This is a genomic window from Variovorax sp. YR566, from assembly GCF_051992195.1.
Lineage (GTDB): Bacteria > Pseudomonadota > Gammaproteobacteria > Burkholderiales > Burkholderiaceae_C > Variovorax.
The window spans coordinates 1221831-1279133 of record NZ_CP197092.1 but is presented as its reverse complement, the minus strand read 5'-3'; the positions used below and the strand labels follow the sequence as shown (position 1 = coordinate 1279133).

47 protein-coding genes and 2 riboswitches (2 of these 49 running past the window's edge) are annotated in these 57303 nt (G+C 61.5%); of the genes, 23 read left to right on the top strand and 24 right to left on the bottom strand.

The genetic code is table 11. The features are described 5' to 3' along the window. The 4 genes in view from ACTG4X_RS05885 to ACTG4X_RS05870 are tightly spaced (at most 30 nt apart) and all read left to right on the top strand, a layout consistent with a single transcriptional unit that may run on beyond the window. On the top strand, positions 1-360 hold the 3' portion of the coding sequence (locus tag ACTG4X_RS05885; protein WP_097200216.1) for a FadR/GntR family transcriptional regulator. It extends 357 nt beyond the left edge of the window; 360 of the gene's 717 nt are visible here — the last part of the coding sequence; its start codon lies off the left edge, out of view; the stop codon is at positions 358-360. A gap of 30 nt (positions 361-390) precedes the next feature. After that, positions 391-1917, top strand: a complete 1527-nt coding sequence (locus ACTG4X_RS05880) for a UxaA family hydrolase (RefSeq protein ID WP_093178346.1) — start codon at positions 391-393, stop codon at positions 1915-1917. A gap of 30 nt (positions 1918-1947) precedes the next feature. Further along, a complete protein-coding gene (locus tag ACTG4X_RS05875) occupies positions 1948-2880 on the top strand; it encodes an SMP-30/gluconolactonase/LRE family protein (protein ID WP_097200217.1) in 933 nt (310 codons plus the stop codon). 3 nt (positions 2881-2883) lie between these two features. Beyond that, a complete protein-coding gene (locus ACTG4X_RS05870) occupies positions 2884-3942 on the top strand; it encodes a malate/lactate/ureidoglycolate dehydrogenase (RefSeq protein ID WP_440533416.1) in 1059 nt (352 codons plus the stop codon). A gap of 17 nt (positions 3943-3959) precedes the next feature. Here the strand turns inward: ACTG4X_RS05870 and ACTG4X_RS05865 are convergent, their stop codons facing one another. From ACTG4X_RS05865 to ACTG4X_RS05850, 4 genes are all read right to left on the bottom strand, one after another. Then, a complete protein-coding gene (locus ACTG4X_RS05865) occupies positions 3960-4847 on the bottom strand; it encodes a DMT family transporter (protein WP_097200219.1) in 888 nt (295 codons plus the stop codon). 131 nt (positions 4848-4978) lie between these two features. Continuing rightward, positions 4979-5629, bottom strand: coding sequence for a nucleoid occlusion factor SlmA (gene slmA, locus ACTG4X_RS05860; RefSeq protein WP_093057280.1), 651 nt, complete (start codon positions 5627-5629; stop codon positions 4979-4981). Between the two features lie 76 nt (positions 5630-5705). Then, entirely contained in the window at positions 5706-6599 is an 894-nt protein-coding gene (gene argB, locus ACTG4X_RS05855; RefSeq protein ID WP_093057279.1) for an acetylglutamate kinase, read from the bottom strand. A gap of 57 nt (positions 6600-6656) precedes the next feature. After that, positions 6657-7754: a glycosyltransferase family 4 protein gene (locus ACTG4X_RS05850; protein WP_093079168.1), complete on the bottom strand. Its 1098-nt coding sequence runs from the start codon at positions 7752-7754 to the stop codon at positions 6657-6659. Between the two features lie 45 nt (positions 7755-7799). Here ACTG4X_RS05850 and ACTG4X_RS05845 point away from each other — a divergent pair, with 45 nt between their 5' ends. Continuing rightward, complete coding sequence (locus tag ACTG4X_RS05845; protein ID WP_097200220.1) at positions 7800-8546, top strand: glycosyltransferase; 747 nt, start codon at positions 7800-7802, stop codon at positions 8544-8546. A gap of 13 nt (positions 8547-8559) precedes the next feature. Here the strand turns inward: ACTG4X_RS05845 and ACTG4X_RS05840 are convergent, their stop codons facing one another. Together ACTG4X_RS05840 and ACTG4X_RS05835 are read right to left on the bottom strand one after the other, a co-directional pair. Further along, entirely contained in the window at positions 8560-9543 is a 984-nt protein-coding gene (locus ACTG4X_RS05840; protein ID WP_440533415.1) for a glycosyltransferase family 2 protein, read from the bottom strand. Further along, a complete protein-coding gene (locus ACTG4X_RS05835) occupies positions 9543-11405 on the bottom strand; it encodes a glycosyltransferase family 2 protein (protein ID WP_440534365.1) in 1863 nt (620 codons plus the stop codon). The genes ACTG4X_RS05840 and ACTG4X_RS05835 overlap by 1 nt, the downstream gene beginning before the upstream one ends. Before the next feature lie 213 nt (positions 11406-11618). Between ACTG4X_RS05835 and ACTG4X_RS05830 the strand changes: the two genes are divergently transcribed. The 3 genes from ACTG4X_RS05830 to ACTG4X_RS05820 are packed head-to-tail and all read left to right on the top strand — an operon-like array spanning position 11619 to position 14542. Further along, positions 11619-13037, top strand: coding sequence for a mannose-1-phosphate guanylyltransferase/mannose-6-phosphate isomerase (locus ACTG4X_RS05830; RefSeq protein ID WP_440533414.1), 1419 nt, complete (start codon positions 11619-11621; stop codon positions 13035-13037). A gap of 32 nt (positions 13038-13069) precedes the next feature. Next, entirely contained in the window at positions 13070-13837 is a 768-nt protein-coding gene (locus tag ACTG4X_RS05825) for an ABC transporter permease (RefSeq protein WP_257014991.1), read from the top strand. Positions 13838-13840: 3 nt separating this feature from the next. Continuing rightward, entirely contained in the window at positions 13841-14542 is a 702-nt protein-coding gene (locus tag ACTG4X_RS05820; RefSeq protein ID WP_093178336.1) for an ABC transporter ATP-binding protein, read from the top strand. A 16-nt stretch (positions 14543-14558) separates the two neighbouring features. Here the strand turns inward: ACTG4X_RS05820 and ACTG4X_RS05815 are convergent, their stop codons facing one another. Then, on the bottom strand, positions 14559-16721 hold the full coding sequence (locus ACTG4X_RS05815; protein ID WP_440533413.1) for a glycosyltransferase family 4 protein: 2163 nt from the start codon (positions 16719-16721) through the stop codon (positions 14559-14561). A 188-nt stretch (positions 16722-16909) separates the two neighbouring features. Between ACTG4X_RS05815 and ACTG4X_RS05810 the strand changes: the two genes are divergently transcribed. From ACTG4X_RS05810 to ACTG4X_RS05780, 7 genes are all read left to right on the top strand, one after another. Further along, a complete protein-coding gene (locus ACTG4X_RS05810; protein ID WP_440533412.1) occupies positions 16910-18190 on the top strand; it encodes an FkbM family methyltransferase in 1281 nt (426 codons plus the stop codon). 73 nt (positions 18191-18263) lie between these two features. Further along, positions 18264-19238: an ADP-glyceromanno-heptose 6-epimerase gene (rfaD, locus tag ACTG4X_RS05805; RefSeq protein ID WP_440533411.1), complete on the top strand. Its 975-nt coding sequence runs from the start codon at positions 18264-18266 to the stop codon at positions 19236-19238. A gap of 1 nt (position 19239) precedes the next feature. After that, positions 19240-20673, top strand: coding sequence for a bifunctional D-glycero-beta-D-manno-heptose-7-phosphate kinase/D-glycero-beta-D-manno-heptose 1-phosphate adenylyltransferase HldE (hldE, locus tag ACTG4X_RS05800; RefSeq protein ID WP_440533410.1), 1434 nt, complete (start codon positions 19240-19242; stop codon positions 20671-20673). Next, complete coding sequence (locus ACTG4X_RS05795; RefSeq protein ID WP_440533409.1) at positions 20670-22379, top strand: HAD-IIIA family hydrolase; 1710 nt, start codon at positions 20670-20672, stop codon at positions 22377-22379. Before hldE ends, ACTG4X_RS05795 begins: the two co-directional genes overlap by 4 nt. Positions 22380-22402: 23 nt before the next feature. Beyond that, a complete protein-coding gene (locus tag ACTG4X_RS05790; RefSeq protein WP_440533408.1) occupies positions 22403-26119 on the top strand; it encodes a glycosyltransferase in 3717 nt (1238 codons plus the stop codon). 13 nt (positions 26120-26132) lie between these two features. Further along, positions 26133-27170 carry a GDP-mannose 4,6-dehydratase gene (gmd, locus tag ACTG4X_RS05785; protein ID WP_440533407.1) on the top strand — a complete coding sequence of 346 codons (1038 nt, stop codon included), beginning with the start codon at positions 26133-26135 and terminating at the stop codon, positions 27168-27170. Further along, positions 27167-28018: a GDP-mannose 4,6-dehydratase gene (locus ACTG4X_RS05780; protein WP_440533406.1), complete on the top strand. Its 852-nt coding sequence runs from the start codon at positions 27167-27169 to the stop codon at positions 28016-28018. Before gmd ends, ACTG4X_RS05780 begins: the two co-directional genes overlap by 4 nt. 146 nt (positions 28019-28164) lie before the next feature. Here the strand turns inward: ACTG4X_RS05780 and ACTG4X_RS05775 are convergent, their stop codons facing one another. Beyond that, a complete protein-coding gene (locus ACTG4X_RS05775) occupies positions 28165-29199 on the bottom strand; it encodes a class I SAM-dependent methyltransferase (RefSeq protein ID WP_440533405.1) in 1035 nt (344 codons plus the stop codon). Between the two features lie 324 nt (positions 29200-29523). On the opposite strand from ACTG4X_RS05775, the gene ACTG4X_RS05770 reads away from it, so the two are divergent. Together ACTG4X_RS05770 and ACTG4X_RS05765 are read left to right on the top strand one after the other, a co-directional pair. After that, complete coding sequence (locus ACTG4X_RS05770; RefSeq protein ID WP_440533404.1) at positions 29524-29934, top strand: phage protein NinX family protein; 411 nt, start codon at positions 29524-29526, stop codon at positions 29932-29934. A gap of 127 nt (positions 29935-30061) precedes the next feature. Then, positions 30062-31090, top strand: coding sequence for a hypothetical protein (locus tag ACTG4X_RS05765; RefSeq protein ID WP_440533403.1), 1029 nt, complete (start codon positions 30062-30064; stop codon positions 31088-31090). A gap of 145 nt (positions 31091-31235) precedes the next feature. Here the strand turns inward: ACTG4X_RS05765 and ACTG4X_RS05760 are convergent, their stop codons facing one another. Continuing rightward, positions 31236-32459: a class I SAM-dependent methyltransferase gene (locus ACTG4X_RS05760; protein WP_440533402.1), complete on the bottom strand. Its 1224-nt coding sequence runs from the start codon at positions 32457-32459 to the stop codon at positions 31236-31238. 804 nt (positions 32460-33263) lie between these two features. Here ACTG4X_RS05760 and istA point away from each other — a divergent pair. Beyond that, on the top strand, positions 33264-34787 hold the full coding sequence (istA, locus tag ACTG4X_RS05755; RefSeq protein WP_440533401.1) for an IS21 family transposase: 1524 nt from the start codon (positions 33264-33266) through the stop codon (positions 34785-34787). Between the two features lie 65 nt (positions 34788-34852). Then, the gene (gene istB / locus ACTG4X_RS05750; protein WP_440532734.1) at positions 34853-35632 is read left to right on the top strand and encodes an IS21-like element helper ATPase IstB; all 780 of its coding nucleotides are present in this window, start codon (positions 34853-34855) and stop codon (positions 35630-35632) included. A gap of 84 nt (positions 35633-35716) precedes the next feature. Here the strand turns inward: istB and ACTG4X_RS05745 are convergent, their stop codons facing one another. Then, complete coding sequence (locus tag ACTG4X_RS05745; RefSeq protein WP_440533400.1) at positions 35717-36748, bottom strand: IS110 family transposase; 1032 nt, start codon at positions 36746-36748, stop codon at positions 35717-35719. Positions 36749-37059: 311 nt separating this feature from the next. On the opposite strand from ACTG4X_RS05745, the gene ACTG4X_RS05740 reads away from it, so the two are divergent. Then, positions 37060-38496: an IS1182 family transposase gene (locus ACTG4X_RS05740; protein WP_440533399.1), complete on the top strand. Its 1437-nt coding sequence runs from the start codon at positions 37060-37062 to the stop codon at positions 38494-38496. A gap of 82 nt (positions 38497-38578) precedes the next feature. On the opposite strand, the gene ACTG4X_RS05735 is transcribed toward ACTG4X_RS05740, so the two are convergent. Beyond that, on the bottom strand, positions 38579-39580 hold the full coding sequence (locus tag ACTG4X_RS05735) for an IS5 family transposase (RefSeq protein ID WP_440533398.1): 1002 nt from the start codon (positions 39578-39580) through the stop codon (positions 38579-38581). Between the two features lie 177 nt (positions 39581-39757). Here ACTG4X_RS05735 and ACTG4X_RS05730 point away from each other — a divergent pair, with 177 nt between their 5' ends. Together ACTG4X_RS05730 and ACTG4X_RS05725 are read left to right on the top strand one after the other, a co-directional pair. After that, complete coding sequence (locus ACTG4X_RS05730; protein WP_440533397.1) at positions 39758-40777, top strand: IS110 family transposase; 1020 nt, start codon at positions 39758-39760, stop codon at positions 40775-40777. Between the two features lie 439 nt (positions 40778-41216). Further along, positions 41217-42776 carry a hypothetical protein gene (locus ACTG4X_RS05725; protein ID WP_440533396.1) on the top strand — a complete coding sequence of 520 codons (1560 nt, stop codon included), beginning with the start codon at positions 41217-41219 and terminating at the stop codon, positions 42774-42776. A 405-nt stretch (positions 42777-43181) separates the two neighbouring features. Here ACTG4X_RS05725 and ACTG4X_RS05720 read toward each other — a convergent pair whose 3' ends face one another. From ACTG4X_RS05720 to rfbB, 11 genes are all read right to left on the bottom strand, one after another. Further along, positions 43182-44348: a nucleotide sugar dehydrogenase gene (locus tag ACTG4X_RS05720; RefSeq protein ID WP_440533395.1), complete on the bottom strand. Its 1167-nt coding sequence runs from the start codon at positions 44346-44348 to the stop codon at positions 43182-43184. A gap of 30 nt (positions 44349-44378) precedes the next feature. Further along, positions 44379-46415, bottom strand: a complete 2037-nt coding sequence (locus ACTG4X_RS05715; protein ID WP_440533394.1) for a hypothetical protein — start codon at positions 46413-46415, stop codon at positions 44379-44381. 19 nt (positions 46416-46434) lie between these two features. Next, positions 46435-47037 (bottom strand): hypothetical protein, encoded by a 603-nt coding sequence (locus tag ACTG4X_RS05710; RefSeq protein ID WP_440533393.1) that lies wholly within the window; start codon positions 47035-47037, stop codon positions 46435-46437. Further along, entirely contained in the window at positions 47034-47420 is a 387-nt protein-coding gene (locus ACTG4X_RS05705; RefSeq protein ID WP_440533392.1) for a GtrA family protein, read from the bottom strand. The genes ACTG4X_RS05710 and ACTG4X_RS05705 overlap by 4 nt, the downstream gene beginning before the upstream one ends. Next, positions 47417-48382: a glycosyltransferase gene (locus ACTG4X_RS05700; RefSeq protein WP_440533391.1), complete on the bottom strand. Its 966-nt coding sequence runs from the start codon at positions 48380-48382 to the stop codon at positions 47417-47419. The genes ACTG4X_RS05705 and ACTG4X_RS05700 overlap by 4 nt, the downstream gene beginning before the upstream one ends. Next, positions 48379-49305: a UDP-glucuronic acid decarboxylase family protein gene (locus tag ACTG4X_RS05695; RefSeq protein ID WP_440534364.1), complete on the bottom strand. Its 927-nt coding sequence runs from the start codon at positions 49303-49305 to the stop codon at positions 48379-48381. The genes ACTG4X_RS05700 and ACTG4X_RS05695 overlap by 4 nt, the downstream gene beginning before the upstream one ends. A 194-nt stretch (positions 49306-49499) precedes the next feature. Next, positions 49500-50048 carry a dTDP-4-dehydrorhamnose 3,5-epimerase gene (gene rfbC / locus ACTG4X_RS05690; protein ID WP_440534363.1) on the bottom strand — a complete coding sequence of 183 codons (549 nt, stop codon included), beginning with the start codon at positions 50046-50048 and terminating at the stop codon, positions 49500-49502. Between the two features lie 135 nt (positions 50049-50183). Further along, positions 50184-50432, bottom strand: a complete 249-nt coding sequence (locus ACTG4X_RS05685; protein WP_440533390.1) for a glycosyltransferase family A protein — start codon at positions 50430-50432, stop codon at positions 50184-50186. Next, complete coding sequence (rfbA, locus tag ACTG4X_RS05680) at positions 50432-51328, bottom strand: glucose-1-phosphate thymidylyltransferase RfbA (RefSeq protein ID WP_440533389.1); 897 nt, start codon at positions 51326-51328, stop codon at positions 50432-50434. The genes ACTG4X_RS05685 and rfbA overlap by 1 nt, the downstream gene beginning before the upstream one ends. A gap of 20 nt (positions 51329-51348) precedes the next feature. Then, the gene (gene rfbD / locus ACTG4X_RS05675) at positions 51349-52239 is read right to left on the bottom strand and encodes a dTDP-4-dehydrorhamnose reductase (protein WP_440533388.1); all 891 of its coding nucleotides are present in this window, start codon (positions 52237-52239) and stop codon (positions 51349-51351) included. Further along, positions 52236-53315 carry a dTDP-glucose 4,6-dehydratase gene (gene rfbB / locus ACTG4X_RS05670; RefSeq protein WP_440533387.1) on the bottom strand — a complete coding sequence of 360 codons (1080 nt, stop codon included), beginning with the start codon at positions 53313-53315 and terminating at the stop codon, positions 52236-52238. Before rfbB ends, rfbD begins: the two co-directional genes overlap by 4 nt. A gap of 116 nt (positions 53316-53431) precedes the next feature. Then, a riboswitch (glycine riboswitch) is annotated at positions 53432-53533 on the top strand. A gap of 3 nt (positions 53534-53536) precedes the next feature. Beyond that, positions 53537-53653: riboswitch (glycine riboswitch) on the top strand. 92 nt (positions 53654-53745) lie between these two features. On the opposite strand from rfbB, the gene ACTG4X_RS05665 reads away from it, so the two are divergent. Next, a complete protein-coding gene (locus tag ACTG4X_RS05665) occupies positions 53746-55065 on the top strand; it encodes a D-amino acid dehydrogenase (protein WP_440533386.1) in 1320 nt (439 codons plus the stop codon). Here the strand turns inward: ACTG4X_RS05665 and ACTG4X_RS05660 are convergent. Both ACTG4X_RS05660 and ACTG4X_RS05655 read right to left on the bottom strand, forming a co-directional pair. Then, positions 55044-56663: a hypothetical protein gene (locus ACTG4X_RS05660; protein WP_440533385.1), complete on the bottom strand. Its 1620-nt coding sequence runs from the start codon at positions 56661-56663 to the stop codon at positions 55044-55046. The two genes, ACTG4X_RS05665 and ACTG4X_RS05660, sit on opposite strands and share 22 nt — an antisense overlap. Before the next feature lie 307 nt (positions 56664-56970). Next, positions 56971-57303, bottom strand: the 3' end of a protein-coding gene (locus tag ACTG4X_RS05655) for an FIST signal transduction protein (RefSeq protein WP_440533384.1). It continues 948 nt past the right edge of the window; 333 of the gene's 1281 nt are visible here — the last part of the coding sequence; its start codon lies off the right edge, out of view; it ends in the stop codon at positions 56971-56973.

Genomic DNA, 57303 nt, shown 5'->3' with positions numbered 1-57303 from the left:
AAGGACGTGGACGCCATCCGCCGCGCCATCCAGATGATGCGCGAGATGGCCGCGCGCAGCGAAGTACCGCACGAGGGCGATCGCGCCTTCCACCTGGCCATCGTCAACGCCTGCGGCAACGTGGTGCTGACCGAGACGGTGCAGGGCTTCCTGGAGTCGCGCCACGGGCCGATCTTTGCGCGGATGATCGATTACTTCGAGACCATGGACTCGTGGCAGGCCGCCATCGGCGAACACGAAGCCATCCTCGACGCCGTCGCTGCGCGCGACCCGGCCGCGGCGCGCGAGGCAATGCACCAGCACATGGACAAGTTCCACCAGAGATTCAGCGCGAGCTGGCGCCGCGCGAAGACCTCCTGACAAACAAACAAGCGCCGACAGGCACTCACGATGACTCCCTACATCCGACTCCACCCCGCCGATGACGTCGTCATCGCGCGCTCGCAGCTGCTCGGCGGCACCGTCGTCGAAGGCGTGGCCGTGCGCGGCCTGATTCCGCCGGGCCACAAGATCGCGATGCGCGACATCGCCCAGGGCGAGCCGGTGCGGCGCTACAACCAGATCATCGGATTCGCGAGCAAGCCCATCGTCGCCGGCGAGCACGTGCACACGCAGAACCTGAACATGGGCCCGGACAAGGGAGACTTCGAACGCGATTACGCCTTCGGCGCCGACGTGAAGCCCGCCCCTGCGAAGCGCGAGGCCACCTTCATGGGCATCAAGCGCGCCGACGGCCGCGTGGCCACGCGCAACTACATCGGCGTGCTGACCAGCGTGAACTGCTCGGCCACGGCCGCGCGCGCCATTGCGGACCACTTCTCGCGCAAGACCAATCCGCAGGCGCTCGCGGCGTTTCCGAACGTGGACGGCATCGTCGCGCTCACGCACGGCACCGGCTGCGGCATGGACACGCAGGGCATGGGCATGCAGATCCTGGAGCGCACGCTGACGGGCTACGCCACGCACCCGAACTTCGCGGGCGTGCTGGTGGTCGGGCTCGGCTGCGAGGCCAACCAGATCAACGCCTGGCTCGCGACCGGCCACCTGGCCGAGGGCGAGAACTTCCGCACCTTCAACATCCAGGACACGGGCGGCACCCGCAAGACGGTCGAGAAGGGCGTGGCGCTCATCAACGAGATGCTGCCGCGCGCCAATGCGGTGAAGCGCGAGCCGTGCAGCGCGGCGCACATCACCATCGGGCTGCAGTGCGGCGGCTCCGACGGCTACTCGGGCATCAGCGCCAACCCGGCGCTGGGCGCGGCGGTCGACTTGCTGGTGGCGCACGGCGGCACGGCCATCCTCAGCGAAACGCCCGAGGTGTACGGCGCCGAGCACCTGCTGACGCGGCGCGCGGTGAAGCGCGAAGTGGGCCAGAAGCTGGTGGACCGCATCAAGTGGTGGGAGCACTACACCGAGATCAACGAAGGCGAGATGAACAACAACCCCTCGCCGGGCAACAAGGCGGGCGGACTCACCACCATTCTCGAAAAGTCGCTGGGCGCAGTGGCCAAGGGCGGCACCAGCAACCTCGAGGCGGTGTACGAATACGCGGAGCCCGTCACCGCGCACGGCTTCGTCTACATGGACACGCCGGGCTACGACCCGGTGAGCGCCACGGGCCAGGTGGCCGGCGGCGCCAACCTGATCTGCTTCACGACCGGGCGCGGCTCGGCGTATGGCTGCGCGCCCTCCCCCTCGCTCAAGCTCGCGACCAACTCGGCGCTGTGGCAGCGGCAGGAGGAAGACATGGACATCAACTGCGGCGAGATCGTGGACGGCACGGCGTCGATCCAGGAGATGGGCCAGCGCATCTTCGAACTGGTGCTGGCCACCGCTTCGGGCGCGCAGTCGAAGAGCGAGCAGCACGGCTACGGGCAGAACGAGTTCGTGCCGTGGCAGGTCGGCGCGGTGATGTGACGTGATGTGAATCCATCGACAAGGAACAGCATGGCCAACCTCCCCTTCGGATTTCTCGAGGGCACCGGCTTCGAGCACCGAGACCCTCGCTTCAAGTCCTGCATTCCCGGCCCCGAGCGCGTGCAGCGGCTGTGGACCGGTGCGCGCTGGTGCGAAGGCCCCGTGTGGTTCGCCGCGCACCGCACGCTGGTGTGGTCGGACATTCCGAACAACCGCATGCTGCGTTACGACGAAGTCAATGGCACGGTCGGCGTGTTCCGTGAACCTGCGAACAACACGAACGGCAACACGGTCGACCGCCAGGGCCGCCTCGTGAGTTGCGAGCACCTCACGCGGCGCGTGACGCGCACCGAGCATGACGGCACGATCACCGTGCTGGCCTCGCACTGGCAGGGCAAGCGTCTCAATTCGCCCAACGACGTGGTCGTGCATTCGGACGGCGCCGTGTGGTTCACCGACCCGAGCTACGGCATCCTCTCCGACTACGAGGGCCTGAAGGCAGACAGCGAGATCGGCGCCTGCCATGTCTACCGCATCGACCCGGCGAGCGGCGAGGTCGAACGCATGGCCGACGATTTCGTGAAGCCCAACGGCCTGGCGTTCTCGCCCGACGAATCGACGCTGTACATCGCCGACACGGGTGCGAGCCATGCGGCGGACGGGCCGCGGCACATCCGCCGTTTCAGTGTCGGCCCCTATGCCAGGAGACTGGACGGCGGCGAAGTGTTCGCCGAATGCACCAACGGGCTGTTCGACGGCTTCCGGCTCGACACCGAAGGCCGCATCTGGACCAGCGCACTCGACGGCGTGCACGCCTATCACCCCGACGGCACGCTGCTCGGCAAGATCCTGATCCCCGAGCGCGTGGCCAACGTCTGCTTCGGCGGGCCCAAGCGCAACCGCCTTTTCATCTGCGCGACCACGTCGCTCTATGTCATCACGCTGAACGCGAAGGGAGTCTGATCCATGTCCAGAACACTGGAGGCCAACGGCCTGCAAGCCACCGTCGCCCGCATCCTCAAGGCCGCGGGCAGTTCACCGACCGAAGCGCAACAGGTGGCCGCCAACCTCGTACTGGCGAACCTGAGCGGCCACGATTCGCACGGCGTGGGCATGCTGCCGCGCTACGTGGATGCGGTGGCCGAGGGCGGGCTGAAGCCGAACGCAGCGGTGCGCGTCAACCTCGACATCGGCACGCTGATGGGCCTGGACGGCCAGCACGGCTACGGGCAGATCGTCGGCGTGCAGGCGATGGAACTCGGCATTGCGCGGGCGAAGCAGCACGGCAGCTGCATCTTCACGCTCTCGCACGCGCACCATCTGGGGCGCATCGGGCACTTCGCGGAAATGGCGACGTCGCAGGGGCTGGTGGCCATGCACTTCGTCAACGTGCTGTCGCGGCCGGTGGTCGCACCCTGGGGCGGCGGCGACGGGCGCTTTGGCACCAACCCGTGCTGCATCGGCATTCCGCTCGCGGGCGCCGAGCCCTTCGTGCTCGATTACGCGACCAGCCGCGTGGCGCAGGGAAAGATGCGCGTGGCGCACAACAAGGGTGAGCGCGTGCCCGACGGCTACCTGATCGACGAGAACGGCGCGCCGACCAACGACCCCGGCGTGGTGGTGGTGCCGCAGGGCAACGGGCTCTTCGGCGCACTCATGACTTTCGGCGAACACAAGGGCTACGGGATGGCGGTGGCGTGCGAGCTGCTCGGCGGCGCGCTCACTGGCGGCGGCACGTGGCACCGGCCGGCGGACACGGCGCGCACGGTACTGAACGGCATGCTGACCGTGCTGATCGACCCGGCGCGGCTGGGCACGCAAAAGTCCTTCGACGAAGAGGCGCGGGAGTTCGTCGACTGGCTGCGGCAGAGCCCGCCGGGGCAAGGCTTCGACGAAGTGCAGATTGCCGGCGAGCCGGAGCGCAAGGCGCGCGCGGCGCGCCGCAAGGATGGAATCTGGGTGGACGACGCGACGTGGGGAGAAATCGTCGCGGCGGGAGCCAAGGTAGGCGTGGCCGTCGCGTAGGGCTTTGGCGCCGGCGGCTATCGGCGGGCACTTCGCGACTTCTGGCTCAGCACCAGCGCGATGCCTCCCAGAATTGCCACCGAAGCAGCCGCCAGCCGCGGCGTGATCGCCTCCGACAGGAACAGCACGCCGCCGAACGCAGCCAGGAGCGGCACCGACAACTGCACGGTGGCCGCGCGCATGGCCGAAAGGCGGCTCAGCGCGGCATACCAGACCGCGTAGCCGAGGCCCGAAGTCAACGCGCCGGAAGCCACGGCAAGCACAAGGCCGGTCGCGTCCACGCGAGCGCTGGCCGCAAACACCAGGCTCAACGCCAAGGCAAGCGGCACGGCCCGCGTGAAGTTGCGTGCCGTAGCGGCCAGCGGGTCAGCCACCCCACGGCCGCGCAAGGAATACACGCCCCACGCCACACCCGCGATCGCCATCAGCACGGCGCCGAGAAGCGGCGGCGCGGCGATGCCCGGGGACACCAGGTAGACGAGTCCGCCAGCCGCAAGGACAAAGCCGAACCATGCGAGAGTCCCGAAGCGCTCACCGCCGGAGCGCAAGCCCACGCCGAACATCGTCAGCTGGACCGCGCCGAACAGGATCAGCGCGCCCGTGCCCGCCGGCAGGCTGAGGTAGGCGAAGGAGAAGAACGCGACATAGCCGAACAGCATGACGGCGGCCAGCCAGTCGACGCGGGCGGACGAGGCCGGCGGCTGCGCCCTGAAACGCACGATGAGCCCCAGCATGAGCGCTCCCGCCACGAGCCTGACGCTGCCGAAGCTCGCTGCATCAATGCCTTTGTGCTGCAGCGCGAGCCGGCACAGCAGCGAATTGGCCGCGAACGCGAGCATGGCCACCGCCGTGAGGAGGATCGTCTGCAGCGTGGGCTGCCGGTTGTCGCGCGCGTCATCGGGCATGCGCCCTCCGTCGAGGAACCTGCGCAAACATGGGCCTGCCACCGAGGCCCGGCGGCAAGGGGCGCGTTGATGCTACTCCGCTCGAAGACTCAAGGCGAGCCGGCCGACGCCCCGCAAGGGACGAGCGCGAATCAAACGATCAATGCGATCGTGGCTTCGAGGTGCTCAGACGGTGCGCGGCGGAAACCCGAGCGCGCAAAGCGCTGCAGCTGGCCCACGACGAAGGCCGTGAGCGCCGCGGCGCGCACCTGGGCGTCGACGCTGGGCGTGGCCGAGCCGTCGGCCGCGGCAGCCCCGCGCAACACCTGGCGCAGGGTGGCCTCGATCTTGTCGAAGAACTGGTTCATGCGCTGCTGCAGGCGTTCGTTCTCGTAGACCAGCGCGTCGCCCACCATGACGCGGGTCATGCCGGGGTTGCGCTCGGCGAACTGGACCAGCAGCGTGAGGATCTTGGCGGCCTGCTGGGCGCCGGTGGCACCCTCGCGCTCGAGGATCTGGTTGACCAGCGTGAAGACGCTCTGCTCGATGAAATCGATCAGGCCCTCGAACATCTGGGCCTTGCTGGCGAAATGGCGGTAGAGCGCGGCCTCGCTCACTTCGAGACGGGCGGCCAGCGCGGCGGTGGTGACCCGCTCGGCGCCGGGCTGCTCGAGCATGGCGGCAAGCGCCTGCAGGATCTGCACGCGCCGCTCACCCGGCTTCGGGCGCTTGCGCGCCGGGGGAGTGAGCGTGTCCGCAGGGGTCTCTACGCCGGAAGCACTGGTCGTCTCTTCGTTCTGCATGGGAGCGCGTGCAAAGATGTAATCAATTGATTCTCGCACAGCGCAGTGAGCACGCGCCTTCCACGCAGCTTGGGGCTCAGCGGGCGCGGATCATCGTCCCATAAGCCTGGTCGGTCAGGATCTCGAGCAGCATCGCGTGCGGCACCCGGCCGTCGATGATGTGCACCGCGTTCACGCCGCTCTTGGCGGCGTCGAGGGCGCCTTCGATCTTGGGCAGCATGCCGCCCGAGATGGTGCCGTCGGCGAACAGGTCATCGATTTCGCGCGCACTCAGGTTGGTGAGCAGCTTGCCGTCCTTGTCGAGCACGCCGGGCGTGTTGGTCAGGAGCATGAGCTTCTCGGCCTTGAGCACGGTGGCCAGCTTGCCGGCCACGACGTCGGCGTTGATGTTGTAGCTTTCGTTGTCCTCGCCGAAGCCGATGGGGCTGACGACGGGGATGAAGGCGTCGTCCTGCAGCGCCTTGACCACGCTGGGATCGATGGAGACGATGTCGCCGACCTGGCCCACGTCATGGTGCACGTTGGGATCGGCGCGGTCGGCCAGCTTGAGCTTTTGCGCACGAATCAGCCCGCCGTCGCGCCCCGTGAGGCCCACCGCCTTGCCGCCGGCCTGGTTGATCAGGCCCACGATGTCCTGCTGCACCTCGCCGGCCAGCACCCATTCGACGACTTCCATGGTCTCGGCGTCGGTGACGCGCATGCCCTGGATGAAGCTGCCCTTCTTGCCCAGGCGGTTGAGCGCCGCTTCGATCTGCGGGCCGCCGCCGTGCACCACCACCGGGTTCATGCCGACCAGCTTGAGCAGCACCACGTCCTCGGCAAAGTCGGCCTGCAGCGCCGGATCGGTCATGGCGTTGCCGCCGTACTTGATGACGATGGTCTTGCCGTGGAACTTGCGGATGTACGGCAGCGCCTGGGCCAGGATCTCGGCCTTGTCGCGCGGGGGGATGTTGAGGACGGGGTCGGTCATGGGCGGTCAGGCTCCAAAGCGAAGGACGGAAGGAAATTCTCGCAAAGAAAGATGTCGTCAGGGGCGCAGCCAGCGCGGGACCTTGAAGCGAACGATCATCAGGTAGGCGCCCACATAGGTGGTGACGAACAGCAGGCAGAAGAACATCAGCATGATCGTGTTGTTCCAGAACAGCACGGCCGGCACCACCGACAGCGCGGCAAACATCCACAGATACGGCGAGGTGCGGTTGTTGCGCGCCAGCAGTTGCCGGGCCTCGTCGTCCGCGAAGGCCACGCGCACGATGCGCCGGAAGATCAGCTGGTGGAAATGCAGCGCATCGGCCGTGCCGGGCGACTGGCCGCGCGCCAGCTTGCGGTAGATGGAGAACAGCGTCTCCCACACCGGATAGATCAGCAGCAGCATCGGGAACCAGGGCGACACCACCCGGTGCCGCTGCACCAGCGTCACGCAGGCCACGGCGATCACCATGCCCCAGACGTAGGCTCCGCCGTCGCCGGCGAAGATCTTGCCGCGCGGGTAGTTCCAGACCAGGAAGCCGAAGGTGGCGCCGACCAGGCAGATCACCATGGCCGCCAGTTGCCGGTCGCCCACCTGCAGCGCCACGTGGGAAATTGCCAGGCAGACCAGCACAGCGACCGTGCCCGCGAGCCCGTTGTAGCCGTCGATGATGTTGAAGGCATGCGGCAGGCCGCCGATGGCCAGGGCCGCGAACAACACGGTGGCGTACGGAATCATCGCCAGCCAGCCGTCGACCGTCTCGAAGCCGGTGCGTGCCACGCCCAGCCCCAGCAGCCAGCACACGAGCAGCGCCGAACCGATGGTGAGCCCCAGCCGGTAGCGCACCTTCACGTTCTGGGTAACGTCTTCGACGATGCCGCCCAGCACCGCCGGCAAGATGCACAGCAGCGTGAGCATCGAGGTCTTGACCGGCCACGACACGTTGAACGGATCGGTGCCGGTGATGCCGGCGGCCAGCCAGGCCACCCCCATGCCCACCAGGATGCCCGCACCGCCCAGGCGCGGCACGTGGCCTTTGTGGAAGCGCTGGGGCATGTCGGCGCCGTAGAGGCGGGCATGCCTGCGCGCGCGGCGCATGAACAGCTGGACCGAGAAGGCAGCGACGAAGAAACTGATGACGATCAGAGCAATCATGTGTGGGGGTTGGGGAACCCTAGAATTCCCGAGCGAAATTAGACCATGCCCACGCCCCCCTCCCCCCGCCCCCCGATCACCATTTCAATCGTGAGCCACGGCCAGCTCGCGCTGGTGCTGCCGCTGCTCGAGCAGCTGGACCGGCACAGCCGCGAAGTCATCGACAAGGTTTTGCTCACATTGAACATTCCCGAGCCCGATGTGCTCGCTGGCCGCAACTGGGGCTTCGAGGTGGAGCGGATCGAGAACGCGAGCCCCAAGGGCTTCGGTGCCAATCACAACCAGGCCTTCGAGCGCTGCGGCACGCCCTGGTTCCTGGTGCTCAACCCGGACATCCGCTTTGACAGTGACGTGCTGACGCCGTTGCTCGCGCAGGCCGCGGCCGACGCCGGCCTGCTGACGCCGCGCATCCTGGAGCCCGGCAAGGCCGAGCCGGAGCCGCACCGGGCGATGCTCACGCCGCTTGAAATCGCAGGAAGAAGGAAGCCCGGCTATGTGCGGCCGACGGTGCCGGCGTGGATTCCGGGGCTGTTCATGCTGTTTCGCAGCGAGGTCTACCGGCAGCTCGGTGGCTTCGACGAGAAATTCTTCATGTACGGCGAAGACTTCGACATCTGCGCCCGCACCCGGCTCGCAGGCTGGAAACTGCAGGTCGGCGAAGACCTGGTCGCCCGGCACGACGCGCAACGAGAAAGCCACCGGAGCAAGAAATACCTGTACTGGCACGTGACCAGCCTGCTGAAGGTGTGGCTGTCGGGGTCGTTCTGGCGGTACTGGCGGCTTCGCGGTTGACCGATCAAGTCTGTCAGCCGCGTTCGAGCAAGTCTTGCGCGATGGCGTGCCCGCCGCGGCCGAAACGCGCATAGCGGCCGCGGGCCGCCTCGATCAGGATCAGCAGCAGACGCAGCGGCCGCGCCGCCGGAAGCTCGGCCCGGAACCGCTGATGCTCGACCTTGGCGCGCTGTGCCTCCAGATAAGCGGCCGGCACCCGGGCGCCCAGCTGCTGCAAGCGCAGTAGCAATGCCTCAGCCCGACGCAACCGCGCCACGTGCTTGTCGCCGCGTTCGGCAAAGGCCTTGGCCATCTTCTCGGACAACGTGAGCCGCCGTGCGCCGATCTGGTTGCTGGCGTGCTGGCGGTAGTCGATGGTCGGCTCGGGCAGCACGTCCACGCGGCCGATGGCTGCCGCCACGGCGGCCAGCCATTCGTCGTGCACCCACTCCGGCGCGAACGGCAGCGCTGTGTCGAGCAGGGTCTTGCGGAACATCGTGGTGGCGCCGGTCACGAGATTGCGCCGCAGCAGCACACCGAAGGCCTCGCCATTCGCGATCGCTGCCAGTTCGGCTGGCTGCACTTCGAGCGCGTGGAAGAGCGTGGAGCCCAGGGGCTTGAGTTCGGCATCGACGAGGCGCGCGTCGGTGTGCAGCAGCAGCAGGTCGGGCCGCGCCTCGAACTGCGCCACCATGCGCGCGAGCCGGCCTGGGTGCCAGGCGTCGTCCTGGTCGCACAGGGCGATGAGCTCATGGCTGCAGGCGCGCGCGGCCTGCTCGAAGTTACGCGTGACGCCCAGCGGCGGCGTATTGCTGAACACGCGCAGCGCGACCTGGTCCGCCACGCCGCACTGCGCGAGGGTGTCGCGCACGACGGCCAGGGTGTCGTCGGTCGAGCCGTCGTCGGACAGCACGATCTCCCGCGGCAATGGCGTCTGCGCGCAGATGCTGCGGACCTGCTCGGGAAGATAGCGCGCGCCGTTGCGGGTGCAGAGCGCGACGGAAACGTCGAGGGCCATCAGACCGGAGGCAGGCGGGGCGGCCAGGCGTAGCTGAAGTCTTCGCGGGCCAGCATGAGGTTGGGGCTGTAGGCGGGGTCGTTCTGGATGATGGCGCCCCAGCGTTTGTGCATGTAGGCGGCTTCTTCCTGGAACTGTGCCTGCTTCTGCGGCGAGACATCCTTGGCGCGGGTGGCAGACTCGTAGTGGAACAGCTCCGCGTAGGGCGTCCAGACGTTGCGCAGGCCCGCTTCGCGCAGCCGGAGGCAGAAGTCGATGTCGTTGAAGGATTCCTTCAGGTGCACCTCGTCGAGGCCGCCGACTTCGAGGTAATGACGCTTCTGAATCACGAGGCAGGCCGCGGTGACCGCGGAGAGCGTCTGGATCAACGCCGCGCGGCCCGCATAGCCTTCACGACCCATCGGCATGCGGCGATGCGAATGCGCGGCAATGCCCCCCACGCCCAGGATCACACCGGCGTGCTGCAGGGTCTTGTTGGGAAACCACAGCCGCGCCCCCACGGCGCCCACGCCCGGCTGCACCGCAAGGCTCACCATCTCACCGAGCCAGTCCGGCGTGATGACCTCGATGTCGTTATTGACCAAGGCCACCAGTTCGCCATTGGCCGCGGCAACCGCGCCGTTGTTCAGTGCCGCGTAGTTGAAATCGCGGTCGTCGCGCAGCACGCGGACATTCGGCTTCTCTGCGGCAATGCGCTTGAACCAGGCCAGCGTGTCCGGATCATCGGAGCCGTTGTCGACGATGATGATTTCGTAGTTCGAATAGCTGGTTTTCTCCAGAATCGATTCGACGCATTGCCGAGTCAGCCGCAAGGCATTGCGCGTCGGGATGATCACGGAAACCAACGGTAAGACATCGGGCAAGGCGTAATGCACGCGGTACCCGAAGTCGAGGTGTTCGGCGGTGGCGCGTACACCGGTGCGCATGAAATGCTCATTCAGCGCGCGCTCACCTGCAAGGGCCGCATAGGGCTTGGCGCTCATCGAACGGGCCGTGCTTTCGACGTGCACGCGCCAGTGGTACAGCACGCGCGGAATATGCTGGATCTGATTGGACTGTATCCGCTCCATGCAGCGCAGCACCAGATCCCAGTCTTGCGAGCCTTCCATGCCGACGCGGAAGCCCTCGACAGAACGCATCAGTTCGGTCGAAAGCACGCCCAGATGGCTGAACATGTTCTGCGAGCGGAAAAGATCGACGTTCCAGTCCGACTTGAAGTAGGGCCCGAACCGGTGGCCGCCTTCGTCGACCTTGTCTTCGTCCGAATAGATCAGTTTCACGTCAGGGTGGGTCGCGATGCAATCGGCCACCCAGAAAAGCGCATGGGCTGGCAGCAGGTCGTCGTGGTCCATGAGCGCGACCCAGGAACCCGAGACCAGTTCCAGTGCGCTGTTGGAAGCGGCCGAGATATGACCGTTTTTCGGGCGGAATACCATCTTGATGCGCGGGTCGCTCTCGCTGTACGACTTGAGGATCTCGCGCACCTCGGCCGAAGGCGATGCGTCGTCGGCGATGCAAAGCTCCCAGTTCGGATAGATCTGGCTGCGCACCGACTCGATGGCCTCGCGCAGCCACGCGGGGTTGGGGTTGTAGGTGGGCATCACGACCGAAATCAGCGGCCGGTCTTTCATGGCGGCGACGCGCTGGGCGATCTTGTCGCGCAATTCGGGAGTCAGGGTGTCATAGCGCTGCACCCACTTCGTATAGTCGTTGTAGCCGCCGAATCGCCGGCCCAACTCCCAGCGAATGCCCGCCCACCCCGACTTCTTGAACATTCGCCATGCCCGCTGCACGCGCCCCATCATTCCGGGGCCTTGCCAGAGTCCGGCCAGGCCGAGGATGAATCGATAGACAGATTTCATAGATTGCGCACCCGCGAGGCGGATGAGGCGGAGCTTGTGAGGAAATACCTGAAATAGACAGGGCGATGCCGAAACATGGCGTCGCTGACCTTGCGGGAGGGGATTATCTTCGCAACCAGTCGCCACAAAGGACGGCGCCAGCCGTTTCACTCCTACGCCGGCCGTGGGAGGGCTGCCCGTAAAATTGATCGGTTAAAAAGCTAAAGGAAAACAATGAGGCTACTCTCTGTGGTGCTCTCGGGAGGCGCCGGCTCCAGGCTCTGGCCTGCTTCGCGTCAGGCTTTTCCCAAGCCATTCATGAAAATCGGCGACTCCACGCTGCTTCAACAGGCTGTCGAGCGTGGACAGGCCTGCGGGACCGGCGACCTGATGGTCGTGACCAACAAGGACCATCTGTTCCTCACGAAGGACGTGCTCGGGCAGATGAGCGACCCGCCCACCACCACCTTTCTCCTTGAGCCCAAGGGGCGCAACACCGGTCCGGCCATTGCGCTGGCAGCGCTTCAATGTGCGCGCCAGTTCAGCGGCGACACCGTGATGCTTGTCCTGTCCGCGGACCACCTGGTGCCGGACGTGGAAGCTTTCGTCGCCAGTGCAACAGAAGCCTTCCGCCTTGCCCAGGAAGGCAATCTCGTGGTTTTCGGCGTGAGCCCGACGAGCCCCGACACGGGCTTCGGCTATATCGAGGTCGAGCATGTCTCGCGCGAGAGCCAGGCGGTCAAGCGCTTCGTCGAGAAACCCGACCTCGAGACGGCGCAGAAGTATCTGGCCACCGGCCGCTACTACTGGAACAGCGGCATGTTCGCGTTCACTGCCGACACCATCATCGCGGCGCTCGAGAAGCACGCCCCCGATGTGATCAGGGCGGCAAGGCGTGCACTCGAGACTGCGAAGACCTCCGGCGCATCCGTCAACTTCGATCTGCATGCGTTCGGCCTGCAACCGGACATCAGCATCGATTACGCGGTGCTGGAGCACGCCTCGAATGTCCACGTGGTGCCCGCCAAGTTCAGTTGGAGCGACGTGGGTTCGTGGCCTGCGGTGTCCAATGCGCTGACGCCAGACGCCAGCGGCAACACGCTTCCCGACGATGTCGTCGCCCTCGACACGACGGGCACGCACGTGCAGGTCGAAAGTTATGGCCCGAAAGTCGTCGCCACCGTAGGCGTCCATGACCTCGTGATTGTCGACACGCCCGATGCGCTGCTGGTTCTGCACAAGGACAGTGCGCAAAAGGTAAAAAAGGTCGTCGACGTGCTCAAGGCTCGCAAGCACGACACGGTGCACCTGCCGCCGGTGGTCCACCGTCCGTGGGGCACGTATGCCTCGCTCAAGGAAGAGGAAGGCTACAAGGTCAAGCGCATCACCGTCAGACCTGGCGAAGCGTTGTCGCTGCAGTACCACCACCAGCGCGCCGAACACTGGGTGGTGGTGCAGGGTCAAGGCATCGTGCAGATCGGGGAAGTCGAGCACGAGACCTTTCCTGGTCAATACCGCTACATTCCCCTCAAAGAAAAACACCGACTGACCAACACTGGCGACGAAGAGCTGGTGCTCATCGAGGTTCAGTGCGGCGGTTACCTAGGCGAAGACGACATCGTCCGCCTCGCAGACACTTACGGCCGTACATGAGTCAAGTCCACTCCAATCTTCACCGAAGCGCCTTGTCCGACTGGTGGCAAGGCACCCGCCGCACCGATATCTGGTGGACCCTCGCCTGGTTCGACATCGTCCTGCGCTATCGCCGCTCCATGCTCGGCCCGATGTGGCTCACCCTGAGCATGGGCGTGATGATCGGAGGCATGGGGCCCCTGTACAGCTCGCTGTTCGGCACCGAGCTCTCGCGCTTCTTTCCGCACCTGGCGCTGGGCATCATCTTCTGGGGCTTTTTCTCCAGCATCGTGACCGATGCCTGCAACGCCTTCGTCGGATCGTCGAATTACCTGAAGCAGGGTTACTTTCCGATCAGCCTGTTCGTCTGGCGCAGCCTGGCGCGCAACCTGATCCAGTTTGCACACCAGATCGTGCTCTACATCCCCGTGGCGATCTGGGCCGGCATTTCGCTGTCCTGGTCGGTGCTGCTCGTGCTGCCGGCCTTCGCCATCCTGATCGTCAACGCGCATGCACTGGGCCTGTTGCTGGGGCTGATTTGCACCCGCTACCGCGACGTCACGCAGATCGTCACCAGCGTGATGCAGATGCTGATGTTCCTGACACCCGTGTTCTGGCTGCCCGAAAGCCTCCCAGGCCGCGCCAAGTACGTGCTGTGGAACCCGTTCGCGCAGATGCTGGACCTGCTGCGCACGCCCCTGATGGGCGGCGTGGCGCACATCCACAGCTGGATCGGCATCCTGGTCTGGACGGTGCTGTGCCTGACCCTTGCCGTCCTTCTGTTCTCGAAGTACCGCCGCCGCGTCGTCTACTGGCTCTGATCCATGGCATTCATTTCACTCAAAAACGTCGCCGTCAACTTCCCGATCTATGGCGCTGGCGCCAACTCCCTCAAGAAAACACTTGCGGCCTCCGTGACCGGCGGGCGCTTCGGCAAGGAAACCGGCGTGACGGTGGTGCAAGCGCTCAGCGGCATCAACCTCGAGCTCAAGAGCGGTGACCGGCTCGGCCTGGTGGGCCACAACGGCGCGGGCAAGTCGACATTGCTGCGCACGCTGGCCGGCGTCTATGAGCCGTCCTCGGGAGAGTTCGCGCGCCAAGGCTCGGTCGCCAGCCTGATCGACCCTTCGCTGGGCATCGAGATGGACGCGACGGGTGTGGAGAACATCATGCTGCGCGGCCTCGTGATGGGCATGAGCAAGAAGGAAATCGATCGCCTCACACCTGACATCTGCGAATTCAGCGGCTTGGGCGAGTATGTGAACATGCCCGTGCGTACCTACTCGACCGGCATGATGATGCGCCTGGCGTTCTCGATCTCTACCAGTGTCGAAGCCGACATCCTGCTCATGGACGAATGGCTCTCGGTGGGCGACGCGGAATTCACCGAAAAGGCTGAGAAGCGGATGCGGGACGTGGTCTCGAAGTCCGGCATCCTGGTGCTCGCATCGCATTCGCCGGAACTCATTGCCAAAGAGTGCAATCGTGTGATTCACCTGGAGCACGGGCGGATCGTCGAGCAGTAATGTTTGGCGCGCAAGCTCAGCGCCTTGTGCGCCGCAGCACGTCGATCTCTTCTAGACGTGCCTTGATCCTTCGCCCTGCGGCCTCCAGAGAGAGGTTGGCCTCGGCGCTCGCCTTGGCGCGAGCGCCGAGGCCACGCGCCCATACCTGATCGTCGTAGAGGCGACGCATGAGCCGTGCAGCGTGCTCAACCGACGGCTCCGCCCACTCAAGGTCGGCGTCGTAAGGAGGAATCGGCTTGCCGAGCTTCACGAGTTCATAGGGCACGAGCAGGCTGTTGCCGTCGTCCATGAAATCGACGTTGCCCGAGAAGTTGGTGGCGATCACGGGCTTGCCCATGAGCATGGCTTCCGCCATCGTGAGGCCAAGGCCTTCGCTGCGGTGGAGCGACACGTATGCGTCACAGGCATTCATGAGCGAGAGCACTTCATCGGGGCTGAACACTTGGTCGATGACCGTGATGTTCGCGCCGGCAGCGGCATCGCGCAGCTTCTGCAGCTCCGCCGGATGCCGGTCGCCGAACGAGGTTTTGAGGACCAGCGAGACCTTCTCGTCCTCACGAAAGGCGGCCCTGAAAGCGCGAATCAACCCCAACGGGTTCTTGCGCTCCATGACGCTCATCATGTGAAAGGTGAACAGGAAGGTGTAGCGGTCCTCATCCAGACCGAAATCGCTGCGCTTGCGCACCTCGAAAGGCGTCAGCCGCACCCCAGGAAATAAGGTGCGAACCGGCACGGACAAGCGCTCGCGCAGGCCGCGTGCGATGAATTCCGTGGCCGTCCAGACCTCATCGACCTGTTTCGCGCTTTCGACCCAGGCATCGGGGATCGAGTCGAATTCCCAGTACCAGTAAGCGATCCTGTAGGTCCGGGGCGAGCGTTCTGCAAGGTCGGCCCTCGCGTAGGCCTCCGGAAAAAAGGGTTCAGGCTGCGTATGTATGACCGTGACGTCGTACACCTCAAGGCCGTCGAAATCGACATGGTGCGGATCGTCCTTGGCGTCCGTTCGCAGGTCGCGCAGCGAAGTGTCGAGGCCGACCTGCCCAAGTGCCTCCGCGATCGACTCGACGGAGACTCGCAGGCCAGACGGATAGCAGAAATGGCCGATGATGTTCACGCCCGGCGTGAGCAGCGCCGACGCCACCGCCTCGACATCCAGTGCCTGGCACCATCGACGAGCCTCGGCGCTCAGGCCGACCTCCTCCGCGGAGGCCAGCCACTCGAGCAATGCGAGAGCTTGTGCGGGCTCCGAAAGGGCCTGCGGATGTCTGGCCTGCCAAGACACCTGAACACCATAGCCAAGGCGAACCTGCTGCGCCGGCTCATACCGCTCGGGAGCAGCGTCCACACCAACCCATTGAGAGTCGGCGCCGTAATGACGCGCGAACCAGGAAGCGAATCCGGACCAGCCGAAAACGGTTAATGCATCAGGAAACTGCCGCTGCCAATCGGGCGTGAACAAATAGGCGCGAGCCAGTTCTGCCCGCGGGTTCTCGGCCGCCTGCATGAAGAGCCAGAGAATCTCTTCACGCCGCAGGTTGGCCTCGGCCTCGTTCCATACATGCTGCATGAACCACCCGAACAGACTGTGCTGGCCGGCCGGGGTCAGCCCATGGGGCAGCACCTGCCGGATGCGCGGCTCAGCCATGAAAGCCTGCCGCGCCCGCGCGGCGAAGTCCGTGGAGAAAAGTTCGACGATATGCGCCAGCGAAGCAGGAGTCAGGCCAATGTTTTGCACTCCTTCGTCGCTTTGAAGCCACACCAGAAAGGCATTCTTGTCGGCCAACTCCGACAAAGCATAGGGAAACCTCGCATACAAGTCCTTACGACCACGCAACAAGGACATGCAAAACCGCGCCGCCGTCCCTATGTCGATCACTGCCCCAGGATCAACGGAAGACCCGGCAACCGACACCAGTGGCAGGCCCGCTGCCTCGGACAGTGCGGCGTCGCTATGCAAGTCCAACGTCGGCATGCGCGCCGCAACATTACCTTGCGCCAGTGCCTCCAGACGAGAGCGCTCCCTCTCGATCAGCCCCCCCAGCAGCTGCTCTCTCTCCTGGCTGGCCGCACGCTCCCGCAGGAAACGAAGCCGCTCGGGCATGCGCCATGGCGTCATCAACCAGAACGCGGCCTTCGGAACCCTTCGCGCGTTTCGGCGCAGCGCATCGAACCCTGTCATTTGTTATTTACTTTCTCTCGCAAACGTAATTTCTTCCGGATCGTGGGGCAATCGACGAGGAGATCATGCCCAAGAATGGGCGCTTTCACCTCGTAAAATGCGAAACATCCGCCCATCTGAGTGCATGTTTCCCAGGAACGTCCGCAGTCTTGCCGGCTGGTCCTTTTTGCACTTTTTGTTAACGACCCATGACGTTTATCTCATACGCGCAGAATTTCGAAGACGTCATGCTCTGGCGAGCACTCAAGCACGTGCCGGCCGGAAAGTACATCGACGTGGGCGCCCAGGACCCCGTCGTCGACTCGGTCAGCAAGGCGTTCTACGAACACGGCTGGCGCGGCATCCATGTCGAGCCGGTCCCTCGCTATGCGGACATGCTGCGCCGCGATCGCCCCGATGAAACGGTGTTGCAACTGGCGTTATCGGACGAAGCGGGCATCCTCGAACTCAACGTGTTCGAGGACACCGGCCTGAGCACCGGCGTCAAGGAGTTTGCGGACAGCCACCGCACACAGCACGGCCTCGCGCACCGCACCGTTGCGACGCCGATGCTGCCGATGCGCACCGCTTTCGCATCGCTCGCGGGGCAGCCGGTGCACTGGCTCAAGATCGACGTCGAGGGACTCGAAGAGGCAGTGCTGCGCGGCTGGGACAGCGAAGTGCTTCGGCCCTGGATCATCGTCATCGAAGCGACCGTGCCGATGTCGACCGAAGTCCGCTACCAGGGCGCGGAAGACATCCTGTTGGACGCCCGCTACGAATTCGTCTACTTTGACGGCCTCAATCGCTTCTATATCGCGGCCGAGCATTCTGAGCTGAAAGCGGCCTTCTCTTCACCGCCCAATGTGTTCGACGGGGTGCGCCTCAGCGGCTTGGCCAACTCTGAGCTATGCAGAGGGTTGCTGGAGGCCCATCGCGCCGAGATGGACAAGCTCGGCGAAACCATCCGAGTGCAGCGAAGCGAGGCCCTCGAAGCACTGGCCGAGGCAAGGGCTCAGGCTCAACGAAGGCAAAGCGAAATCGAGGCACAGGCCCAGCGCGACGTGCAGATCGCGTCCGCCGCACTACAGCTGGCCGAATTGCAACGCAGCGCGGTTCAGCATCGGCTCGATGCCGTCCTGCACAGCTCGTCCTGGCAAATCACCGCCCCCATGCGCTCGGTTGGCACACTGTGCCGACGGCTACTTTCCGCGTTCCGTGAGGGCCGGTTGACCAGCGGCATCAAGCGCCGCATCAAATCTGTCCTGCGCATCTGCGCCCTCGCCGTGATGCGGCACCCGACGCTCAAGAGTGGCCTGCTGGCCGTCCTGAAGCTCGTGCCCCCCCTGCACCGGCGGCTGCGCGCCATGCTCGCGCCTCCGCCCGCCGCACCACAGGGTGGCTCGCTGCCAGGCGACACCCTGTCGGCGATGTCGCCCGCCACGCGCGCCGTATACCTGGCACTGAAGGCAGCCAACGGACGCGAATGAGAGCGCCGCGCGCGCCGGTTTCCGCGCTGCCCCCGACCCCACATCACAAAGCCAAACGCTCGGAGTACTGCAAATGATCATCGTCACTGGAGCGACAGGCTTCATCGGATCGAATCTGGTCGCCCATTTGAATCAACTGGGCCACACCGACATCGTCATCGTCGACTGGCTCGGTACCGGCGAGAAATGGAAGAACATCGCCAAACACCGCTTCGTCGAGTTCGTCTTTCCGCAGGATTTTCCGGCCTTTCTCGAGAAGAGCAGCGGCGCAGTGGAGGCCGTGTTTCACCTAGGCGCCATCTCATCGACGACCGCAACGGATGGCGACGAAGTCGTAAGCAACAACATCCAGTTCTCGATGAATCTTTGGAACTGGTGCGCCGCCCGGCAGGTGCCCTTCTTCTATGCATCGTCGGCCGCGACCTATGGAGACGGCGATCAAGGATTCGACGACACGCAGGACATCGCCCCGCTTCGCCCGCTGAACCTGTACGGCTGGTCCAAGCAGGCGTTCGACCGCTGGGCGCTCGGACAGGCGGAAAAGGGCGCCGCCCCTCCTCGCTGGGCCGGCTTCAAGTTCTTCAACGTGTACGGCCCGAACGAATATCACAAGGCCGACATGATGAGCATCGTCGCGAAGAACCACTCCCGCGTGATGGCCAAGGAGCCCATCCACCTCTTCAAGTCGCATCGCCCCGACTTCAAGGACGGCGAGCAACTGCGCGACTTCGTTTACGTGAAGGACTGCTGCAAGGTCATGTCGTGGTTCATGGCCGGCGCGCGCCAGAACGGCGTCTACAACCTCGGCACGGGTTCAGCCCGCTCGTTCCGCGACCTCATCGAGGCTGTGGGCACGGCATGCGGCATCAAGCCGGACATCCAGTACGTGCCCATGCCCGAAAACCTTCGCGGCAAGTACCAGTACTTCACGCAAGCGGCCATGCAGAAACTTCGCGCAGCAGGGTACGACGACGGCTTCTACTCCCTCGAAGAGGGCGTGGCCGACTACGTCCAAGGCTATCTCAACACGCCCGACAAGTTCGCCTGATATGCAGCAGCCTTCTTCCTCCTCCGCAAAGCCGCGCATCCTAGTCGTCGGCGACATCATGCTCGATCGCTATGTGATCGGCGAGGTGTCGCGGATCTCGCCGGAAGCGCCGGTTCCGGTGCTGGCCGCCACGCACGACGAAAATCGCCCAGGAGGTGCCGCGAACGTTGCGGCCAACATCGCAGCCATGGGCGGGGATGCAACGCTGCTGGCCATCGTCGGCGAAGATGGAGCATCGGTTGAACTTGAACGTTCGTTGCAGTCCTATGGCGTCACTGCGCTCTTCGTGAAAGATCCGCTGGCAGCCACCACACAGAAGACTCGACTTGTTGTTGGCACTCAGCAGATCGCGCGCGTCGATCGAGACGTGCGCCCGACCGCGTTAACCCAAGCGAGACTGCTCGAGGAGTTTCTTCGGCACGCTGCCGGGTATGACCTGATCGTGTTTTCCGACTACGCCAAGGGTGCGCTCGATCGGCTGCCGGAGTTTTTGAAGGCTGCATCGCAGCGCAGTATCCCGACGCTGGTGGATCCCAAGCGCAACGCGAGCGAGTTCTACCGTGGCGCCTCGCTGCTCAAGCCGAACAACAGCGAATTCATCGGCCTTTTCGGTGCCTACGACTCCGACGAAGATCTGGCGATCAAGGGACGTCAAGCGCTGCAGGATCTCCAGCTTCAGCATCTGGTGATCACCCGGGGCGCGAGAGGCATGGTGGTCGTAAGCCAAGAGGGCGGAACGAGCTTCATGCCGACGCGCGCTCGCGATGTGTTCGATGTCTCCGGTGCCGGCGACACCGTGCTGGCCGCGCTTGCACTTGAGCTCGCGGCGAAAAAACCCATCGCAGAAGCGGTACATGCAGCAAATATCGCAGCAGGCATCGCGGTATCCCACTCCGGCACCTACGTTGTCAGTCAGCAGGACATCGCAGCCGAAATCACGGAAATGGATGCCGATCGCCCCAAAATATTGAGTGAGCAGGTACTGAAAGCTGCAATTGCGCAGAAAAGGCTTCAAGGCAAGAAGATCGTCTTCACCAACGGATGCTTCGACATTCTTCATCCGGGTCATGTCCGATTGCTGAAGGCAGCACGAGCCCTTGGGGACGTGTTGGTCCTGGCCATCAACTCGGACGACTCGGTCCGGCAATTGAAAGGTCCCAAGCGCCCCATCAATCCGTTTCTTCACAGGGCCGAAGTGCTCGCCGGTTTGAGTTCCGTGGACTACATCGTCGAGTTCGACGCACCAACGCCGCTCGAAACAATCAAGCTCGTGATGCCGGATGTGCTCGTGAAAGGTGGGGACTACCCCGTCGCTGAGATCGTCGGCTATGCAGAAGTCACGGCTCGGGGCGGACGAGTGCTAGCGCTCGACTTTCACTCAGGCTTCTCGACGACTCGTATCGTCGAGGAGATCGAGAAGGCCAAGAGTTCATGAAGCAGGCCCGGAGCTTCGATGAACTGAGAGCCTTAAGTGGGAACTGGCTGAGCCGCGAGGCGCTGCCAGCATGGATCGAAAACGGGTACGACCAACGGTTGGAGCTGTTTCACGAACGATTGAGCTTCTCGGCCCAGCCCTTGTCCGACCTGCCGCGGCGACTGATGGTGCAGTGTCGGCAACTCTACGTTCTCGCTCAACTCACTTGCCGCGGCATGCGCGACGATCGCGCACTCATCGCGCAGACTTGGGAAAGCGTAAAGCGATATTTCTATCGTCCGGCGCTTTCTCACCGCTGGGCCTTTTCCATTGATCCCGATGGAGACGTTGCAGATCCACGTTGCGATACCTACACGCTCGCTTTCCTGCTGTTCACGCTGGCATGGCTGTATCGCGTTCAGCCGAACCAGGATTACCTCGATCGGGTCGACGAGGTGCTGACATTGCTCGACGGGCCACTGGCCGCATCAAGCCATGGATTGATCGACGCGGTGCCAAGGCCCGATGGATTTTTGCGCCAGAACCCACATATGCATCTGCTGGAGGCATTCCTCGAACTGCATGAATCCACGGGCAGGGCAGATTATCTCGACCGAGCATGCGCGCTCCATGCACTTTTTTCATCGCGCATGCTGTGGCGCGCTCAAGAAGCGCTGCCAGAACTGCATGACGACGACTGGCAACCGGCCCGTCCGGACGACAACTGGTATGAACCGGGCCACCATTTCGAGTGGGTATGGCTACTCCGACGTTTGTCAAAGGCAACAGGTATTGATGTCGACCAAGACGTCCGTCTGCTCTTGTCCCGGGCGATTGCCGAGGGCATCGATGCCGAAGGCTTTGCGATCGAGCGCGTCGGAATTCACAACCAGTCGGCGTGGAACAGCCGGCGATTGTGGGGGACCTGCGAGTATCTGAAGGCCTGCGCGGCCGAGGCTGAAGCCGCACCAAGTGAATCCGAAGCGTGGCGCAGCCGCGCGAACTCGGCACTGGCAGCGATACACGACCACTTCTTGCAAACGGCGTACCACGGCCTCTGGAACGACAGACTCGACGCCGATGGCAGCAGGCTTTCGGCCGACGTCCCAGCCAGTAGCCTCTACCACCTGGTTCTCGCAATCATGGAATGCGAGCGCGTGTTCGGCCGCGTCGTCCCCCCTTCCCGTCCCGAGCCTGGGCGGATGCGTGCACTTTTCCTCGACCGGGACGGCGTCATCAATGTCGATACCGGCTATCCGCGCAAACCTGCAGATATCACCTTTGTCGAAGGCGCCATGGAAGCGATCCAGCAGGCCCAGACATATGGTTATCGGGTGGTGGTCGTGTCGAACCAGTCGGCGATCGCACGGGCCTATGCGACGGAAGCTGAAGTCATGCAGCTGCATAGCTGGATGGCGAAACAACTCGAAGCCCAAGGCGCCGTCGTTGATGCTTGGTACCACTGCCCGTTTCATCATGAAGCACAAAACCCGGTTTACTTGCATCCGGATCATTTCGACAGGAAGCCCAATCCAGGGATGATTTTGCGTGCGGCGCAAGATCTGAACATCGACCTCACACGATCTCAAATGATCGGAGACAACCCGTCCGATGTGGAGGCGGCGCGCCGCGCCGGCGTGTCAGGCCACCTTTTCACTGGCGGTAATCTTGCGTTGTTTGCAAGGGAAGTTCTGATGCCTCGACCGATCTCCGAGGCCTCGAAATAGAGCGGTTCGAATAATTTCAAGCGATGCGAATAATCATTGACATGCAGGGAGCCCAGACCGAAAGCCGATTCCGTGGAATCGGCCGATACAGTCTGTCTTTGGCATTGGGGATCGCCCGAAATGCTGGAAAACATGAAGTCGTGCTGGCCCTGAGCGGGCTTTTCCCCGATTCGATCAAGCCTATCCGGGACGCCTTCCGCGGCATCGTGCCGCAGGAGAACATTCGAGTTTGGCAAGCTTCCGGGCCTACGCGCGAACTTGACTCGCGAAACACAGGGCGCCGCCGTGTCGCAGAGAAGATCCGCGAGGCATTCCTTGCATCCCTGAAGCCCGATGTAGTCTTGATCACAAGCCTGTTCGAAGGGCTGGGGGACGATGCGGTGGTCAGTGTCGGGGCGTTCGGCTCAAATATTCCGACCGCGGTCATCCTCTATGACCTGATTCCGCTAATCAATCCCGACATCCATTTCCGGTCCAGCCAGCTGCATCAAAGCTACTACGCGCAAAAGATCGAATATCTCAAGCGCTGCAAGCATCTGCTGGCAATCTCGGAAAGTGCCCGGCAGGAAGCTTTGACCGCACTGGCGGTAGGCTCCGAGCACGTCACAAATATCTCTGGGGCGTGCGACAAGACTTTCGTGAGGATGACGTTGTCTGCCGAGCAGCAATCCGCGCTTCGCACCCGCCTGAATATCTCGCGTCCTTTCGTCATGTATACGGGTGGCGCGGACGAACGAAAAAACCTGTCGCGCTTGATCGAGGCGTACGCGGCGTTGCCCCGGACAATTCGCGACGTGCACCAACTGGTGTTCGCGGGCCGCATGCCTGCCGAGGAAGTCCAAAAGCTGCAGGCTCGAGCCAGCCGGAGCGGCATCGCTCCCGGCGAGCTCGTGTTCACTGGCTACATCTCCGACAGCGATCTGCTCGCGCTGTACAACATCTGCCGACTCTTCATTTTTCCCTCGACACACGAAGGCTTCGGCCTGCCGCCGTTGGAGGCAATGACATGCGGTGCAGCCGTGATCGCGGCGCATAGCACGAGCCTTCCCGAAGTGATAGGCATGCCGGAGGCCATGTTCGACCCCCTGTCGATCGCCGGCATCAGCGACAAGATGCGGCATGCGCTGACCGACGAAGCGCTGCGCCAACGTCTGCTTCAAAACGGCGCCCGTCAAGCCGAGGTGTTCTCATGGGACAGAAGTGCACTCAAGGCACTGGAAGCGCTCGAGGCCTTTGATACGAAGAAGAAGGAGCAAGGTCCGCTCTCGCTGGTCCGCGTTGAGAAGACCGGACTCTTTGGAGGCACCAAGAAACGGATCCTGCTGCTCAAACTGGATCATTTTGGCGATCTGATCCTGGCCGCACCCGCCATTGCCAAGCTCAAGGCGCGCTATCCCCATGCGAGCATCGATATTGCCGTTGGAAGCTGGAACGTGGAGCTTGCGAAGAAGTTTCCATTCTTCGACCGCGTCCATGCGCTGGACTATTTCAAGAAAAAATCTGCCGATCAAGCGTCTATCGCTGCGAATGAACTCCAATCCTTTGCGGAGGGACTCGATCGTTATGACATTGCCATCGATTTACGCCGGCAAGGTGATACACGGTTCGTACTTCAGAGCGTCCGCGCCGATTTGAAGGTTGGCTACAAGACTTTCAACGATGCCATTGACCAGCAACTGAGCATTGTGCTCGATGCGGCACGCGATGATGCCTTCGTCGAGACGTGGATGAATCGCACGCATATCAGCTTGCAGATGATTGCGCTGATCGATGCATTGCCCAGCGATCCCAACGATTTCATCAAGCTTCCTCCACTCACGGAGCGGGCTTCGGGCTGGCACGGTGGCATCGCTTTGTTCCCCTATGCAGGCAATGACGTAAAGGAATGGAGTGTCAACCGTTATCGCGCGCTTGCAGAAAAACTGGCGGCCGATGCGCGCGTCGAGGCCGTCAACATTTTCTTCGCATCAACGCCTGAGGCCAAGCGGTATGCATTTGGCGGCTCGAACAAGATCAAGGTGCAGGCAGGACTCAGCATTCCCGACCTTCTGACGTCGCTGGCAGCGAATTCCATCTGCATCGCAAACAATTCCGGGGGCGCTCATCTGGCCGGCTACCTCGGTTTGGCGGTCCTGGGGATCTATGGCGGCCACGAGACTTTTCAGGAATGGGCGCCAGCATTTGGAGAGAGTTACGTAATCCACAGGGACGTTGAATGCTCACCCTGCCACCTCGCAAGAAAAGCCGACTGCCGCAACGCCTTCATGTGCCTGGACGACGTCACAGTCGATGACGTTCACGGATGCGTCATTGAGGCAATCGATGCGCTGTCCTCGGGACAGGCACACGGCGAGCACGATGTGATCGCGCCGTCTCCACGCGTGGAGTCGAACAGGTCCATAAAACAGCGCCTGATCGAAGAGATAGGCAATTTGGCCGACGGGCTGGAAGAGCACGACATCGCGGCAACTGCGCAGTGCATCACCGCCAGCATCAAGCCGGACGGCTTGGGCAAACGGCTGTTCGTCGACGTCTCTGAACTGGTCAATCGAGACTCCAAGACAGGCATTCAACGCGTCGCGCGAAGCATTCTTGACGAGTTGCTCAAGAACCCACCCGTAGGCTACGAAGTCTTGCCGGTGTACGGAACGATGGACAAAACCGGGTATTTTCTGGCGACCGAACTCAAATGCAGATTCTTAGGGAAAGAAAATGCGTTTGGCGTGGAAGATGAGGCGATCGATTTCTACAACGGGGACGTCTTTCTGGGCCTTGACTACCAGCCGGAAATCGTTCCTAGGCAACAAGCCACCCTGGATGAAATGCACCGCAGGGGAGTTGGCGTTGTGTTCGTCTTGTATGACTTGCTGTGCGTTCGACTGACGCAATATTTCTCCGAGCCAGTGAGCCACGCATTTAAACAGTGGCTGAAGACAATCACACGATATGACAAAGTCTTGTGCATTTCCAAAGCGGTGGCCGACGATCTGACATCCTGGATCAAGGAACAAGGAAATGAAGGCAGCAATGATCGGCTGAATGTCGGCTGGTTCCATTTGGGAGCAGACATAGAAAACTCTCAGCCCACGCTCGGCGTGCCTGCGGATGCCGAACAAGTTCTAGACGCACTGAGGGCACGCCCGTCTTTCCTGATGGTCGGAACCGTCGAGCCGCGAAAAGGGCACATCCAGACCTTGAAGGCATTTGAATTGCTCTGGCGCCGAGGCGTTGACGTCAATCTGGTATTGGTTGGCAAGCATGGCTGGCTGTCCGAGGAGGCAACTAGGCAAATTCGCAACCACGATGAGATCGGCAAGCGCTTCTTCTGGCTTGATCGTGCAAGCGACGAGTACCTGGAAAACATCTATGGCGCGTCGGCCTGCCTGATCGCTTCGTCGGAAGGCGAAGGCTTCGGACTTCCCCTCATCGAAGCCGCGCGCCATGAGTTGCCCATCATTGCAAGGGACTTGGCTGTGTTTCAGGAAATTGCCGGGGACCACGCTTTCTATTTCAGTGGAGCTCTCCCGGACGATCTCGCTCAGGCTGTGTCAGCTTGGCTAGAATTATTCAAGGATCAGGCCCAGCCCAAGTCGGCAGGTATCCCGTGGCTGACATGGCAGCAGAGCACACAGCAGCTTTTGACCTTCGTACGCCAACCGAGCTCGGACGTTGATGCGCAACGCCACTCCACCAACCCACAGGCTGTGCGTGAGCACCCTATTTCACTTCAAAACCATTGAGAAGAGTTGACCTATGAGCAAGCGTGCTGTTGTTACCGGAATCACAGGCCAGGACGGCGCTTATCTCGCCGAGTTGTTGCTGTCCAAAGGCTACACCGTCTACGGCACGTATCGCCGGACCAGTTCGGTGAATTTCTGGCGCATTGAAGAACTCGGCATCGAGAGCCATCCCAATTTGCAGTTGGTCGAGTACGACCTGACTGATCTGGGCAGTTCGTTGTCACTGATCCGCGATACCGCGCCTGACGAGGTCTACAACCTTGCCGCACAAAGCTTCGTAGGTGTCAGCTTCAACCAGCCCGCCGCCACGGCGCAAATTACTGGCGTGGGTGCACTCCACCTGCTCGAAGCCATTCGCCTGACGAACACCAAGATCCGCTTCTACCAAGCCTCGACCTCTGAGATGTTCGGCAAGGTCCAGGCTGTTCCGCAGATCGAGGACACGCCCTTCTATCCACGCAGCCCTTACGGCGTCGCCAAGCTCTATGCGCACTGGATGACGATCAACTACCGCGAGAGCTACGACATCTTCGGCTGCAGCGGCATCCTGTTCAATCACGAGAGCCCGCTGCGCGGTCGCGAATTCGTGACCCGCAAGATCACCGACAGCGTGGCCAAGATCAAGCTTGGCAAGCTCGACGTGCTGGAGTTCGGCAACCTTGACGCCAAGCGCGACTGGGGCTTCGCCAAGGAATACGTCGAAGGCATGTGGCGCATGCTGCAGGTCGATGAGCCGGATACCTACGTGCTCGCAACCAACCGGACCGAAACGGTTCGCGATTTCGTGAGCATGGCGTTCAAGGGTGCAGGCATCGTCGTCGAGTTCAGGGGAACCGGCGAGGGTGAGTCGGCTGTGGATACCGCAACCGGCAAGACAGTGATGCGCGTGAATCCGAAGTTCTACCGTCCGGCCGAGGTCGAGCTGCTGATCGGAAACCCGGCCAAGGCGCACGAAAAACTCGGCTGGAAGCCACAGACCACACTGGAACAGCTGTGCCAGATGATGGTCGAGGCGGACCTCGAGCGGAACAAGAAGGGCTTCTCGTTTTGAAGATCTTCCTGACCGGTGCCGAGGGGTTCACCGGCCGCCACTTCTCCGAGCGCGCTGCCGCGGCAAGGCACGAGGTAGTGCCTATGCGAGCCGACCTGACGAACCGGGAGGCGCTGGAGCGCGAAGTGCTCGCAGTCGAACCTGAGGTCGTTGTGCATCTGGCAGCCATCAGCTTCGTTGGCCACGCGGACAGTAGCGCGTTCTATGCAGTGAATGTGGTCGGCACGACGAACCTGCTCGAGGCTCTCACGCGGCTGCCTTCGGCTCCGCATCGCGTGCTGCTGGCCAGCAGCGCCAATATCTATGGCAACAGCGAACTATCACCGCTGACCGAGAGCCAGCAGCCCGCGCCGGTCAACCACTATGCGATGAGCAAGCTGGCCATGGAGCACATGGCCAGAACCTTCGCGGAGCGACTGAACCTCGTGATCGCGCGGCCATTCAACTACACCGGACGCGGCCAGGATATCAACTTCGTGATTCCCAAGCTCGCCAAGCATTTCGCCGAACGGGCGGATTGCATTGCGTTGGGTAATCTCGACGTGGAACGTGAATTCAACGATGTCCAGATGGTGTGCGACGCATATCTGTACTTGATGGAGTACGGCCGCCCCGGTGAAGCCTACAACGTGTGTTCGGGCCAGCCACACACGTTGCGGGAAGTCATCGGGTGCTTCGAGCGACTCACCAACCACCACATGGACGTCGAGGTCAACCCCGCGTTCGTGCGGAAGAACGAAGTGCACAGGCTTTGCGGAAGTCCCGATAAGCTCAACGCGCTGCTACGCGACTGCGGCTTCGACCTGGCCCCTCCGACACTGGAAAACACGCTGGCTCGGATGCTCTGACCCTCCCTCATCACGGCGGAGAAAGTATTGCGCGCCGCATCCGCAACTTGTCCACAAATTTCCGTAAGCCGCCAATAAACCATGCCCTTACGCGTAGTGCCGGAACCGGTGTGCGCGGGGCGGTCTACAGTCTCTTGGAGGTATGCCTAGTCTGGTGAGAGTGCTGGATTGCGCCAGCCCTGAACACCATCGACGCTGATCAGTGGCTTCCCGTCGATGAGTCCTAGGATGGCCGCGCGCTCCATCTCCAGCCGCCATCCTGCGCCAAGAAGGGTCTCATAGAGACGCCCTTCGATTTGCTTCGAGTGCGTGCCAATGAGCATGTAGGCAATCTTCTCGTTGAGGATTGGCAAGCAACCATCTACGAGGTCTGCTTCCCCGCCTTGAATGTCGATGTGCAGCAAGTCGATACGCCGGTAATTGGCGGCCAACCGTGAGATCGGGACCATGGGTAGCGCCTCGTGGCTGCCAGATTCGACCGCTTCGCGTTCTTGTGATTCAGTGGCGCCGAACACGGGCTCCAAGCCCCACTTTTCACCAGCAAGGGATTGGCGCGGAAAGAGAGCAATGCCTGACTGTGCCGCTGCGATGCCATGATGCAGCTCGATTTGCTCTGGGCTAAATCCGTTAGTTGCAAGCGATTCTTCAGCGAAGCCGATGTGACCTTCATCGCCTTCGGCACCGATAAGGTGTACTTTACGGCTGACTCTTCGGGCCGCGACCCCGGTGTTGTTCATCCAGCATCCCCATCCGCAACCCAATTCGATCATCGTGAAGGTATCGCGCGAAAGATCCACCGCACGAAGCGCCGCCCCCCATTCGGCCACGTCTGCATGCCAATTTGCAGGGATTGGAATCCCCTCCACTTCGCCGGCACGATCTTGAAGAATGCCAGGAAAGAACTTCGGGTTTATGCGCACGCCTAGGAAATTGGTCAGGTGTCCGGGCATCGGTTCGAGGTCGTGCGCGGCGTAGCGATGCATGGCGTCAACGGCATCGAAGGTTGATGAGTAATGCCAAAAGGGGCTGCGTGCAGCAACTGCCTCTTTCTTTGCGGCCGCCAGTTCGGCCTGATAGGTGGCTTTCTCAACTTGAGCAAGGTCGTATGCCATCTGCAGAGATTTTCTGCTGTCATACAGACGCCGTAGCGGCGGCAACTGAAGCGCCAGGTCTTTGAGCATGTACTTGTCCTTCTCCAAAGTTATGGGTCGGCGAAGATCCGGCTACAAAGGTTCGACGCTGAATTGGTCGGAGTGTATGCCCCGCAGGTACGCCTCACTCGTAGAGCGCATTAGGCGGGATGGGCGTCAGGGTTGAACGGATTTCTTGCCGCTGCTGGCAAGCTGCCCGACCAACTCGCCGCCTTCATTGCCGCAGTCCGCCGAACCAGCCACGTGGTCGAAAGTTTAGCTTCTTGCTTTTTTCGGCCTGAATCGGCCGGATTTCACATTTGTTGCAAGAAGAGAACGCGGCGTCTTGTGTCAGTTGCTTAAGAATGCGTACGCATGAAGGTTTCAGAAGCAGCAGGGACGAACTTGGACTATTTGGTGGCGAAGGCGGAGGGGTTGATGCCGAGCATCGATCTCTACGGCGGAGAGTTCACTTGCCTTGCAAGAAGATCGGTGTATGACCGTGCAACTCCATTTCAGCCATCTTCAAGTTGGCAAGACGCGGGGCCAATCATTGATCGCGAACGCATCTGTTTACGATGGCTGGGGTGGGGCGGCAGTTGGAAATGCATCGCTATCAAACATGGAATAGAGCTTGTCGAGGCGACTGGAGAGAACTCGATGATCGCAGCCATGAGGGTCTATGTTATTTCTCTGTTTGGCGACATGCCGCTTGCGCCTCCGATTGCTCCTGCCAGTTCAGAGCAGACCGTATTCCAACATTTGATTGGCAAGACGGGAAAGTAGTGCGCACTTGGCCGTCGATGGTGGTCCTGTCCGCGCAAGATCGCTGATCAATGCCCTGCCTTGGCTGGACTCACCCCAAAGCGCTCTCGGGGTGCGACAATCAAAAAAAACCAGAGGGTGATGATCGATGAAGAACTTGGCGAAGGCTGCGTTGCGTCCAGTGTGGTGGCGCATCCGGGACAAGCTCGAGACTATCTCAGTTTCCAGATCGCAAGCCCTGGAGCGGCAGATCAAGGTGTTGGATCGGGAGGTGAATGCATTGCGGCACCAGGTGCATCTTCAGTCGCTTCGGCTGGACGAGTCCTCCCATTTCATGTTCGCCTCTGACCCCAGCCTTTCGCCGAGCGCTCCTGATAAGCCGTTCATGGCTGTGTCAAATTGCCAAGGAGTCGATTTCCACCACCCGCGCTACCTGCAGCTGTGCAAGCTGCTTGCGATGCGTCCGCAGTTTCATCGGAAGCAATGGGAGTGGGTCTACGTACTGCATCAGCTACTTGAGGCTGGAGTACTCAAACCAGGAGCGCGTGGCTTGGGATTCGGTGTGGGTAAGGAGCCCTTGCCAGCCGCATTCGCTTCGATGGGTGTTGATGTGACTGCGACCGACGCGCCGATGGATGTGAGCCGGGTGGAGGCATGGAGCGCGACAGGGCAGCACAGTGGGTCAGTCGATCAGCTACTGAACTCCAACATCGCACCCGATGATCTTGTACGTTCGAAGGTGTCGCATCGGGCATGTGACATGAATCACATCGACCCCGCACTTCAAGGCTACGACTTCAACTGGTCGTCGTGCTGTTTCGAGCATCTGGGCAATATCGAACTGGGTCTGCAGTTCGTTGTCAATGCGGTTGAAAAGACACTCCGAGTCGGTGGAGTGGCTGTGCATACAACAGAGTTCAATGTGTCTTCCAACGAAGACACGGTCACTGAAGGCGACACGGTGATCTTCCGCTTGCGAGACATGGAAGAACTCGTCAGGCGTCTCCGCGATCGCGGACACGAAGTGCAGCCGTTCATCATTGGGCCCACCGCGCACGCACTGGACTATCACGTCGACGTGCCGCCATATGCCCAAGATGTCCACCTCAAGCTTCGGATCGCGAACTACGTTGCTACGTCCGCTGGAATTGTTGTTCGTCGCGGCGGCACACACTGACTCTCACGTTAACGAAACTGCTTTATCGCCAGCTGTCCATTTGTGATGCCACCGAGTGAATCACCGATGGACGGTAGCCCGCCAAGTAAGTTGCTTGCTCTGTATTGAGCGTCGCCTTGTCCTCCGCCCGGGGGATTTTGTCGTTTCAGAGCCTCTTGCGAGTAGCGATATAGGTCACGCCCATTGCGTTATGAAAGTCGTGCTTCTCAACGTCCCAGCCAAGCTCGTCGAGTAGGTCGAGGATGTAGCTCTCGCGAAACGAAAGTTCAAGCCAGCCGAACTGCCGGATGCAATAGATCGCCTGGCTGTCAGGGTTGATGCCCCATGGATATGGCAACGCGTTGTTGATGGTTTCCCCTGCCAGTACGAGCTTCCCGCCTGGCTTGAGGATCTTGGGAATGGCCTTTAGAAGCCTGACATGGTCTTCGCAGTGATGGAAGCATTCGAAGAAGAGCACAGCGTCGAACTGCTGATCGATCGTTTCGGCGTCAAAGAAGCTGCCAACTCTGAGCTCTGCTTCCAGGTCGAGCGCCTTGGTTCGTCGCCGAACCATTTCAACGAAGTTCGGCGCGATGTCGATGCCCGTGACCTTGTACCCAGACATTGCCAGTTGCACCGTTGTGTTGCCCCAGCCAAAACCGAACTCGAGAACAGTCGATCCTGGTCTCAGATCCATCGCATGAATGACGTGGCCGAGGGCCATTAGCATGTTGCCGATTGCTTTGGCGTTGCCTCCTGCATAGGGGACTGGTTTTCGAGTGTAGCTTTCTAGATCGTAGTCAGTCTCTTCGCTGCTGACGTTGTACGAAGGGCGGTTTGCTATTTGGGCGTACGTGTCCATGACCCAGCGCATATATTCTTCAGACTCAGGCGCTGCTGCAGTGGGTTGAATATCAAGCCAGAAGTCGCTCAGCGCCCGATCGTAGTCTTCTGACTTTGCCTCCCAGAGTCGATGGATGCAGGCAACTTCCGCGTCGACCTCCAATAGCTGAATTTTTCGCTTCTTGCTAAATGTCTGGATGGCTTGGAACTCTTCGGATTCACGCACGGAGTTCTCGAACTCTTCGCTTGTCCGGTGTGCCGCAAGCTGAGAGGCGATCACTTCTTCATTTCCCGGTTTGCGTCTCAACAGGTCATGATAAATTTTGATCAGCTGATCCCGGGTAAAGGTTCGCGGCGCTTCTGCCCGGTCAACCGGCCGTGTTGCCGCCTCTTGGCGCAGCCGATATTCCTCTGATCCTCGGAGTGACGCGATAAGCGCGGCAGCGCTTTCGTGAGCCGAGCGATGCGAACTAATTACCGCCTCTGATTCCGGCTCTCTGCCCAAGAGGGCCACATAGGCATTAACTATCTCTTCTCGAGTCAACATGGGTCCAGTCCTTTTGCGTTGCATGTTACTTGCTGAGGCTGAAGCAATGCTTCGGGACGAGGCAGTTTTGAGCATGCGAATGAGTGCGACACGCACCTCATCGCCGCGCGCGGAGCCTCAGGCCAGCCAAGATCCTGCAGCTGCCGCCCGAAGCACGAGTACGCTAGGCGCCGATCCCCTCGATCTGCTCGCTTAGTCGACTGATGAAGCTGCAGGAGCGATCGGCAGTCGAGCTAGGGAAGGTCTTATATGGGCGCCTCCCGGATCGCAAGGACGTTGATGCGTGATGGGGCTGGAGGCTGGGCTGCAGTCTTATATCCGGCCTGTTCTGCAGGCTGGCAAGCCTGCTGGCCCTGATGGCATTCGCTGACGAGACTCCCATCTGAACATCGAGCTCAAGGCTCAACTTCCCTACCGGAGTGCTCCCGTCCCGGTCCGACCTGTCTGGCCCATCACACTGTGGCGTCGCTCGCTCTCCTAAACTGTGTCAGTCAATCGGTTACGCGGCTTGCCATGATGCGGCTCGCCATTCCTGTCCACGAGCGAGTACGGCCCAGATCGTTCGAGCGATCTTGTTGGCTGCGTATTTCGGGGCATCGTGACCGCCGATTTCGGCATCGTGACCGGTCATTCCGGCGCATCGTGACCGGTCCGCGTTTCGGACCATCGTGACCGGCCGTTTCGGCGTTCATGACCGCCGGTCCGGAGCCTTCCTGAGGAGGCGCCCGGGCGTCGGCGGCGCTGCGTAGAGAACTCAACCCCTGGGCACCGTAGCCTCGGCGGCTTTGCCGTCGAAGGAGCGGGATGCCCAAGCAACGAATGTCTCTACCCATGATCAAGGATGTCATCCGCCTGAAGTGGCACGCCCAGCTCTCTTACGAGCAGATCGCCACTACCCTCAAGGTCTCCAAAGGCGTCGTCGCCAAGTACGTCAGCCTGGCCACAGTCGCCGGCCTGGACTGGGAGAGCGTGCAGCATTGGAACGAGCGGCAGCTCTCGAGCGCGCTGCTTCCCCGGGCCTCCACCTCGCAGCCCTTCGTCGAACCCGACTGGGGCCGCATTCATCGGGAGCTCGACCGCAAGGGCATGACGCTCATGCTGCTGTGGCAGGAGTACGTGGCCGCCCATCCCGATGGCCGCACCTGGCGCTACACGCAGTTCTGCGAGCACTACAAGGAGTTCGCCCGCACGCTCAAGCGCTCCATGCGCCAACACCGGCGCGCCGGCGAGAAGCTGTTTATCGACTTCGCCGGCCCCACCGTGCCACTGAGTGACGGCGCCCGCGCCCAGGTGTTCGTCTCGGCCATGGCCGCCTCCAGTTACGTCTTCGCCTGCGCCACCCCGGCCCAGCGCCTGGATGACTGGATCGACTGCATGGTGCGTGCGTTGCACTTCTACGGCGGTGTGCCGCAGTTGATCGTGCCGGACAACGCACGCGCGGTCATCGCCTCGCCCGACCGCTACGAACCACGCGCTAACGACACCGTGCTCGACTTCGCCCGCTACTACGGTACCTCGGTGCTGGCCGCCCGCCCACGAACCCCAAGGGATAAGGCCACTGCCGAGTCTTCAGTGCAAGTCGTCACCCGTTGGGTGCTGGCGCGGCTGCGCCACCATCGCTTCGACACCGTCGCCCAGGTCGATACCGCCATCACCGAGCTGCTATCGAGCGTGAACGACCGGCCGTTCCAGAAGCTGCCCGGCAGCCGCGCCAGCGTGTTCGCCGAACTGGATGCGCCGGCTCTGATGGCGCTGCCGCGCCAACCCTATGAGCTTGCCCGCTTCAAGACGGTGAAGGTCCACATCGACTACCACGTCGAGCTGGAGGGCCACCGCTACAGCGTGCCTCACGCGCTCGTCGGCCAGACCCTGGAGGCGCGCCTCACCCGCCACGGCGTAGAGCTGCTGCTGCGCGGCCAGCGCGTGGCCGCCCACGCCCGCAACGAGCGCCGCGGCGGCTACACCACGGTGGAGGCCCACATGCCCGCTGCCCACCGCGCCCACCTGGAGTGGACGCCTCAGCGTCTGATCGATTGGGGGCAACGCATCGACATGGCCTGCGGCGAACTCATCACCCGGCTGCTGCAGACCTACAAGCATCCCGAGCACGGCTACCGCTCCTGCCTGGGACTGCTGAACCTGTCGCGCCGATATGGCGAGGCACGGCTGGAGGCGGCCTGCGAACGGGCCCTCGCACTGGGCGCCTTCCGCTACCGCCATGTGCGCGACCTGCTGGCCAACAACCGTGACCAGGTGCCGCTGAATGCCGAAGCCGAATGGACCAGTCCGACGCACGCCAACCTGCGCGGACCGGGCTACTACCAGTGAGGACGACCGACCTCACCAGCCCAGAGCCCACCATGAACTCATCCAATCCATTGCACCCACACGCCATGCTCAACAACGCCACCCTGACCCAACTGCGCGCACTCAAGCTGCAGGGCTTTGCCGACGCCTTGCAGCAGCAGCAAGAACAGGCCGACTGCCTGAACCTGTCGTTCGACGAGCGACTGGCCCTGCTGGTCGAGCGCGAGGTCTATGCCCGAGGTGACCGCAAGCGGGCCCGGCTGCTGCAGCGTGCCCAGCTGAAGTACCCCACGGCTACCTTGGAGGACGCCAGCTTCGAGGCGGTGCGCGGCATCGACAGGTCCACCTTGATGGGCGTCGCACTGTCGACCTGGATCGAGCGGGGCGAGACGCTGACCTTCGCCGGCGCCACCGGGCTGGGCAAGACGTGGTTGGCCTGCGCGCTGGCCCAGTACGCCTGTCGCCAGGGGCACTCGGCGCTGTACTTGAGGGTGCCACGTCTGGCCGAGGAGCTTCGCATCCTCCACGGCGCAGGCACCTTCCGACGTTGGCTCGAACAGCTTGCCAAGGTCGACGTGTTGATCCTGGACGATTGGGGAACGGGTCCGATGGACAGTGTCACCCGGGGTGACCTGCTGGAGGTCATTGATGACCGGGTGGGCCACCGCGCGACGATCATCACGCACCAGTTGCCCATCGAGCATTGGCACGCCTGGCTGGGCGACGCCACCATCGCAGACGCCATCCTCGACCGATTGATGCAAAGCTGCCGGCGCTTCAATCTCGAGGGCGAGTCGCGTCGCACAGGCAAGGCCGCGCGGGCAGCAGCCAAGTCAACAAAGGCAGTTCAGGAGGCCAGCCAATGATCTGATCGAATCTGACCCCCTAAACTCTGCCCCCTGCGCAGCACCGCCATCGACCTGGGCGGTCACGATCACCGAAACGCGTGGTCACGTTGCCGAAATGACGCCGAATTCACCCCTCGGCGTGCCGGTCACGATGGGCCGAAATGGGCGGTCACGTTCGCCGAAATACGCATTGGCCACTGCAGCGACCACAACGCTGTAGGGCCTTCGCTTGAGCAGCGCAGCAAGCCACGGCCATGTGGTTGCTCGATCCGACCGGACGATCGCTCGGGCTCCGTGCATCAACAGAGTTCGCAAGTAGATGTCGCCTCGCTTGCTTATTCCAAGCTGCCGCACATGCCCGCCCGTGCCGGTTTGCCGCGGCACCAGACCGATCCAGGCAGCGAACTCCCGACCATCTTTGAACGCCGTTGGCGAGCCCATGCTGGAGACGACCGCCGTGGCCGTCATGAGCCCGACGCCGGGAATCTCGGCCACTGCCTTGCAGGCACTACTCTGGCGAAGCTGCTGCGCGAGGCGACGCTCGATTGCTCCGATGTCGGCCTGCAGTTGCCCGATGCGCCGCACTTGTTCATGCAGGCTGTCGATCAGTATCGAAGGCAATCGTTGTTGCGCCTGCTCTAACGCTGTCGGCAACTCCTTCATCAACGCCTGATGACCTTCGGGCAACACGATTCCGAACTCATAGAGAAGCCCGCGCAGCTCATTGGTCTGCATGATGCGTATCTTCATCAACTGCGCTCGCACACGGTGCAGCGCCAGAACCACTTGCTGCGCCTCGCTCTTGAGAGCGACGAAGCGAGCGCCAGGCTGGCGAGCGGCCGTCCAGATCGCCTGCGCATCAGCGGCATCGGTCTTGTTCCGTTGCACGAACGGTCGCACCATCTTCGGCGGCAACAGTCGGGCCTCGTGTCCGAGCTTTACCAACTCGCGACCCCATTCGTGCGCGCCGCCACACGCCTCCATTGCAATTAGTGCGGGTTGCCTGGCGGCGAACCACTCGAGCATCTGCGAGCGCTTCAGCTTCAACCGCTCGATGCTGCCGGTGTCGGCATCGACCCAGTGCAGCTGGAACACCTTCTTGGCGATATCGATTGCAATGACGTTAAGCTCCATGATGGATCCTCCGATCAGTGGTTGAACGCAACCTCCACTCTGGCACAACGATGCCGCTGCGGAGGACCCACCTCCTCGCGGCGCTCGCTGGTCAGCCAAAGAGGGAGGCGCCCATGCCATCTGAGCAGGTCACAAATTGGCGTGCGCTGAGGGCCGATGGTGTGCATGGTGATGAACCGCATCGCCGGATGCCTCGAAGCGACAAGACCTGCCCCTCATCCAGCGCCCTCAGACTGAGGCTGTGTGAAAACGCATTGAATCCGTGAATACCGTCGCCTAGATTGAGACAACGCCACGAACTGGGTTGCCACATGAAGCGATTCATCGAGCCAGGGGATCGAAGCCAGACCACGCTGCTGCCAGAGTGCCTTGACGACTACATCTCAGAAGAGAACCCCATCCGCGTAGTCGATGTCTTTGTCGATGAACTCAAGCTCTATCAGCTCGGCTTTGAAGGCGCGGAACCTGCGGCCACCGGGCGGCCGTCGTATCACCCCTCAGTGCTGTTGAAGATCTACATCTACGGCTATCTGAACCAAGTGCAATCCAGTCGACGCCTGGAGCGTGAGGCACAGCGCAATGTGGAGTTGATGTGGCTGACCGGGCGCCTGGCCCCTGATTTCAAGACTATCGCGGACTTCCGCAGAGATCATGGTGACGCTATTCGTCTGGTGTGCCGAGAGTTCGTTCTTTTGTGCCGCCGGCTCAAGCTATTTGCCGACGGCGTCATCGCCGTGGACGGAAGCAAGTTCAAGGGCGTCAACAACCGCGACAAGAACTTCAACGAGCACAAGCTCCAGGTGCGGATGCAGCAGCTCGAGCAGAGCATCGGCCGATACCTTGCCGAACTTGATCGAGCTGACCGAGATCCAGCGATGGTTCTCCCCGAGCGTGTTGCGCGCCTCCAGGAAAAGGTAGCCAAGATCAAAGGACAGATGCGTGAAATCTCTGCCATCGAGCGGCAGCTTCAGTCCACGCAAGAGCGACAGATCTCGCTGACCGATCCGGATGCCCGCTCGATGGCGACCAGCCGACTTGGCTCAGCAGTCGTAGGCTACAACGTCCAGGCCGCGGTCGATGCAAAACACCACATGATCGTCGCCCATGAGGTGACCAACGCAGTAACCGATCGAGGCCAACTGGCCGCCATCTCCAAGGCGGCTCAAGAGGCCATCGAACACCCCAAACCAATCGTGCTGGCGGATCGAGGCTACTTCGAAGGCTACGGGATTCTGGAGTGCGAACGTGCGGGCATTGCGACACTTGTCCCGAAGCCCTTGACGTCGAACAGCAAGTTCGAGGGCAGATTCGACAAGCGAGACTTCGTCTATGACAAGCGACGGGATGTGTACCGGTGTCCGGCGGGCGAGATCGCAATCTACCGCTTCACCGCCATTGAGGACGGCAAGGCGTTGCGCAAGTACTGGACATCAAACTGTGGCGGCTGTCACTTGAAGCCGCAGTGCACCCCGGCGCCAGCCAGGCGCATCAGTCGATGGGAGTACGAGGAGGTCCTGGAAAAGGTCCAGGCACGTCTAGATGCTGCGCCCGAGGCCTCAAAGTTCAGGCAACGAACGATCGAACACGTGTTCGGCACCCTGAAAGCGTGGATGGGGGCCACGCACTTCCTGACGAAGACCTTGCCGAACGTGAAAACCGAGATGAATCTGCAGGTTCTGGCCTACAACCTCAAGCGAGCAATCAAGATCCTCGGCGCAAGTACCCTGATTGCAGAGATGAAGTCGTAGGAGCCGACTCGCGTCTTGTCGAGACGGCCGAGAATTCCGGTAGGAACTGAGTCCGCCGGTCCAACGGATCTTGCGCGCCCCTTCAATGCAGCTGTTTCCACACAGCCTCGACTGTTTGCGGACGCACCTGCTCCATCATCGCAATCAGCTTTCTGCGGGCCATCCACAGGTTCGACAGCGCAAACAGCGTGATCACATGCGCCGTGTTCTTGGCCAGTCCCTTGAACCTCACCTTCACGAGCCCGAACTGCCGCTTGATCACCCGGAACGGGTGCTCCACCTTCGCCCGGATGCTCGCCTTCTGATACTCCAACTTGCGTGCCCTGGCCTTGGCGCGGCCCTCTGGCATCTTCGCCATGTCGCTGGGTCGGCCCGCGATGTGCCATTGCACACCCCGCTTCACACGGCTCTGCGCTCCCCGGTAGCCCGAGTCCGCCCATACCGCGTCCTCTTTGCCGTGAAGCAGGTCGCCCACCTGTTCCACGTCGGCCTCGTTGGCCGCAGTGGTCGTCACCGTGTGAACCAGCCCCGAGTCCGCATCCACACCGATGTGCGCCTTCATCCCGAAGTGCCATTGGTTTCCCTTCTTCGTCTGGTGCATCTCAGGGTCTCGCTCGCCGCTCTCGTTCTTGGTGGAACTGGGCGCCGAGATGATCGTGGCGTCGACGATGGAGCCTCTCTTCAGCAGCAGCCCCTTCCTGGTCAGGTGGGCGTTGACCTGCTTGAAGATGTCTTCGGCCAGATCGCTGGCTTCCAGCAGGTGGCGGAAGTTCAGGATGGTCGTCTCATCGGGGATAGCCTCCAGACCGAGTCCGGCGAACGTGCGCAGCGAGGCGATCTCATACAGCGCTTCCTCCATCGCCGGGTCGCTCAGGGCGAACCAGTTCTGCATCAGGTGCACGCGCAGCATGGCTTGCAACGGGTAGGGTCGACGGCCTCGGCCTGCCACTGGGTAGTGGGGTTCGATGACCTTGAGCAGCGTCTTCCACGGCACCACCAGTTCCATCTCGCCAAGGAAGACTTCGCGCCTCGTCTTCTTCCTCTTGCCCGCTTGCTCGGCATCCGCAAAACTGATCTGGCTCATCGCTCTTGCTCCTTTGCAGGGTTCAGCCCCTCATGCAAGAAACGTGCTCTTGATCAGATGGCATGGGCGCCTCCCTCTTTGGCTGACCAGCGAGCGCCGCGAGGAGGTGGGTCCTCCGCAGCGGCATCGTTGTGCCAGAGTGGAGGTTGCGTTCAACCACTGATCGGAGGATCCATCATGGAGCTTAACGTCATTGCAATCGATATCGCCAAGAAGGTGTTCCAGCTGCACTGGGTCGATGCCGACACCGGCAGCATCGAGCGGTTGAAGCTGAAGCGCTCGCAGATGCTCGAGTGGTTCGCCGCCAGGCAACCCGCACTAATTGCAATGGAGGCGTGTGGCGGCGCGCACGAATGGGGTCGCGAGTTGGTAAAGCTCGGACACGAGGCCCGACTGTTGCCGCCGAAGATGGTGCGACCGTTCGTGCAACGGAACAAGACCGATGCCGCTGATGCGCAGGCGATCTGGACGGCCGCTCGCCAGCCTGGCGCTCGCTTCGTCGCTCTCAAGAGCGAGGCGCAGCAAGTGGTTCTGGCGCTGCACCGTGTGCGAGCGCAGTTGATGAAGATACGCATCATGCAGACCAATGAGCTGCGCGGGCTTCTCTATGAGTTCGGAATCGTGTTGCCCGAAGGTCATCAGGCGTTGATGAAGGAGTTGCCGACAGCGTTAGAGCAGGCGCAACAACGATTGCCTTCGATACTGATCGACAGCCTGCATGAACAAGTGCGGCGCATCGGGCAACTGCAGGCCGACATCGGAGCAATCGAGCGTCGCCTCGCGCAGCAGCTTCGCCAGAGTAGTGCCTGCAAGGCAGTGGCCGAGATTCCCGGCGTCGGGCTCATGACGGCCACGGCGGTCGTCTCCAGCATGGGCTCGCCAACGGCGTTCAAAGATGGTCGGGAGTTCGCTGCCTGGATCGGTCTGGTGCCGCGGCAAACCGGCACGGGCGGGCATGTGCGGCAGCTTGGAATAAGCAAGCGAGGCGACATCTACTTGCGAACTCTGTTGATGCACGGAGCCCGAGCGATCGTCCGGTCGGATCGAGCAACCACATGGCCGTGGCTTGCTGCGCTGCTCAAGCGAAGGCCCTACAGCGTTGTGGTCGCTGCAGTGGCCAACAAGATCGCTCGAACGATCTGGGCCGTACTCGCTCGTGGACAGGAATGGCGAGCCGCATCATGGCAAGCCGCGTAACCGATTGACTGACACAGTTTAGGAGAGCGAGCGACGCCACAGTGTGATGGGCCAGACAGGTCGGACCGGGACGGGAGCACTCCGGTAGGGAAGTTGAGCCTTGAGCTCGATGTTCAGATGGGAGTCTCGTCAGCGAATGCCATCAGGGCCAGCAGGCTTGCCAGCCTGCAGAACAGGCCGGATATAAGACTGCAGCCCAGCCTCCAGCCCCATCACGCATCAACGTCCTTGCGATCCGGGAGGCGCCCATATAAGACCTTCCCTAGCGGACTCACGGTCCGTGGTCGCACCTGCGAGCGCAGTGGCGACGGACTACAGCTTCCGACCTGACAAGCTGCCCGCCGCGCGCTGACCATCTCCTCCCGGCGTTTGTGCGGGGGGATTGGGGGGGCGTCGAAAACCTAAGGGACAATGCAACGCACCTCTTGCCGCTCGCTCAATGTCCTTCAAAGAAGTAAAGATCCCGACGTGGGTGACTCTTTCGTTTGCGCTCTTCGCATACTGCGTCTGCTATCTGTCGATCAATTCGTTGCCGGGCAACGGCGACCTGAAAGGGTGGTGGGGCTGGTACGACCAAGGCGAATATCTGCGAAGTGCCAAGGCTTTCACCGAATGGGATTTCTTTTGGAAGAAGCACCAGTACCCACCCTTGTATCCGGTGATGGGCGCGCTGTTCGTCAAGTTCGTTCCCACTCACCCCTTTTTCTTTTTCAATGTCGCGGCTTTCCTGGCGTTTGTTTTCGTCTTCGAACGGGTTGCGCGACAGTGCTTATCACAGATTGAGGCGCTCGCTCTTGTCATCTTGGGGGTGTTTTTCAACGCGACAGTGATGGACAACTTCGCGATCCCTTGGACCACGACAGGGACCGCGCTGATCTATTCGTTCACGATCTACCAGCTGATGAAGCGGTTGGACAGTGCGTATCGGTTGAAGCCACTGTCGCGTGAACTTCGGGCGGCGTTCGTGTTTTCTGCAGTCTTCGGGTTGGAGGTGATTTGTCGGCCTGTGGATGCTGGCGCAGCTACGATTTTCTATCCGGCTTACCTCTACTCCACCTTCGTGAAGCTACGGGAGGCGAAGGCGCCTTCAGTGACTCGCTGCCTCTTCTTGCAGTGCGTTGTGATGGGAGTGGGACTGTGCGTTGGTCTTGCCCTGTTCATGCTCTTCAATTGGACCCTGAGCGGAAGGGTGTTGGGCGGCTACTTGCAGAGCACGGCGTCTTACAGCGGCTATTTTCCGTTTGATATTCCGCGCAGAGCCTTCTTCCTTTTCTTTGATTCGGAGACGGTGTTCCTGGCGCCGCGGAGCTCGATTGCCGACAGATTCCCTTGGTTGGTGCTGAGCGTCGCAGGGCTGTTGCTCGCGGTGTTCAAAGGAAATGCACTCTTGAAGGTGCTTGCTGCCGCGCTGGTGTGGCAGTTCTTTCTCTACGCGGCATATGGCGATCTAACGCCGATCAGCATGTGGCGTTGGCTGAACGTCCATTACTTCAAATGGATGTTCCCGTACCTCGCACTATTCGCATGGCTCGCAATTCGTTGGACAGTGCAGTCGCTTTCATGGAGAGCGCCTGGCCGCGCGGCGGGCAGCGTCGCTGCATTGGTCCTTGCAGTAGCGATCATCCTCAGCGTCAAATTCAGGGTCGCGACGTCACAAATGGAGGCCACGATGGTTTCCGGCTACACCCAGCAGATCCAATTCAAGCCTCACGGGACGAAACTCGACTTTCTCGACATCCGCGGCATCACGGGCAGCTTCGACGAGGTCTACAGCGGCGGGCACGTCATGGTGGCCGACGGCCGCCTGTTGAAGAACGGACGCGACTTCCGAATGCTGCAAGCGCCGTGGGGTGCGCGCATCCAGTTCAACAGGACAATCCATCCCAGCGAGATGCTGCTGATTCCCGACGAGCGCGTTCAGATCCAGCCGGTTGGTTTTGGCGTCGTCGGGTCCTCCTATCGACTCGGGTTCGGTCGGCCTCGATGGCGGCTCGACTGAATCGGTGCGCTGGCTAAGGGGCAAGGTTCTCGGCGCCGTAAGCCCCACGAGCCGATGGTATAGCTGATCCTTCATGCGCCTGGCGGAGTTGACCGGGCTCGCTCCACGGAACAAGACCATTCAGATACCAGTAGGTACTTTCAATACGTGCAAGTTGCTCGTGGTGAACCAAGCAAAAGGAATCCCTGCCACCAAGGAGCAAAAATGGATTGCGGCCGAAGGATCATTTCGCGGGCACGAGTTGAAATGGGGTAGTCCCGATAGCGACGATAGCTGAGTTGTCGGAGATATCGTCTACACGCCGAAATGAATCGTTCTTTTGCCGGACACATTCGACCCTGTTAGGAGAAATGACTCCTCGGGGTGGACAGGTCATGCGAAATGCATTGACATAGGCAACCTTCGTCAGTTCTCTCCAAACAGATCACGCGTGTACACCTTGTCCTCCACGTCGGACAGGACGTCAGACATTCGATTGCTGATGATGACATCGGCTTGTTTCTTGAATACCTCGAGATCCGTGATGACACGGGATCTGAAGAATTCGGACTCGTGCAGACTAGGCTCGTAGATGATCACTTCCACCCCCTTCGCCTTGATTCGCTTCATGACGCCCTGGATCGACGAAGTTCGAAAATTGTCCGATCCACTCTTCATGATCAGTCGATAGACGCCAACCACTGAGGGCTTGCGACGCAGCACCTCATCGGCGATAAAGTCTTTGCGCGTGGTATTCGAATCGACGATGGCCCGGATCAAATTCTGGGGGACATCGTGATAGTTGGCCAGTAATTGCTTGGTATCTTTCGGCAGGCAGTAGCCTCCATAGCCGAACGACGGGTTGTTGTAATGCGACCCGATGCGAGGGTCCAGGCTTACGCCTTCGATGATCTGTCGGCTATCGAGACCATGCGTCGCGGCATAAGTGTCCAGCTCGTTGAAATAGGAGACGCGCATCGCGAGGTACGTGTTCGCGAACAGCTTGATGGCTTCTGCTTCCGTAGAGTTCGCAAACAGAACGGGTACGTCCTTCCTGATCGCACCTTCCCTCAACAGATCGGCAAAGACGCGTGCTCGCTCGGAGCGCTCACCAATCACGATCCGCGACGGATACAGGTTATCGTGGAGCGCGTGGCCTTCGCGCAAGAACTCGGGGGAGAAGAACACATTGCTCGTTCCGAGCATCGTGCGAAGCTTTTCCGTATAGCCCACCGGAATGGTCGACTTGATCACCATGATCGCATCCGGATTGATACTCATGATGTCCTTGGCCACCATTTCGATCGACTCGGTGTTGAAGTAATTCGTCTGCGGGTCGTAGTCCGTGGGCGTAGCGATGATGACGTACGACGCGCCAGCGTAGGCCTCGTTCTTGTCGAGGGTCGCGCGGAAATCGAGCTGCTCATGCTTCAGGTAGTGCGTCAGCTCTACATCGTCGATCGGCGACTCCTTGCGATTGAGCATGTCGACCTTTTCGCGCACCACATCCAAGGCCACCACCTCATGATGCTGCGAAAGCAGTATGCCATTGGAAAGGCCGACGTAGCCGGTACCTGCGACTGCAATTTTCATTCGAGTTCCCTCACATCTTTCCCTTGATTCTTACTTCCACACATATCGCGCGGTCGGCACCCCGATGTCATGTGCCCAAAATTCACCTTCCTGCACCAAAGACACTTCGAGCGTCCCGCCTTCGATCTGCATCGCGGACTCGATCGGAATCCGCACACGAGCCTCGCCGTGCGCTGGCACGTCGAACTGCAGGTCCCGGCGCTTTTCGAAGTTTGAAGCAGGATTTCCGTTGGTGTCCAGAAACCGCCAAGAGAAGCGAAGCGGTCGGCCGACGGCCGAGCGAGCGGAAAACACGTTGTCTCCGTTGTTGTCAATCCGGACGTCCACATAGGTGCCGTTGTCGTCGCGGTTACGCCCCGTGATCTCATAGTGCAGTTGGCGCAACTCTTCCTTCGTGTAGACGCGCGTGGCGGCCGTCAGTGGCGGTGGTCCCGAGAACCACTTCGTATCGCATCCTGCGAACCCAACAGGCACCACGCGAGACATCAGAGCCTTGTACAGAGAGACATCTGTCGCTGCGTGCTTGAAGGTCATATACGCAATCACCCGCCTGGGTGCTTCCGCACAGTCGTCACCGTATTCCACGGCGAAGCCGGGGGGCAAGCCCCCTGAGTACCCGTTCAGCGTCTTGACGCCTCGGCGCAGCGCCACCCACATGGCATCCAGCTCGTCCGAGGAAAAAGAATCGGACCTCTGCGACATGAACAGGATCGCGTCTTTCGACAACAGTTGCTGGATACGCGCGTCAGCTTGAGACAACCGCTGTCTCCAGACCGTCTTCGAACTCACGTCTATATTGGTCGATGAAAACTCGAACACGACCAGTGGAAACAGAACGAAAAGGATCAGGCTCTTTCCCCCTATGCGAGCACGTAGCCAATCGATGGCCAAGGCTGCCAGATAGGCGACAGGAAAGAGGATCGCGAGATCGAACCGGCTCATCGCGCGGATCGCAGACGCGAGCGGAAGCTTGTGGAACAGATACCACAGGCTGTACCCACCGATATACAGGGTCGCCGCAATTGCGACAAGAAGGCTGCCGCCGAGCAGCAAGACACGTTGACGCTCAGTGGATCGCAAACCCACTACCAAGCCGCACAAGGCCAGAAGCAGCGGCACCATGCCGACGAACATCTGATGCTCGTGGCGCATGGGGATGCCGGAAAACACCGTGCTGTTCGGGCTCGCCCACAATCTCGATGCATCGGCCAGAAAATAGCTTTGCGGCCGAGGCAACATCGTGCTGATCTCATCCCATGTGCGCTTGGCCTCGTACATGCGAGAGACCCTAAGATAGGGATAGAACAGAACCAGCAGCAGCCCGGCCAGCACAAGCATGCCAAGGAAGAACGCCACCCTATTCCACCCACCTTGGGCCGTCCACGACTGCCGGAAGCTGCTCCAAGTGGCGGCAGAAACGCCCTTCGCAGAGGTCAGCTGGATCAGAAGGTAGACCACTGACTGTGCCGCAAGCAGCAGCACGGTAAAAAACCCTATGTATATCCCGCAGTAGAACTGCCAAGTGGTCCATGCACAGGCAGCCAGCAGAAGCCGCCATCGCTTCTCGACAAGGAAGTTCGCGAAGAACGCGAGCGCAAGCGGAAGCCCGAATCGGTAGTGCAACTGGGCGTGTCCCGCATGCGCCGTGACAGGCAAGGCGAAGGTGAAGATCAGCGCCCCCAGCGATGCGCCGAGATCGCTGATTGCAAGCCGCTTGAGCGCATAGCGCGCTGAAACGAAGTTCGCCAGATAGGCAAACAGGAACCACACCTGGAAGGCCGTATCCGGCTCACCGCTGATCCAGCGCGCAATTGCATAAACCGGGGCGGCGCCGAACAGGTTGTCCGAAAAGCCCAGGACATATGGGAAGGGATAGAAGAATGGCGGATTCCAAAGGGATGTCGAGCCCGCCGAGAAGAACAGATAAATGTTCTCAAGGAAGTAATTGTTCAACCTCGCGTCACCGACGTTGCCCGGCATCAATGTGAGATGGCCAAGCGTCCCGAACGGCGATGCAAAAAAGGCCACTGCAAAAAGGACAAAAGGCAGCGCCATCGCTGCCGTCACTCGGGCCTTCATCTTCCGCTCAGCGAGGCTGGCATTCGTAGTTCACGTCGGCCACGCTGTGGCGGAACGGATCGGTAAGATCGTCGCTGTATTTACCCATCAGCAGTCGCTGCTTGGGCAGCCAGTGCGTTCTGAAGTAGCGTCCGAAGCTGGCAATCGTCTTTCCTTTTTCCGTCAGGGTCACGCAGCCGTCGCGGACTACGATCGTGCCGGATTCGAGTTGCTCTGTCAGGCGCACATCCACGAGGTGGTGCTCCTTGACATATTCCTGGGTGAAGACCTGCTCAAAACTGTCCTGCTTGATACCGCCGCCGCGCTGCTGCAACTTCTCGAGGATGTAGAACGACAACGAACGATCGATCACGGTCGGAACCGAGATGGCGAAGGCGTACCCGACCAACAGCCAGATCACAACCAGTTGGAATTTCTCAAAGCCGCCCAGCACGCGGAAGTACCTGAAAACAACAAGAATCACGCTGGTGGCCAGAGCGGCCACGATGCCGTCAACGATCGCGGCGTAGAAAACGACATTGACCTTCAGAAAATTGACGTTGAAATAGTAGATGCCGATCAGGATGGCAACGAAGAACGTCGACGCGACAAGAGCACGAGTCAGCTTCATTTCTTGAACACCAGGAATTTGTTTCCAAAAAAACTCAGCGCAACCTGCATAGCTGTCGCCAAAAGAAATCCGAGCCGAAAATCGCCCGGATAGACGTCGGACCACACGAACAGGATCAGGCCGTGCAAGACGGCGATCGCACCATACAAGCCGCTGAACTTCACTGCTTCGTAAAGAAGCGAGCGGCCGGTCGGTGGGAAAACGAAATAACGACTTCCCAGAAAAGAAACGGCGATGCCGAAGATCGCCGCAGACATGTTCGCCAGCCCGGCCGAGGAAAAGTGAAGGACCTTGAGATTGAAAGTCAACACGCCATAGTGCACTGCCGTTGCAACAAGGCCATTGATTCCATAGCGGACGATCTGGAGTCCGTCTCGCTTCATGCGACCGGCAATGACTTGGACGTCTCGATCACTTCCTCGACGAAATCGTGATAAGCGATGAACGTTGTGACAGTTCCACCACGCACCACGCCAGTCAGCATCAGCGTCATCAACGTCAAAGTGCCGGTCTGCAAAAAGACCAAGACGAGAATCCCCAAGGCGACCGAAAACCAGCCAGGCGTCGAAAAGCCCATCAGCTTGAGAACGACCGCGACGCAAGCTGCCGCGACCGAGAAGCCTGCGATGAGTGCGCACAGAATGCCGACGCGCACGAGCACGTCCTCCGCAAAGACCATCAGCCCTTTGAATCCATGCAGCACAAGGCCCACGAAGTTCATCTTCGATTGCCCTGCATATCGGGGACCTCGGTCCAGCAAGCAGCTTCCGGTGCGAAGCTTCGAGGCGAGCACTGCACCCGCCACATGGATCGACAGTTCCTGCATCACCACCAACCGCTTGACGGCGTGTGCCTTGAGCGCCATGAAGTTACCGAAGCTGATGGCGCGACCGGTCAGCAGGCTGAAGAAACGCTTGTAGACGGCGTAGAAGGCCTTGAATCGCATGGTCTCAACACGACTCTTGCGACGCGCCACCACGACGTCAATCTGATCCGACTCCAGGCTGCTTAGCAAGGTCGGAATCGTCGAGGGCAGGTCTTCCCCGTCCGAGTCCATGACCACCACGCGTTGCCCAAGTTGGATATGTTCTGCAACGTAGCCCAGGCCGATGGCGATGGCTCGCTGGTGCCCAACATTTCGCCGCAGTCTCAGGACCACACCGTCGACAGGTGCTCGCTCGAGATTGGCGATTTGCAGCGGCTGCTTCACTGACCCGTCATCCACCGCGACGACGAAGACATCGTTCCCGAACTGCAACGCGAGTTCGCTGAACAGGCGACTGCTGGCCTCCGTGTCTTCGTAGACCGGCGTGACGATGATGAGGGTGTGCTCTCCGATGCTCATAGGGCCAGGAAGTTGCGGAAGTACGCAACCGTCCGCTCAAGGCCGTCTTGGAGCTTCACTTTCGGTTCCCAGCCCAGCTTTTCCCGAGCCATGGTGATATCGGGCTGGCGCTGCTTCGGGTCATCCTGGGGCAGAGGCTTGAAGATCAATGTGGACTTGCCCCCGATGCTCTTGAGAACGGCTTCCGCAAGTTCCTTGATCGTGAACTCGACGGGGTTTCCCATGTTGAACGGCCCCGTGACGTCGCTCGGGGTGGCCATCATGCGAACGAAGCCCTCGATCAAGTCGTCGACATAGCAGAAGCTGCGCGTCTGGGAGCCGTCGCCGTAGATCGTGATGTCCTCGCCGCGCAGGGCTTGAACAATGAAGTTGCTGACAACGCGACCGTCGTTGGGGTGCATCCGCGGACCGTAGGTGTTGAAGATGCGAACGACCTTGATCTCCAATTGATGCTGCCGGTAGTAGTCGAAAAAGAGCGTCTCGGCACATCGCTTGCCCTCGTCGTAGCAGGACCGGATACCAATGGGGTTCACATGGCCCCAATAATCCTCCCGCTGGGGATGCACCTCGGGGTCTCCATAGACTTCGCTGGTCGATGCCTGAAGAATCCTGGCCCCCGTACGCTTGGCCAATCCGAGCATGTTGATTGCGCCGTGGACGCTCGTCTTGGTCGTCTGGACCGGGTCACGCTGGTAGTGAATGGGCGACGCCGGGCAGGCCAAGTTGTAGATCTCGTCAACCTCGACGTACAAGGGAAAGGTCACGTCGTGGCGCATCAGTTCGAAATGCGGGTTGTTCATGAGATGAACAACATTGTCGCGAGTCCCGCTGTAGAAGTTCTCCACACACAGCACATCGCAGCCATCGTTAAGCAACCGCTCGCACAGGTGAGACCCCAGGAAGCCGCCCCCGCCGGTCACCATCACTCTTTTTCTATTTGAAACGCGCACGAGGTCCCCCATCTATAGATGAAAACTTAAAGGCGAAATTTTAGTCTGCGAGTCCCCTCCCCTCAGCAGAAAGCTGACCGCAGGCACCACCAGCCCCCAAATCCGCATGCAGGCGAAGCCCCGGCCATCGTAGTCATTTCACCGAACATGACACGAACCTTACAACGCTACGGGTAAAGCTCTGCCGTGGCCAGACTTGCTCCCACCGCATCTTTGGCCGACAACGTCGGCGCGACACCTATATCTGGCCAATCGATGCCGATCGACGCGTCATCCCAACGGATGCATCGCTCATGCATCGGCGCGTAGTAGTCAGTGGTCTTGTAGAGGAAGTCTGCAGTCTCGCTGAGCACCAAGAAACCATGGGCAAAACCCGCAGGCACCCATAGCTGCTTGTGGTTGGCATCGGTCAGTTCGACACCAACCCAACGCCCGAAGGTCGGCGAGGAGCGACGAATGTCGACGGCGACATCGAACACCGCGCCGCTGACCACACGCACGAGCTTGCCCTGAGCCTGCTGCATCTGGTAGTGCAGCCCGCGCAGTACGCCCTTTGCCGACCGTGAATGGTTGTCCTGCACGAAGTCGACATGCCGGCCAACGGCCTCGTCGAAAGCCTTCTGGTTGAAGCTCTCGAAGAAGAAGCCGCGTGCATCGCCAAAGACCTTGGGTTCGATCACCAGGACGTCGGGAATGGATGTAGATGTTGCTTTCATGGCTGGGGAATCAGAGAGTGATGGATCAAACCACGCGCTTGAGGTAACTGTCCGGCGCAACGCGTAGGGCATGAGCCCATCGTCATCGCCGAGCACCGTAACGTATTCGCCGCGCACCTGGCTCAAACCGCGCTCCTAATTGGCGCTCATTGCCAAAGGGCGTTCAGGTGGCAAATACCGGATGCGCGAAGAGGCTGCCACGGCGACGATCTCGGCCACCTGCGCCGCTGCGGCCGGATCGCTGTTGTCGCAGACCAGAATCTCGTAGTCATCGAAATCCTGATCGAGACAGGTCGCCAGTGAATGGCGCAGGGTCTCGGGACAGTTGCGCGTCAGTACGACGATGCTGAACCGTAGAGTGGCGAGCATCGAGTACTTCGACATTAAGAACGGACTTCTTCGCTCAGCAAATGCCTGAGGTACTTGCCATATCCGCTCTTGGCCAGAGGCGTCGCCAGCTTCTCGAGTTGCTCACCCGTGATGAATCCATTGCGCCATGCGATTTCTTCGGGGCAGGCGATCTTGAGCCCCTGCCGATGCTCCAGCGTCGCAATGAACTGCCCCGCTTCCAGCAGGCTGTCGTGCGTGCCTGTATCCAGCCATGCGTAGCCTCGCTGCATGATCTGCACATTCAACTGGTCGCGGTCGAGATAGGCTTGGTTCACTGCGGTGATCTCCAACTCGCCTCGCGCGCTTGGCTTCACAGCCTTGGCGATGTCGACCACCTGGTTGTCATAGAAGTACAGCCCCGTCACCGCATAGCTGCTCTTGGGCTTGAGTGGTTTTTCCTCGATGCTGCTGGCCTTGCCCTCGGCATCGAAGGCAACCACGCCGTAGCGCTCGGGATCATGGACGTGATACGCGAACACCGTGGCTCCGGAGGTCTTCGTATCTGCATCGGACAGCAGATGCACGAAGTCGTGCCCGTAGAAGATGTTGTCCCCCAGCACAAGTGCACTCGGAGAGTTCCCGACGAACTTGTCCCCGATGATGAACGCCTGCGCCAGCCCGTCAGGGCTCGGCTGCACCGCGTACTGCAGGTTGATCCCCCACTGGCTCCCATCGCCCAGCAACTGCTGGAAACGCGGCGTGTCCTGGGGCGTGCTGATGATCAGGATGTCGCGCATGCCGCCCAGCATCAAGGTGCTCAGCGGGTAATAGATCATCGGCTTGTCGTACACCGGCAGCAGCTGCTTGCTGAGCGCCAGGGTCGCGGGGTGCAGGCGGGTGCCGGAACCACCGGCCAGGATGATGCCTTTGCGTTGCGTCGTCTTGGTCATGTTCTTTTTCTCGTGAAAGTTCAAAGAATCTCGCGCAGCATGCGCGCAACGCCTTCCTGCCAGGGCGGCAGGCGCAGGCCGAACGTGGCCTGCAGCTTGGTGGTGTCCAGGCGCGAGTTGTGCGGGCGCTTTGCCGGGGTCGGGAAGGCACTGGTCGGCACGGCCTCGACGGCCTCCGGGCCGGCCTTGAGCTCGACACCCGCCGCCTTGGCTTGCTCGATCACGAAGCGCGCATAGCCGTACCAGCTGGTCTCGCCACCAGCGATGGCGTGATAGAGGCCGGCCTTGGCCGGGTCCTGCAGCGTCGCTCGGATGGCATGCGCCGTCACGTCGGCCAGCAGCTCTGCCCCCGTGGGGGCACCGAACTGGTCGTCGATGACCGTCAGCTTGTCGCGCTCCTTCGCCAGCCGCAACATCGTCTTGGCGAAGTTGCCGCCGCGCGCGGCATACACCCAGCTGGTGCGGAAGATCAGGTGACGGGCGCAGTTCTGGGCCACCAGTTGCTCGCCTTCGAGCTTGGTGCGGCCGTACACGCTGAGCGGGCCGGTCGCGTCGTCTTCCTTCCAGGGCCTGGTGCCGCTGCCGTCGAAGACGTAGTCGGTCGAGTAGTGAACCATCAGCGCGCCGATCTGCTGCGCCGCCTCGGCCACGATTCCCGGGGAAGTGCCGTTGAGCTTGCGCGCAAAATCAGGTTCGCTCTCGGCCTTGTCGACGGCCGTGTGCGCCGCCGCATTGACGATCACGTCGGGGCGCACCTTCAAGACTGTCTCGGCCAGTTGCTCCGGCCGGCTGAAGTCAGCGTTGAAATCCGTGCTGTCAAAGTCGAGCGCGACCAGTTCACCCAGGGGCGCCAGGCTGCGCTGCAGCTCCCAGCCGACCTGTCCGCCCTTGCCCAGCAGCAGCAACTTCATGCCGCGGCCTTCGCAGGTGCTGCGTCGTATTGCTTCTCGACCCACTCGCGATACGCGCCGCTTTGCACATTGCGCACCCACTCACCATTGGCCAGGTACCACTGGACGGTCTTGCGGATGCCGGTGTCGAAGGTCTCGGCGGGCTTCCAGCCAAGCTCGGCCTCGAGCTTGCGCGCGTCGATGGCGTAGCGGCGGTCGTGGCCGGGGCGGTCGGTGACGTAGGTGATCTGTTCCTTGTAGGGCTTACCGTCGGCCCTGGGGCTCAGCTCGTCGAGCAACGCACACACGGTGTTGACGATCTCGATGTTGGGCTTCTCGTTCCAGCCGCCCACGTTGTAGGTCTCGCCCAGCTTGCCGCCTTCGAGCACGCGGCGGATGGCGCTGCAGTGGTCCTTCACGTAGAGCCAGTCGCGCACCTGCATGCCGTCGCCGTACACGGGCAGGCTCTTGCCGGCCAGTGCATTGACGATCATCAGCGGGATGAGCTTCTCGGGAAAGTGGAAGGGGCCGTAGTTGTTCGAGCAGTTGGTGGTCAGCACCGGCAGGCCGTAGGTGTGGTGCCAGGCGCGCACGAGGTGGTCGCTGGCGGCCTTGCTGGCCGAATACGGGCTGTTGGGCTCGTACTTGTTCTCTTCGGTGAAGGCCGGGTCGGTCTTGGAGAGCGAACCGTAGACCTCGTCGGTGGACACGTGCAGGAAGCGGAAGGCCGTCTTCTGCTCGGCCGGCAGCGCGCTCCAGTGGCCGCGCACGGATTCGAGCAGGCGGAAGGTGCCCAGCACGTTGGTCTGCACGAAGTCTTCGGGGCCGTGGATGGAGCGGTCCACGTGCGATTCGGCGGCGAAGTTCACAACTGCGCGCGGCTTGTGCTCGGCCAGCAGGCGATCGACCAAAGCGCTGTCGCCGATGTCGCCCTGCACGAAGATGTGCCTCGGGTTGTTCTTGAGCGACGCGAGGGTCTCGAGGTTGCCTGCGTAGGTCAGCTTGTCGAGGTTCACGACCGGCTCGTCGCCGTTGGCGATCCAGTCGAGTACGAAATTGGCGCCAATGAAGCCAGCGCCGCCGGTAACCAGGATCATGAAGTCCCCTGCTGATATATGGAACGATCGCCTTGCGGCAAATCAACAGGCGATTATCCCATTCGGCCAGAGGAGAGATATCAAAGGTTGGCGCCCGCGCAAGCCCCGCCTACAATCGCCCCACTGCAGGAGAGCGGGCCACCCCGGTGGCCCTACCGAAGGCGCAAACTCCCATAAACGCTCAGGTCGGTCCAAAACAAGGGACCTGTACTGCACCAACTGAAACGCCGTCTGGAGAGCCATCGCACCGCCCAACGTGGTCGTGATGCACCGAAGGAGCAAACCCTCTGCGGGCGCAGCGGGTGAATCTCTCAGGTACCGAGGACAGGGGGAGCGGCAACTTGGACAGCGGTCGTCCGGTTGCTTTGCTATTTATTCAATAGCACACCACGCCCGTCGTTCAAGCGCTGCAACCTCAAAGGTACTTGAAATGCGCGTGATCGTTCTTGGCGCCGGCCTGCTCGGCGTGACCTCGGCTTACTACCTCCAGCAACTCGGCCACGAAGTGACCGTGATCGACCGGCAGGCCACCCCGGCCGCCGAAACCAGCTTCGCCAACGGCGGGCAGATTTCCGTCAGCCATGCCGAGCCCTGGGCCAACCCAAGCGCACCGCTCAAGGTGCTGCAGTGGCTGGGCAAGGAAGATGCTCCGTTGCTCTTCCGCATCCGCGCCGACATGCGCCAGTGGCTCTGGGGCCTTCAGTTCCTGCGCGAATGCACATCGGCGCGCACCCGCCACAACATCGAGCAGATCGTGCGTCTCGGAACATACAGCCGCTCGATGTTGCAACAGTTGCGCCGCGACACCGGCCTGAACTACGACCAGCGCACGCAGGGCATCCTGCACTTCTACACGACGCAAAAAGAGTTCGACGGCGCCCTCGCGCCCGCCGAGCAGATGCGCGCCCTGGGCTGCGAACGCCAGGTCATCTCGGCCGATGAAGCCGTGAAGATCGAGCCCGCCCTCGCCCACATCCGCCCGAAGCTGGCCGGCGCCACCTACACGGCCGAGGACGAGTCCGGCGACGCCAACCGCTTCGCGCGCGAGCTCGTGGGCCTGGCCACCGCGGCGGGCGTCAAGTTCCTGATGAGCCACACCGTGACCGCGCTGCGCGAAGCCGGCGGCAGCATCGATCACGTCGAAGCCACCGACAGCGAAGGCCGCTTCCAGCGCATCCGCGGCGACGCCTTCGTGCTGGCGATGGGTTCGCTGAGCCCGCTGTATGCCGCCCCGCTGGGCATCCGCCTGCCGATCTACCCCGCCAAGGGCTATTCGGTGACGCTGCCCGTCAAGGACGCGACGAAAGCCCATCAGGTCTCGCTGACGGATGACGAATTCAAACTCGTGTTCTCGCGCTACACCTCGGAGTCGGGCGACCGCCTGCGCATCGCCGGCACAGCGGAGCTCAACGGCTACGACCGCGACCTCAACCGCGTGCGGTGCGAAGCCATCGTGCGCCGCGTCGAAGAGCTGTTCCCCGGTGCCGGCGACACCACGCAGGCCCAGTTCTGGACCGGCCTGCGCCCCGCGACGCCGAGCAACGTGCCGCTGATCGGCAAGACCAAGCTGCCGAACCTGTTCCTCAACACGGGCCACGGCACGCTCGGCTGGACGCATGCCTGCGGCTCGGGGAAGTCCATCGCGCGGATCGTGAGCGGGCTGGCGCCTGAGGTGGATTTCGCGTTCAGGGGTATCGCTCGCGCGAGCCGCACCGGTGCGGCTCGCGCTCACTCCACAAGCGCATCCTGAAGCGAGACGCTCGCAGCCTCACTGTCATTCGCCACGACCACTTCGGCCTTCAACAGCCGAAGTCCGAAGCCGAGGCAGCGGGCGTCGGCGCTTTCGGATATGTCGCAAGGCCGGTGGGCGCCGCTCACGACAAGCTCGACAGCCAGGAACGGCCTGGCGCGCAATTGCTGCACATCCAGATCGCAGGACAAGGTCAGTGAATCGCCCGCCCTGGCAGCCTGGCAAGCCCTGCCATTGATTTGGACCTCCAGTGCAACCCGCGCGCTCCCGCTCGGTTGATAGAGTGCACCCGCCACGCTAATTCGTAGCTGCCCGGTTGCAGGGAGCTTCGTGGTGTCGAGCACGAACAGCAAGGCAGCTTTCTCCCCCGAACTCCAAACACCCCAGACTTCCGGCTCGTGCCAGCCGGACAACAGCCCCCCCGCATAGGGGCTCCCGCGCCCGAACTGGACATCTTCGCCCAGCGCCACCTTCGGGCTCGAGCGCAGTCCCGCGGCGTCGAGCTGAAGGCCCCAGCGAAACCCGAATGCCCGATCCACCATGTCCGCGTTTGCAGCCGACATGACTGTGGAATAGCGCTTCCGGGGCATCAGAAAGAACGGCAGGCGCACTCGGCCGACGATGTCCCTCATCACAGGAAGGGAGGCAATTTCGCTTCCAACGGGAATCCAATCCGTACATCCATCTGGAAGATGCGCGGCGTTATTTCTATCTGGCTCGGCGAGCATTTCTTTTCGGCGACCAAAATACTCCGCTTCAGTTAATGCGCCCGATGAAATCCCTGCGAAGAATTCAATATTTTCGGCACAAAACATTGCGTAGATATTGGATTCGATTTTTATCGCGTTCGGTATGCGCCTCAACAGGTCGTCGAGCAGCACCGTATTTTCTTGATACGGATGAGGCTTGATTGCCAGGACGTCCACTTCAGCCGCGAGATCCGCAACCCTCTCAGCGACATCCGCTGGACGCACAAGTCGGCCATTGCTGACGAGGGCCAGGTCAACTTCCGTCTGCCCCAGAAAAACGCCCACCCTGGAATCGCGGCAAAGCAAGGCACCGTCGCCTCGCCGCGAGAACATCGCCTTCATTCCAATCGCTGCGCTTTGAAATGCCTCATCCGGAGTTTGGATTTTCGAAAGAATGCGGGAAATCCGCCGGCTATTGGTTCGCACGCCCAGTTGGAGGTGCCTGGAAAATCGCAGCGGATGCACCTCCACATCAATGAATACCGCGCCGCGGGAAGCGATGTATTTCAACAGTGAGGGAGGCATTCCCCATCCAATGACCAGGCTCCGTTCGCCAAATCCGCGAACTTCACATCCGTTGAATGCAGGCTGCAGATCGGCAATGGCGGCGCTCGCCCACCCTTCCACCGCTCGGGGCAAACCCAGCGAATCCATCATGAGCCCGACAGGAATTCGCCCTCCATTGGAGGTGGGGTACTCCTCGCGCATTGGAATACCGAGAGATTGGCCCGCGAAATCAAAAAGCCCCCGAAGAAAGCGTCTATTGGATGGATGAGATTGAAGCCCAGCCTCTTCCGATCGAAAGAAATCATCCAGAAAAATTACCTCATCAAAAGACAAATAGCTCATCGCGCGGGGAAATTCGATCTCGACTCGGGTAGAAGGATGACATTAAAAAATAACGCCAAAGTATTATCTTTCATGCACCAGCTTTCGCGCGCAGCACTTCGCCAGCGGTCTTTATGACAACTTGATTACATCAAATAACAATTACCCCTTCGTTAGGCGACTGAATTCGCGCCAACCAAGACCCGAAGTTGGGGGAGCATCTTGCTGCTGGCGTACTGTCTCGCCGCGACTTGGGCCAAGTCGATTTCAGGGGGCGCCTCGGTGGTCAGGGCCCGAGGCAAGCGAACGGACGACCGCGCGTCGCCTGTCAATCCGCCGCAGTGAACACCGTCAACACCCCGGTATAGCCATACAGGTGATGCCGGGCAATCTCGCCCGCAGCGAAGAACCCGACCAGCGGTACATCGCCCAGCGCGTGCCGCACGATCTGCAACTCAGCGCCCGGTGCGCCGAAGTGCGGCCCGCCGCGCCCCGAACAGCTCACGTACACCGCCCCCGCGATGCGCCGTGCCGGATGCGGCGCCGCCTCGGCCTCGCCCGCCGCCACGGCGCGCGCGGTGGCGAGCGTCTGCTCTTCGGGCTCCAGCTCCTCTCGGATTTCCGCGCAGATGCGCATCAGGTCGGCCCGCGCGGCCTGCGC

What these genes read in the sequence shown, in the direction of transcription:
- ACTG4X_RS05880 (WP_093178346.1), top strand. Translation starts at nt 391, where the DNA reads ATGACTCCCTACATCCGACTCCACCCCGCCGATGACGTCGTCATCGCG.
- ACTG4X_RS05875 (WP_097200217.1), top strand. Translation starts at nt 1,948, where the DNA reads ATGGCCAACCTCCCCTTCGGATTTCTCGAGGGCACCGGCTTCGAGCAC.
- ACTG4X_RS05870 (WP_440533416.1), top strand. Translation starts at nt 2,884, where the DNA reads ATGTCCAGAACACTGGAGGCCAACGGCCTGCAAGCCACCGTCGCCCGC.
- ACTG4X_RS05865 (WP_097200219.1), bottom strand. Translation starts at nt 4,847, where the DNA reads ATGCCCGATGACGCGCGCGACAACCGGCAGCCCACGCTGCAGACGATC.
- slmA (WP_093057280.1), bottom strand. Translation starts at nt 5,629, where the DNA reads ATGCAGAACGAAGAGACGACCAGTGCTTCCGGCGTAGAGACCCCTGCG.
- argB (WP_093057279.1), bottom strand. Translation starts at nt 6,599, where the DNA reads ATGACCGACCCCGTCCTCAACATCCCCCCGCGCGACAAGGCCGAGATC.
- ACTG4X_RS05850 (WP_093079168.1), bottom strand. Translation starts at nt 7,754, where the DNA reads ATGATTGCTCTGATCGTCATCAGTTTCTTCGTCGCTGCCTTCTCGGTC.
- ACTG4X_RS05845 (WP_097200220.1), top strand. Translation starts at nt 7,800, where the DNA reads ATGCCCACGCCCCCCTCCCCCCGCCCCCCGATCACCATTTCAATCGTG.
- ACTG4X_RS05840 (WP_440533415.1), bottom strand. Translation starts at nt 9,543, where the DNA reads ATGGCCCTCGACGTTTCCGTCGCGCTCTGCACCCGCAACGGCGCGCGC.
- ACTG4X_RS05835 (WP_440534365.1), bottom strand. Translation starts at nt 11,405, where the DNA reads ATGAAATCTGTCTATCGATTCATCCTCGGCCTGGCCGGACTCTGGCAA.
- ACTG4X_RS05830 (WP_440533414.1), top strand. Translation starts at nt 11,619, where the DNA reads ATGAGGCTACTCTCTGTGGTGCTCTCGGGAGGCGCCGGCTCCAGGCTC.
- ACTG4X_RS05820 (WP_093178336.1), top strand. Translation starts at nt 13,841, where the DNA reads ATGGCATTCATTTCACTCAAAAACGTCGCCGTCAACTTCCCGATCTAT.
- ACTG4X_RS05815 (WP_440533413.1), bottom strand. Translation starts at nt 16,721, where the DNA reads ATGACAGGGTTCGATGCGCTGCGCCGAAACGCGCGAAGGGTTCCGAAG.
- ACTG4X_RS05810 (WP_440533412.1), top strand. Translation starts at nt 16,910, where the DNA reads ATGACGTTTATCTCATACGCGCAGAATTTCGAAGACGTCATGCTCTGG.
- rfaD (WP_440533411.1), top strand. Translation starts at nt 18,264, where the DNA reads ATGATCATCGTCACTGGAGCGACAGGCTTCATCGGATCGAATCTGGTC.
- hldE (WP_440533410.1), top strand. Translation starts at nt 19,240, where the DNA reads ATGCAGCAGCCTTCTTCCTCCTCCGCAAAGCCGCGCATCCTAGTCGTC.
- ACTG4X_RS05795 (WP_440533409.1), top strand. Translation starts at nt 20,670, where the DNA reads ATGAAGCAGGCCCGGAGCTTCGATGAACTGAGAGCCTTAAGTGGGAAC.
- ACTG4X_RS05790 (WP_440533408.1), top strand. Translation starts at nt 22,403, where the DNA reads ATGCGAATAATCATTGACATGCAGGGAGCCCAGACCGAAAGCCGATTC.
- gmd (WP_440533407.1), top strand. Translation starts at nt 26,133, where the DNA reads ATGAGCAAGCGTGCTGTTGTTACCGGAATCACAGGCCAGGACGGCGCT.
- ACTG4X_RS05775 (WP_440533405.1), bottom strand. Translation starts at nt 29,199, where the DNA reads ATGCTCAAAGACCTGGCGCTTCAGTTGCCGCCGCTACGGCGTCTGTAT.
- ACTG4X_RS05770 (WP_440533404.1), top strand. Translation starts at nt 29,524, where the DNA reads ATGAAGGTTTCAGAAGCAGCAGGGACGAACTTGGACTATTTGGTGGCG.
- ACTG4X_RS05765 (WP_440533403.1), top strand. Translation starts at nt 30,062, where the DNA reads ATGAAGAACTTGGCGAAGGCTGCGTTGCGTCCAGTGTGGTGGCGCATC.
- ACTG4X_RS05760 (WP_440533402.1), bottom strand. Translation starts at nt 32,459, where the DNA reads ATGTTGACTCGAGAAGAGATAGTTAATGCCTATGTGGCCCTCTTGGGC.
- istA (WP_440533401.1), top strand. Translation starts at nt 33,264, where the DNA reads ATGCCCAAGCAACGAATGTCTCTACCCATGATCAAGGATGTCATCCGC.
- istB (WP_440532734.1), top strand. Translation starts at nt 34,853, where the DNA reads ATGCTCAACAACGCCACCCTGACCCAACTGCGCGCACTCAAGCTGCAG.
- ACTG4X_RS05745 (WP_440533400.1), bottom strand. Translation starts at nt 36,748, where the DNA reads ATGGAGCTTAACGTCATTGCAATCGATATCGCCAAGAAGGTGTTCCAG.
- ACTG4X_RS05740 (WP_440533399.1), top strand. Translation starts at nt 37,060, where the DNA reads ATGAAGCGATTCATCGAGCCAGGGGATCGAAGCCAGACCACGCTGCTG.
- ACTG4X_RS05735 (WP_440533398.1), bottom strand. Translation starts at nt 39,580, where the DNA reads ATGAGCCAGATCAGTTTTGCGGATGCCGAGCAAGCGGGCAAGAGGAAG.
- ACTG4X_RS05730 (WP_440533397.1), top strand. Translation starts at nt 39,758, where the DNA reads ATGGAGCTTAACGTCATTGCAATCGATATCGCCAAGAAGGTGTTCCAG.
- ACTG4X_RS05725 (WP_440533396.1), top strand. Translation starts at nt 41,217, where the DNA reads ATGTCCTTCAAAGAAGTAAAGATCCCGACGTGGGTGACTCTTTCGTTT.
- ACTG4X_RS05720 (WP_440533395.1), bottom strand. Translation starts at nt 44,348, where the DNA reads ATGAAAATTGCAGTCGCAGGTACCGGCTACGTCGGCCTTTCCAATGGC.
- ACTG4X_RS05710 (WP_440533393.1), bottom strand. Translation starts at nt 47,037, where the DNA reads ATGAAGCTGACTCGTGCTCTTGTCGCGTCGACGTTCTTCGTTGCCATC.
- ACTG4X_RS05705 (WP_440533392.1), bottom strand. Translation starts at nt 47,420, where the DNA reads ATGAAGCGAGACGGACTCCAGATCGTCCGCTATGGAATCAATGGCCTT.
- ACTG4X_RS05700 (WP_440533391.1), bottom strand. Translation starts at nt 48,382, where the DNA reads ATGAGCATCGGAGAGCACACCCTCATCATCGTCACGCCGGTCTACGAA.
- ACTG4X_RS05695 (WP_440534364.1), bottom strand. Translation starts at nt 49,305, where the DNA reads ATGGTGACCGGCGGGGGCGGCTTCCTGGGGTCTCACCTGTGCGAGCGG.
- rfbC (WP_440534363.1), bottom strand. Translation starts at nt 50,048, where the DNA reads ATGAAAGCAACATCTACATCCATTCCCGACGTCCTGGTGATCGAACCC.
- ACTG4X_RS05685 (WP_440533390.1), bottom strand. Translation starts at nt 50,432, where the DNA reads ATGTCGAAGTACTCGATGCTCGCCACTCTACGGTTCAGCATCGTCGTA.
- rfbA (WP_440533389.1), bottom strand. Translation starts at nt 51,328, where the DNA reads ATGACCAAGACGACGCAACGCAAAGGCATCATCCTGGCCGGTGGTTCC.
- rfbD (WP_440533388.1), bottom strand. Translation starts at nt 52,239, where the DNA reads ATGAAGTTGCTGCTGCTGGGCAAGGGCGGACAGGTCGGCTGGGAGCTG.
- rfbB (WP_440533387.1), bottom strand. Translation starts at nt 53,315, where the DNA reads ATGATCCTGGTTACCGGCGGCGCTGGCTTCATTGGCGCCAATTTCGTA.
- ACTG4X_RS05665 (WP_440533386.1), top strand. Translation starts at nt 53,746, where the DNA reads ATGCGCGTGATCGTTCTTGGCGCCGGCCTGCTCGGCGTGACCTCGGCT.
- ACTG4X_RS05660 (WP_440533385.1), bottom strand. Translation starts at nt 56,663, where the DNA reads ATGAGCTATTTGTCTTTTGATGAGGTAATTTTTCTGGATGATTTCTTT.